We start from the raw sequence: 55,911 nt of genomic DNA, 5'->3' as shown, positions 1-55,911 counted from the left end.
TTACACGGCCGTGAGCGCGCCACTTGAGGTCTGCCCCGCCATGCGTGACGCCCACCGGATGAAGGAGAAGTTCGACGTCTCGCTGGATAACCGGCAGATCGTCAGCCTGTTGATCGCCGGCATCGTCGTGATGGGCGCCGTGTTCGTGCTGGGCGTGGTGGTGGGCAAGAAGCTCGCGGGCGACGCGCAGACGGCCGCCGCGCCGGACCTGCTCTCCGCGCTGGACGCCAACGCGCAGGTCCTCAACGACGCGCGCCAGGAGCCGCCGCTCACCTTCCCGGACGAGCTGACCCGCAAGACGGGCTCGGAGCCCCTGCCGCCGCTGCCCAAGGTCGCCGCGAAGCCGGAGGCCCCCAAGGCCGCCGCCGCCGCGAAGCCCGAGGTGAAGCCGGAGACGAAGCCCGCGGAAGCCCCCAAGGTCGCCGCGAAGCCCGCCGCCCTGGCCCCCACGCCGGACCCCGACACGGGCGAGCTGCCCGCGATGGACTCCGCGGAGGAGGACGCCATCGCGAACGGCAAGCCGCTGTCGAAGCCCGAAGCGAAGCCGGAGCCGAAGCCCGCGGAGCCCGCCAAGGTCGCCGCCGCGAAGCCGGAGCCCAAGCCCGAGCCCAAGGTCGCGGAGCCGGTGAAGGGAAAGGTGGAGGAGACGCCGGTCGCCACCCGCACCGCCGTGCGTGACGGAGGCATGAAGGAGGCCATCGCCCGGGCGCAGGCGCTGCCCGCGGAGCCGCCGCGTCCGTCGGAGGCCGTGAAGGGTGGGGCGTTCACGCTCCAGCTCTCCGCCTTCCAGAGCCGCCAGGACGCCGACCGGTTCGCCGCGCGGTTGCGAGACCGGGGCTATGCCCCGTATATCCTGGCGGCGGAGGTGCCCGGAAAGGGCACCTGGTACCGCGTCCGGATGGGCAGCTTCGCCAGCAAGGAAGCCGCGGGCCGGTACCTGACGGACTTCAAGCGCGAGACCCAGCTCGACGCGTACGTGGCCGGCACGAACTAGCGCTGCTGGGCAAGGAAGAGACGAAGCAAATGACGACGACGAAGCGGGTGGAGAAGCCCTGGGGTCACGAGCTCATCTGGGCCCACACGGAGCGCTACGTGGGCAAGCTCCTGCACGTGAAGGCCGGCCACAAGCTGAGCCTCCAGTTCCACAACGTCAAGGACGAGACCATCCACGTCCAGAGCGGCAAGCTCCTCTTCGTCGTCGACGAGGGCCAGGGCCTCATCGAGAAGGAGATGAACCCCGGTGAGAGCTACCACATCAAGCCGCTGACCAAGCACCGCATGGTCGCCATCACCGACTGCGACATCCTCGAGGTCAGCACCCCCGAGCTGAATGACGTGGTCCGCCTGGAGGACTCCTACGGGCGCACGGGCACCAGCGCTCCGTAGTCGCTAGAAGCCGTACCCGCCCGCCGGCGCGCCCTCGAAGGTGCGCCGGCCCGCGCTCCCGGCATCACTCCCTGGACTTCGCCCCGGGCGCCGGGTTGCGGGTCCACTGGTCCACGGTGCCGTCACCGTCCAGGTCCTCGCCAATGCGGTCCACCTGGCCGTTCTCCCAGTACTCCCAGTAGTCCACGCGGCCGTCGTGGTTCGCGTCACGCTCCTTCCGCACGAGCGTGTCGTTCTCGTAGAAGAGCCACGAGTCCGCCTTCCCATCGCCGTCCAGGTCGCGCTCGCCCTTGGTGCGCTTGCCCTCGGCGTAGTGGTACGTGGCGTCCACCTTGCCGTCGTAGTCCAGGTCCATGACTTCGCGGACCTTCGCGCCCTGCGGATCCAGGTACTGGGTGACGTCCACACGGCCGTCCCAGTTCAGGTCCAGCTCCTTGCGCACCAGCACGTCCTTGAGCCGGTACTCCCAGACGTCCGTCTGGCCGTCGCCGTTGGCGTCCAGCTCCGTGACGGTCTCCCCGGGGTCCTGCTTCCCCCGGACGGCTTCCGCCTCGGGGCGCTTGCGCACCGTGTCAGAGCCCTCCGAGGCCTTCTGGCTCGCGCAGCCCGTGAGCGCGCCTGCCACCAGGAAGCCCAGGAAAATCAAGCGGTTGCTAGAAGCCAAGGTGCCTCCCAAGCAGGTGGGGCGCCATGTTCGCGCCGCTTCCACTCCGTGCTTCGCAGGCCACGTCATTCCATATATTTTCACGTATCGCCATGGCCCGAAAGAAAGTCAGCACCACCATCTACATCACTCCGGAGCAGAACGAACTGCTCAAGGCGCTGAACCAGAAGACGAAGGTGCCCGTGGCCGAATACATCCGGCAGGGCATCGACCTGGTGCTGGAGAAGTACAAAGCGCAGCTGCCGGGCCAGGCAACCTTCGACGAACTCTCCTGACGAACGAGGCGTGACGTGACGAGCATGCGTGGCAAGCGGGCGGTGGTGTTGGGTGGGGCCGGATTCGTGGGCTCGCACCTGTGTGAGCGGCTGCTGGATGACGGCGCGGAGTCCGTCCTCGCGGTGGACAACCTCATCACCGGAAACGAAGCGAACGTGCGCACGCTCAAGCCGCGCGCGGGCTTCCAGTTCGTGAAGCAGGACATCACGGAGGGGCTGGAGGTGGACGGGCCGGTGGACTTCGTCCTCAACCTCGCCTCGCCGGCGTCGCCCATCGACTACGCGAACCTCCCCATCGAGACGCTGCGCGTGGGCTCCATTGGCACGGAGAACGCGCTGAAGCTGGCGGAGAAGAAGAAGGCCGTGTTCCTCATGGCCTCCACGTCGGAAGTGTACGGCGACCCGCTGGTGCACCCCCAGAAGGAGGATTACTGGGGCAACGTGAATCCCATCGGCCCGCGCTCGGTGTACGACGAGGCCAAGCGCTACTCGGAGGCCATCAGCGCGGCCTACGAGCGCAGCCGCGGCGTGAACGTCCGCATCGTGCGCATCTTCAACACCTACGGCCCGCGCATGCGCCTCAACGACGGCCGCGTGGTGCCCGCCTTCGTGGGCCAGGCGCTCAAGGGCGAGGACTTCAGCGTCTTTGGCGACGGCAGCCAGACGCGCTCCTTCTGCTACGTGAAGGACCTGGTGGACGGCCTGGTGCGGCTCATCCTCTCGGACGTCCGGGGCCCGGTGAACATCGGCAACCCGCGCGAGATGACCATCAAGCAGTTCGCGGAGGCCGTGCGTGAGGCGGCCGGTGGAGGTAGGCAGATCGTCTACCACCCGCTGCCCAAGGATGATCCGAAGCAGCGTCAGCCGGACATCACCCGCGCGCGCACGTTGCTGGGCTGGGAGCCCAAGGTGAAGCTGGAGGATGGTCTGCGGGACACCATCGCCTACTTCCGAGAGGTTGCCGGTCGCCCCTCTGGAGCTTAGGTTGGCCGCGCGCGAGTGAACGCGAGGTAGACGACGGTCCGGCCCCCCTGGCGGCCGGACCTGGGGAGAACGGCGTGAAAGTCCTGGTGACGGGCGGCGCGGGCTTCATCGGCTCGCACGTGTGCGACGAGTTCCTGCGCAATGGCCATGAGGTCATCGCGCTGGACAACCTGCTGAGCGGCAAGAAGGAGAACCTGGATCCGCGCGTGCGGCTGGTCGTGCTCGACATCCGGAGCCCGGAAGCCGCGGAGCTCATCCGCACGGAGAAGCCGCAGGTGCTCTGCCACCTGGCCGCCCAGATGGACGTGCGCAAGAGCGTGGAGGACCCCAGCTTCGACGCGGACGTGAACGTCCGCGGCATGCTCAACCTGCTGGAGGCCTCGCGCCAGTCGGGCGTGAAGAAGGTCATCTTCAGCTCCACCGGCGGCGCCATCTACGGCGAGCAGGACTACTTCCCCGCCCGCGAGGACCACCCGACGCGGCCGGTGTCGCCGTACGGCGTCTCCAAGGCGGCGGGCGAGCTGTACCTGGGCTACTACCGGGCGCAGTACGGCCTGCCGTACGTCGCCCTGCGGTACGCCAACGTGTACGGCCCCCGTCAGAACCCGCACGGCGAGGCCGGCGTGGTAGCCGTGTTCAGCAAGCGCGTCGTCGCGGGGCAGGGCTGCACCATCTTCGGCGAGGGCAAGCAGACGCGTGACTTCGTCTTCGGTCCGGACGTGGCCCGCGCCAACTACCTGGCCGCCCAGAGCGACTACGTGGGCGCCGCCAACATCGGCACCGGCGTGGAGACGGACATCAACCGGCTCTACGAGCTCATCGCGGAGGCCGGCGGCAGCTCGCTGAAGGCCGAGCACGCGCCGGGCAAGCCGGGCGAGCAGCTGCGCTCCTGCATCGACGCGTCCCACGCGAAGAAGGTGCTGGGCTGGGAGCCGTCCGTGCAGCTGGCGGAGGGCCTCAAGCGCACGCTGCACTTCTTCCGTGAGCAGGCCGCGGGCCCCATGCGCGCCCGGGGCTAGCAGGTTTCTCAACGCCGCTGGAGTCCCCCTGGGCGGCAAGCCGGGGGGATTTCGGGGCGTCAGGTGGGTGGAGTGCCCGGCGGGCAGGTGTGCGCCGGTCGTGGATTTTCGGGCGGTTCGGTGTTACCTACGCCCGCTTCGCGACCGACGAGCGCCCTGAACATGCCGGCTGAAAACGCGCACATCCGCAACTTCTGCATCATCGCCCACATCGACCATGGAAAGTCGACGCTGGCCGACCGCCTCCTGGAGAAGACAGGCACGCTGACCAAGCGTGAGGCGCAGGCCCAGTTCCTCGACAACATGGACATCGAGCGAGAGCGGGGCATCACCATCAAGGCCCAGTCCGTGCGGATGACGTACACCGCGAAGGACGGCCAGAACTACGTCCTCAACCTCATCGACACGCCGGGACACGTGGACTTCGCCTACGAGGTGAGCCGCAGCCTCGCCGCGTGCGAGGGCGCGCTGCTCGTCGTGGACGCGACGCAGGGCGTGGAGGCGCAGACGCTCGCCAACGTCTACATGGCGTTGGACCACAACCTGGAAATCATCCCGGTCATCAACAAGATCGACCTGCCCAGCGCGGACGTGGACCGCACGCGCGGGGAGATTGAGGACGTCATCGGCATCGATGCGTCCGTCGCGGTGCCGGCCTCCGCCAAGGAGGGCCTGGGCATCCACGACATCCTGGAGTCGGTGGTCCAGCGCGTGCCGCCGCCGCAGGGTTCGCCGTCCGCGCCGCTCAAGGCGCTCATCTTCGACTCCTGGTACGACAACTACCGGGGCGTGGTGACGCTGGTGCGCGTGCTGGAAGGCACGCTGAAGCTGAAGCAGAAGATCAAGATGTTCAGCAACAACAAGGTCTTCGAGGTGCAGGAGCTGGGCGTGTTCAGCCCGTTCTCGCGCCCGGTGCAGCAGCTGATGGCGGGCGAGGTGGGCGTGCTCGTCGCCAACGTGAAGGAGCTGCAGGACGCGAAGGTCGGCGACACCGTGACGGAGGAGGCGCGCCCCACGGAGACGGCCTTCCCGGGCTTCAAGGAAGTCAAGCCGATGGTGTTCTCCGGCATCTTCCCGGTGGACTCCGCGGACTACGAGAACCTGCGCGACGCGCTGGCGAAGCTGACGCTCAACGACTCCGCCTTCACCTACGAGCCCGAGTCGTCCACGGCGCTGGGGTTCGGCTTCCGCTGCGGCTACCTGGGCCTGCTCCACATGGAGATCGTCCAGGAGCGCCTGGAGCGCGAGTACAACCTCAACCTGATCACCACGGCGCCGTCGGTGGTCTACCGCATCACCACCAGCAAGGGTGAGACGCTGCTCGTGGACAACCCGGCGAAGCTGCCGCCCACGCAGAACATCGAGAAGTTCGAGGAGCCCATCCTCACCTGCCACATCCACGTGCCCAACGAGCACCTGGGCGCCATCCTGAAGCTGTGCCAGGACCGGCGTGGCGTACAGAAGGACATGAAGTACCTGGGCTCCAGCGGCACCCGCGTGCAGGTGACGTACGAGATGCCCATGGCCGAAGTCGTCTTCGACTTCTTCGACCGGCTGAAGAGCGTGTCGCGCGGCTACGCGAGCCTCGACTACGAGCTGTCGTCGTACCAGGAGGCGGACCTGGCGAAGCTGGACATCCTGATCAACGGCGAGCCGGTGGACGCGCTCAGCGTCATCGTGCACCGCGAGCGCGCGTACCTGCGCGGCCGCGAGGTCTGCGAGAAGCTCAAGGAAGTGATTCCGAAGCAGATGTACGAGGTGGCCATCCAGGCCGCCATCGGCGCGAAGATCATCTCCCGCGAGACGATCTCCGCCATGCGCAAGAACGTCCTTGCCAAGTGCTACGGCGGAGACATCAGCCGCAAGCGCAAGCTCCTGGAGAAGCAGAAGGAGGGCAAGAAGCGCATGAAGCAGGTGGGCACGGTGGAGATTCCGCAGGAAGCCTTCCTCGCGGTCCTCAAGACGGAGCAGTAGCCCCATGAGCACGGCCAGTCCTTCCATGAAGCTGGGAGCGGCCATGGCCGCGCGCCGCACCCCGGAGCAGCTCAAGGCCCGCCGTCAGCTGATGTGGCGCGAGCTGCTCACCAGCCTCTGGGCCCCGCTGGTGGGCGTGGGCCTGGCGTTCATCCCGTACGTCACGCTGATTGAAATGGCGCCCGGCACCGCGTCCTGGGCCCAGCCCCTGATGAAGGGCTTCGGCCTGCTCATGGTGCTGGCCTTCTTCGGGCTCCTGGTGTGGCGCAACGCGTCCCGGAAGGAGTCGCTGCTCCGGACGCTGCGCCACGAGGCGCGCGAGCTCATCGCCGAGGACGAGCGCATCCTCGCGCGCGTGGGCACCAAGGTGTCCCCGGCCGCGGCGGATCGCATCACCGAGCAGGCGCTGCGCGTGGAGTCCGCGTCGGTGGCGGGCAACGCGGAGGCGCTGCGCACGGAGACGCAGGCGCTGGAGAAGCTCACCCAGGAGCAGCTGGGGGCGTACCGCAAGCAGTCCGTGTGGGACTTCCTGGGCGGCTTCGGCAAGGCGTTGCTCATCGCCCTGGTCATCCGCACGGTGCTGGTGGAGCCGTACCGGATTCCCTCCGGCTCCATGCTGCCCACGCTGCAGATTGGGGATCAGGTCTTCGTGAACAAGTTCATCTACGGGGTGCGCGTCCCGTTCATGAACGTGGTGCCGTTCCGCATCGTGCGGGCGCCGCAGCGCGGGGACGTCATCGTCTTCAACAACCCCGTGGACGAGTCCAAGGACTTCATCAAGCGCGTCATCGGCATCCCCGGCGACACGGTGGAGATCGTCGACGGGGTGGTGCGGATCAACGGCGAGGCCCAGCCCCGCACGCTGGTGTCACCGGACTACGTGGTGCACAACCAGGACGACACGACGGGCCGCTGGTTCGACCAGGAAGAAGTGCTCTACCGCGAGGACCTGGGCGGCGTGGTGCACTCGTCGCTCCAGCACCCCATGCGCATGCCGGGCCGCGAGCACGAGGGGCCCTACACGGTCCCCGCCGACAGCGTCTTCGTGATGGGCGACAACCGGGACAACAGCGCGGACAGCCGCTACAACCTGGGCGGCCCGGCCGGCGCCGAGGTCGCCTACGTGCCGTACGGTCACATCAAGGGCAAGGCCATGGTCGTCTGGCTGTCGCTCGGCTGGGGGGGCCTGTTGGGCAACCTGTTCGGCGGCACGGGCCTGCGGGTGGACCGCTTCTTCGAACCGGTGCGCTGAAGAACGAACGCCAGGCAGGGGACCACCACGCGCCGTGCTTGACGCAACGTGCGGCGCGCGGTACGCGGCGGCCCCGGCCCATGAGACATCTTCTCGGAATCGCAGGCTGGCGGCGGGATGAGCTGGAAGCGCTGCTCGACCGTGCCCAGGCACACCTGCCCGGCGGACCGGATGCCTCGCACGTGTTGCGCGGCCGCGTCGTGGCGAACCTCTTCTTCGAGGACTCCACCCGGACGCGCTCCTCCTTCGAGGTGGCCGCGCGGAAGCTGGGCGCGGACGTCCTCAACTGGAGCTACGCGGGCTCCTCCGTGTCCAAGGGCGAGACACTCCTGGACACCGCGCGCAACATCGAGGCCATGGGGCCGGCGGTCATCGTCATCCGCCACCGCTCCTCCGGCGCGCCCGGGCTCGTCGCCCGGCACGTGAAGTGCGCGGTGGTCAACGCGGGCGACGGCGCGCATGAGCACCCGTCCCAGGCCCTGCTGGACGCCTTCACCCTGCGCCAGCGCTGGGGCCGCCTGGACGGGCGCACGGTGCTGATCGTGGGCGACGTGCTGCACAGCCGCGTGGCGCGCTCCAACCTCCTGTGCCTGAAGGCCCTGGGGGCGCGTGTCGTGCTCTGCGGACCGCCCACCCTCCTGCCGCCAGGGCTGGAGGAGATGGGCGGAGAGGTGACGCATCAGCTGGATGCCGTGCTGCCCCAGGCGGACGCGGTGATGTGCCTGAGACTGCAGACGGAGCGCATGTCGGAAGCCTTCCTGCCGTCCCAGCGGGAGTACTCGCGGCTGTTCGGTATCACGCCCGCCCGCGCGGAGCGGATGAAGCCGGACGCCCTCGTGCTGCACCCGGGCCCCATCAACCGAGGCGTGGAGTTGTCGCCGGTGGTGGCGGACGGGCCTCGCAGCGTCATCCTGGAACAGGTGGCCAACGGCGTCGCGGTGCGCCGGGCCATCCTGGAGGCTTGCGCATCATGACCCCAGTGCTCTTCCAGCGGGCGCGCGTCATCGACCCGCGCAATGGCGTGGACGGCGTTCGCGACGTGCTCGTGACGGACGGCCGGGTGGCCCAGGTGTCGGAGGCCCCGCTGCCCGCGCCCAGGGACGCGCGGGTGGTGGACGCCAGGGACAAGTGGCTGGTGCCGGGCTTCATCGACCTGCACGTGCACCTGCGCGAGCCGGGAGAAGAGGGCAAGGAGACGGTCCTCACCGGCTGCCGCGCGGCGGTGGCGGGCGGCTTCACGGGCGTCGTGGCCATGCCCAACACCAAGGTGGTGAACGACAGCGCGCTCGTCACGGAGCTGGTGCTGTCGCGCGCCCGGGACGCGGCCCTGTGCCACGTGTACCCGGCCGGTGCCATCACCAAGGGGCTCAAGGGCGAGGAGCTGTCGGAAGCAGGCGAGCTGATTGGCGCTGGCTGCGTGGCCCTCACCGACGATGGCCGCCCGGTGATGAACGCGGGGCTGATGCGCCGGGTGCTCCAGTACGCCACCCAGTTCGACGTGCCGGTGATGGTCCACGAGGAGGACCTCACGCTGTCCGCCGGCGGCGCCATGCACGAAGGCGCCACGTCCACGCGGCTGGGCCTGCGCGGGATTCCGTCTTCCGCGGAGGTCGCCATGGTGGCGCGCGACCTGGTGCTCCTGGAGGAGACGAAGGGGCGCCTGCACGTCGCGCATGTGTCGTGCGAGGGCAGCGTGCGGCTCATCCGCGAGGCGAAGAAGCGCGGCCTGCGGGTCACCTGCGAGGTGGCGCCGCACCACTTCACCCTGGATGACCGGGCGGTGGGGGACTACGACACCCACGCGAAGATGGCGCCGCCGCTGCGCGGCGACGTGGACGTGAAGGCGCTGCGCGAGGCGCTGGTGGATGGCACGGTGGACGCCATCGCCACGGACCACGCGCCGCACGGCGTGTCCGACAAGCTGGTGGAGTTCGAGAAGGGCATCAACGGCATCGTCGGGCTGGAGACGGCCCTGGGGCTCACGCTGGCGCTGGTGCACGAGGGCGTGCTCACCCCGCGCCGGGCGGTGGAGCTCTTGTCTGACGGGCCGGCGAGGGTATTCGGCCTGCCAGGCGGTCACCTGGCGCCTGGTGCCCCGGCGGACATCACGCTGGTGTCACCTTCGGAGGAGTGGACGGTGGATGCCCACCGGTTCTATTCCCGCAGTCGCAACACGCCCTTCCACGGGCGCACGCTGAAGGGCCGCGTGACGCAGACGTGGGTGGGCGGCCGGTGTGTGTTCGAGGACGGTCAGCTCAAGGAGTCGCGGTGATGACGAAGCGGGCGGTGCTCGCACTGGCGGATGGCACCACGTTCGAGGGACGCGCCTTTGGCGCTTCCGGCGAGACGGTGGGTGAGGTGGTCTTCAACACGTCCATGTACGGCTACCAGGAGATCCTCACGGACCCCTCGTACGTGGGCCAGATCGTCACGATGGCGTACCCGGAGATGGGGAACATCGGGGCGAACGCGGCGGACGAGGAGGCAGGGCTGCCGCACGCGGTGGGCATGGTGGTGCGCTCGCTGACGAAGACGCCCTCCAACTGGCGCTCGCAGGAGACGCTGGACGCGTACCTCGCGCGCCACGGCCGCGTGGGCATCGAAGGCGTGGACACCCGCCGGCTGGTGCGCCACCTGCGCACGCACGGCGCCCAGACGGGCATCATCTCCACGGAGAACGTGTCCCCTGGCGCCCTGTCCGAGCGCGCTCGCGCCGCCGCGGGCATGGAGGGCATGGACCTGGCCACGGGCGTGTCCTGCAAGGAGCCCTACGTCTTCACCACGCCGTCCCCGGACGTGTTCCTGGCCCCCGGTGACAAGCGGCCGGAGCCGGAGCTCAAGTACGACGTCATCGCGTACGACTACGGCCTCAAGCGCTCCATGCTCCAGTACCTGGTGGACGTGGGCTGCCGCGTCACGGTGGTGCCGTCCCACTTCACGGCGGAGCAGGTGCTGGCGAAGAAGCCGCACGGCGTCTTCCTGGCCAATGGCCCCGGCGACCCGGCCGCGGTGAAGGGCGCGGACCGCACGGTGGCGGCGCTCCTGGGCAAGGTGCCGGTGTTCGGCATCTGCCTGGGGCACCAGATCATGGCGCTGGCCCTGGGCGGCCGGACGTACAAGATGAAGTTCGGTCACCGCGGCGGCAACCAGCCCGTGAAGGACCTCACCACGGGCAAGGTGGAGATCACCGCGCAGAACCACGGCTTCGCGGTGGACGACGCCAGCCTCAAGGGCAAGGCCGTCGTCACGCACATCAACCTCAACGACGGCACGGTGGAGGGCCTGGCCGTACCGGACGCGCGGGCCTTCAGCGTGCAGTACCACCCCGAGGCTTCGCCCGGCCCTCACGACGCGCGCTACCTGTTCAGCCGCTTCGCGACGCTGATGGCGGGTTCGTAGGAAGAAAGTTCGCAACGGCCATGGACACCGCGCTGACCCCGTTGTCGTACCAGCCGTACCTGGACCAGCTCATCGCCTTCGGCAGCCAGGAGGCCCGCAAGCCGGACCTCCTGGAGGCCAAGGCGGAGTACTTCCGCCTCACCGGCGAAGTCTTCGAGGACGACAAGCTCTTCGAGCTGCGGATGGCGTCGTTCCTGGACTACTACCTCTACGACCGCGTCTCGCCGCTCACCGGCAAGACGCCGGCCGCGGAGCTGTACGAAGAGCGCCAGCAGTCCGCGCCGCCGGAAGAGGCCAACGCCTTCCGCAGCTTCACGGAGACGGTCCACGGCCTCTTCGAGGTGCGCAAGCTGGGCAAGGGCATGGTGCGCCTGCGCGAGCTCTTCTCCGGCAAGGACTTCGACGTGACGGAGCGCCGCCACATCGCGGGCCTGGAGACGGGGGACGTGCTGGAGGCGCGCCTGGTGCCCTTCGGCGGCCACCTGCTGTTCTCCTCCGCCTTCTGCTACCACCCGGCCATGGCGCTCAAGGCCATCAAGGCCGAGGTGAAGCGCCGCAAGAAGAAGGAGCCGGAGCGCCCCGCCAAGGACCTGGTGTGGGAGTGCGCCCGCCGGGCCCTCAACGTGGAGCGCTACCGCCAGCTGTCCGTGGAGAAGCTCTACGACTTCGAGCAGAAGGTCCTCTAGCCGAAGACCTCCTGCTTCACGCGTCCACCGCGCGCGGCCTTCAGACGCGGTGGATGCTCATCAGGTTGGTGTTTCCCGGCACGTTGAGCGGCACGCCGGCCACCAGGATGAAGGGCTCCCCTGGTTCGCAGAGGCGCTGCTCGTTGCAGAGCCTGCGCACCTGCTTGAGCATGGCGTCCGTGGACGAGATGCGCTTCACCCGCTGCCCCGTCACGCCCCAATAAAGCCCCATGCGGTTCACCGTGTCCGCGTTGGGCGTCAGGCCGATGATGCGCGCGTCGGGGCGGAACTCGGAGATGAGCCGCGCGGTGTGGCCGCTCTCCGTGTACGCGACGATGGTCTTGATGTGGAGCTGCCGGGACGCGGCCACCGCCGCCGCGGCGACGCCGGTGCCCAGGTCCTTGGAGAGTTCGAAGGGGGGAGAGGCGAGGGTGACCAGCCCGGTGCGCTCCGTCTCCTCCACGATGCGCGCCATGGTGGCCACCGCCTCCACGGGGTAGCGGCCCGCGGCCGTCTCACCGGAGAGCATCACCGCGTCCGCGCCATCCAGGATGGCGTTGGCCACGTCCGACACCTCCGCGCGCGTGGGCCGGGCGTTGAGCACCATGCTCTCCAGCATCTCCGTCGCGACGATGACGATGCCGCCCATGCGGTTGACCTCCCGCACGATGCGCTTCTGGATGGCGGGGAGCTGCTCCAGCGGCATCTCCACGCCCAGATCCCCGCGGGCCACCATCACCCCGTCCGACTCCGCGGCGATGGCCGCCAGGTTCTCCACCGCCTGGGGCTTTTCAATCTTGGAGATGATGGGCGTCTTGCGCTTCGCCACCAGCGCGCGCGCCTGGCGCACGTCCTGCGCGGTGCGCACGAAGGACAGCGCCACGTAGTCCACGCCCACCTCCTGGCCGAAGGCCAGGTCCACCTTGTCCTTCTCCGTCAGCGTGGGCACCGACATGGCCGTGCCGGGCAGGTTGAGCCCCTTGTGGTCCTTGAGCAGCCCGCCCAATTCCACGCGGCACGTCACGTCCTGGCCGCTCACCTTCAGCACGCGCAGGCGCACCCGGCCGTCGTCCAGCAGCACCTCGTGGCCCTTCTGCACGTCGCGCGGCAGCGTGCGCACCGGGGTGGGGATGACGTTGCCCTTGCCCATCACCGCGCGCGTCGTCACGGTCACCGTGTCGCCCGTCTTCACCGCCAGCTGGCCGCCCTCGAAGCGCCCCAGGCGCACCTTGGGTCCCTGCACGTCCTGGAGGATGGCCACCGGCAGCCCCAGCTTCTTCGACACCGCGCGGATGCGCTGGAGGCGCTGCCGGTGCTCGTCGTGCGTGCCGTGGGAGAAGTTGAGCCGGGCCACGTTCATGCCCGCCTTCACCAGCCCCTCGATGACTTCTTTTGAGTCCGAAGCCGGACCCAGCGTGCAGATGATCTTCGCCTTGCGCATAGAGGCCGCCCATCCTAGCCCCACGGGGTGGGCGGCTTGACAGCCTTGCGCCCGAAGGACTAACTCTTCGCCTCACGCGGCAGGCGGAAAGTTACCGCGAGCCAGCGCACGCCATTCGTGGCTCTCAGCTGTCTGAGACGAAGAAAGCCCGGCTACCCTGGGAGGGGGGGCCGGGCTTTCGTCGTTCCTGGGCTGCGCTTCCGGCGGCTAGAGGTCGATCTCCTGGCCCTTGCCGATGGGCTCCATGAGCGCCGGCGTGGAGTGGTCCATGCCGATGTCCTCCGAAGGCGGCTTCGGGTGGCCGGTGCTGGGGCCCATGGGAGGCGGAGGGGGCAGGGGACCCATGTCCTCGTCACCCAGGCCGCCGCTGCCGCCCACGCCCAGGTCCTGCTGCTTCTGGAGGGCCTCAATCTCCGCGCGGGTGATGCCGGCCAGGGTCAGCACCTTGCGCGTCACGCGGATGCGGGCCTGGCTGTGCATGGCCATGGCAATGGAGTCGGAAGGGCGGGCGTCCAGCGCCAGCTCCTTCTTGCCCTGCTGCAGGAAGACGCGGCCGGAGTAGACGTTGTCGCGCAGGTCGTCGATGCGGACCTCCGTCACCTTGCCACCCAGCTTGGACACCACGTCGTCCAGCAGGTCCTGCGACAGCGGCTGCGGGGGCGGACGCTCCGCCAGGCGGAAGGCGATGGAGACCGCCGCGCCCTCGTCCACGAAGAGGGGGAGCACCGTCTCACCGTCCTTGGTGGTCAGCACGACGGCGTGCGTCTGCGCCTCCATCAAGGGCACCACGTCCTTCACTTCCAACTCCACCAGCTCCGAGCAGGCCTTGGGATCAGCGCCCTTCTCGGTGACGCACGGCTTCTCCTGGGTTCCTTCCGCCTTGTCGGAGGCGGCGATGGCGCCGGGGATCCCGAACGCGGGAAGGAACAGAGCCCCCCCCAGCGCCAGCACCACGGCCGTGAACGGAGCGACGAAGAAGTTGGCGCGGTTGGACGTTTTCACATCCCTAAGCTACGCACCTCTCCCTTCACCGGGAGGGTTGCGCCCCACTGCCGCCGCGAGCGGCCCCCGGGCCCTGGCCCACCCGGTTGGAGGGCGGGCGGGCAGCCGGGAAGAAGGGGCGCGGGGCGACTAGCGGTCGTCGTCCTCGGACTCTTCGTCGTCGTAGTCCTCGTCGTCCTCGGACTCCTCGTCGTCCTCATCCTCGTCGACGTCGTCCTCGTCGTCCTCCTCCTCGTCTTCGTCCTCGTCGTCGAGCTCGTCCTCCAGCTCCTCGGCCTCGAGCGTCATCGTCACCGCGAACTTCTTGCTGAGGATGGCGATCTGCGCGCGCATCTCCGTGAGCGCGGCGACGAAGTCCTCCGAGAGGTTGGCGGGCGCCTTCGCGTCGCAGTGGGGGCAGACAATCTTCTCCGTCCCCTCGATGAGGTCCTGGGCTTCCAACTCGAAGCTGGCCTCGCACTTCTGACAGGTGAAGTCGATGCTCATGGTCGGGCGCGGCATACAAAGCCGGTGAACATGCTGTCAACGCCTGAGACGGGGGGACATGGAACGGGCGGTGAGCTTCCACTACGTTCCGTCGGATGGACCTGCCCAAGACGATGCTGCATGCGCTCCATGACCAGGCCGCGCGGCTGGAACACCGCCCGGCACTCTGGTCCCGCCATGGAGGCGCCTATGTCCCCACCTCGTGGTTCGACTATGCCCAGCGCGTCAAGCGCTTCGCCCTGGGGCTGAACGCGCTGGGGTTCCGGGACGGCGACCCGCTGGGCATCCTGAGCTTCAACCGGGAGGCGTGGCACGTCGCGGACCTGGGGGCCATGGCCCTGGGCGGCGTGCCGGTGGGGCTCTACACCACCAGCAGTGTGGATCAGCTCGTCTACATCCTGGGCCACTGCGAGGCGCGCTTCCTCCTGGTGGAGAACGCGAAGCACCTGGCCACCGCCCTGGAGGTCCAGAAGCGGCTGCCCACGCTCCAGCACCTCATCGTCGTGGACGCGCCCACGCCGCTGCCCGAAGGCGTGCTGCGCTACGCGGACGTGCTGGCCTCCGGCGCGAAGGCGGACGAGGCCCCGTACTGGGACGGCGTCCACTCGCTCCACCCGGACGCGCTCGCCACGCTCATCTACACGTCGGGGACCACCGGACAGCCCAAGGGCGTGGCCCTGAGCCACCGCAACCTCGCCTGGACGTCGAAGCAGCTGGGCGACACCATGGGCTTCAAGGACATGGAGGACGAGCGGCTGGTGTCGTACCTGCCGCTGTCGCACATCGCGGAGCAGATCGTCTCGCTGCACAGCCCGCTGCTCCTGGGCACGCAGGTGTACTTCGCGGACTCGCTGGACGCGCTGGGCAAGAACCTCACGGAGGTGCGCCCCACCATCTTCTTCGCGGTGCCGCGCGTCTGGGAGAAGTTCAAGACGAAGGCGGAGGAGGGCCTGGCCGCGCAGCCGCCCCTGAAGCGCCGGCTGGTGGAGTGGGCGCGCGCCACGGCGCTGGAGCGCAACACGCGCATCCTGAGCCAGGAGCGCGTGCCGTCGTTGATGGAGGCCAAGTTCGGGCTGGCCCAGAAGCTGGTGTTCCAGCCCCTGAAGACGCGCATCGGCCTGGAGAAGGCGAAGCTGTTCTCCACGTCCGCGGCGCCCATTGGCCGGGACGTGCTGGACTTCTTCGCCTCCATCGACGTCGTGCTGCTGGAGGTGTGGGGCATGACGGAGGTGTCCGGCCCCGCCACCGTGAGCACCACCGAGTGCGCCCGCCTGGGCACGGTGGGCCGCCCCATGCTGGGGGTGGAAGTACGCATCGCGGAGGACGGGGAGATCCTCGTGAGGGGCGGCAACGTGTGCCTGGGCTATCACCGCAACCCGGAGGCCACGCAGGAACTCTTGGCGGACGGGTGGCTTCACACGGGTGACGTGGGACAGCTGGACGCCGAAGGCTTCCTGCGCATCACCGGGCGCAAGAAGGAGATCATCGTCACCTCCGGCGGCAAGAAGACGTCGCCGGCGAATATCGAAGAGCTGCTCAAGGCCGTGTCCCCGGTGGGGCACGCGCTGGTCGTGGGCGACCGGCGCAACTACCTGGTGGCGCTGGTGACGCTGGAGCCGGACCGGGTGCGCAAACTGGCGCGGGAGAAGGGCTGGCCGGAGGACGTGGCCGCGCTGGTGAACGACCCGCGGCTGCAGCAGCACCTGCACGAGGCCTTCGAGCGGGACGTGAACCCGAAGCTGTCTCGCTTCGAGACCATCAAGCGCTTCCGCGTGCTGCCGGGGGAGTTCTCCATCGACGGTGGAGAGCTCACGCCCAGCATGAAGATGCGCCGCAAGGTGGTGGAGCAGAAGTACGCGGACGTCATCGACGCGCTCTACAGCGAGCCGGGCGCCGTCGCGGCCCACGGGTAGGCAAAGCGAAAGGGGCGGAGGACTCAAGCTTCGAGTCCTACGCCCCTTCGTGCTTCAGCGGCTGTGACAGACGCTGACTACTTGCGCTTGTCCTGGGCCACGTAGTCGCGGCGCGCGGCGCCGGTGAAGACCTGACGGGGACGGGCGATCTTCTGCTCGTTGTCCGTCACCATCTCCTCCCACTGCGCGCACCAGCCCACCGTGCGGGGGATGGCGAACAGGACGGGGAACATCTCCGCCTGGAAGCCCATCGCCTCGTAGATGAGGCCCGAGTAGAAGTCGACGTTCGGGTACAGCTTGCGCTTCACGAAGTACTCGTCCTCGAGCGCGATGCGCTCCAGTTCGAGGGCAATCTCGAGCAGCGGGTTCTTGCCCGTCACGTCGAAGACCTCGTCCGCCACGCGCTTGATGACCTTCGCGCGCGGGTCGTAGGACTTGTAGACGCGGTGGCCGAAGCCCATCAGCTTCTTCTCGCCCTCGCCGCCCTTCACCTGCTTGATGAACTCCGGGATGTTGGCCTTGCTGCCAATCTCGCGGAGCATGCGGAGCACCGCCTCGTTGGCGCCGCCGTGCAGCGGGCCGTAGAGCGCGCCCACGCCCGCGGCGACCGCGGAGTAGGGGTCCACCTGCGACGAGCCCACCGTGCGCACGGAGGTCGTGGAGCAGTTCTGCTCGTGGTCCGCGTGCAGGATGAAGAGCACGTCCAGCGCCTTCTCCAGCGTGGGGTGCACCTTGAAGGCGCTCGTGCCAATGCGCTTGATCATCGCCAGGAAGTTGGCGACGTAGGACAGGTCGTTGTCCGGGTAGACGAACGGCAGGCCCATCGCGTGCCGGTACGAGAACGCGGCCAGGGTGGGCATCTTCGCGATGAGGCGCGTGATCTGGATCTCACGGCTGCGCGCGTCCTTGATGTTCTTCGCGTCCGGGTAGAACGCGGACAGCGCGGCCACCGTGGAGCCCAGCATCGCCATGGGGTGCGCGTCGTAGCGGAACCCGTCGATGAAGGACTTGATGTTCTCGTGCACCAGCGTGTGGTGGGTCACGTTGAACGTGAAGTTCTCCAGCTCCTTCTGCGTGGGCAGCTCGCCCTTCAGCAGCAGGTAGGCCACCTCCAGGAAGGAGGACTTCTCCGCGAGCTGCTCGATGGGGTAGCCGCGGTACTCCAGGATGCCCTTGTCGCCGTCGATGAACGTGATGGCGCTCTTACAGTTCGCCGTGTTCAGGAACGCGGGGTCGTAACCCATCAGACCGAAGTCATCGCTGCCGGTCTTGATCTGGCGCAGGTCGGGGGTGCGGATACAGCCGTTCTCGATCGGGATCTCGTACGTCTTCCCGGTCCGATTGTCGGTGACGGTCAGCGTGTCCTTGGGCATGGGCGGAGATTTCACAGGGCGGCGGACGCTTTCAACAAAAAAGAACGATAAGTCTTAGAGGCGAAGTTTCCGGTGCGACTTCCCACTCAGGAATAGCGGACACCGGCGCGCGCGAGCTGCCGCCAGAAGCCCGGGAAGCTCTTCTCCACGCACTCCGGCCCCGTCAGATCCAGAGACACCCCGGACAGCACACACAGGGTTGCCGCTGACATCGCCAGGCGGTGGTCACCCCGGCTGTCCATGGCGAAGCGCGAGGGCTTCACCTTCGGCGGGAAGATGCGCAGCGTCTCACTGTCGGCTCCGGCCGACAGTTCCGTGGTGCCACCGTAGGCAGTGACCAACGTTCGGATTCCCTCCAGCCGGTCGCTCTCCTTGACCCGCAGGATGCCCACGTCGGTGAGCGTGGTGGGCCGGGGCAGCACGCACGCGAGCGCCGCCAGCGTGGGCAGCAGGTCCGGGCACTCCTTGCCCGAGGCCTTGAGCTCGCCGGTGGGCTCGCCCTGGAAACGCCACGTGTTGGGCGCGCCCGCCGGGATCATCTTCAAGCCGACATCAGCGACCAGCCGGAGGATCGCCTGGTCCGGGTGCGCGCTCTCGGGCTCCGCGCGCTCCACCGTGCCGCCCGTGCGCCAGGCGATGAGCACCAGGTAGCCCAGCGACGACCAGTCGCCCGGCAGTGATGGCACGGATTCGGGCGCCTGATACTGCGTGACGGAGTAGTGACCTTCGGACTGTTCCACGGTGAAGCCGAAGCGGCGCAGCCACGCCACCGTGAGGTCCATGTAGCCGGCGCTGGTGAGCGTGCCTTCGATCTCCACGCTCCACGCGCGCTTCTCCCGGAGGAAGCGCTCGGCGCAGCCCAGGAGCAGGCTGGAGGCGTACTGGCTGCTCTGCGCGCCCGGCACGCGGAACACCGGCGCGGCCTTCGTGGTGTCCTGGGGCGCGTGCAGCTCCACCGGCCACGGCGAGCCTTCGGTGAGCGTCAGGCCGGAGGCGCCCAGCGCCTGCTTCAGCGACGTGAAGAGCGGGCCGTGCGGGCGCTCGCCCAGGCGGGGCGTACCGGTGAAGCGCACGCGCGCGCCGGGCGTCACCGCGGCCTGCGTGACGAGGATGCGAAAGGGGGCGCCGCCGTCCGCGCAGTCCACGTCGCGCACGGGACCGGGGGGAAGGCGCAGGGCCTCCACGCCCCGGCGCAGCACGCGCACGTCGGCGGGGAGGTCCTCGTCCGATTCCGCCTGCACCGACGGCAGCGGCCAGGCGCCCGTGAGGTGTCCCAACACCAGGGCTCGCTGGGCGTCCGACTTCGACACGGGCGGGGTGAGCGGTGAGGCGCTCAAGGCGCTCGGGTCGACGGTGAGGCGGCTCGGCGAGGCGTGGCTCAAGGGCGGGCTCCACGGGTCCAGGCGGGCCACAGGGCCCGCCACGTCTTCGGCATCACATCCACGACCTCGGCGGTGCCCACCGCGGTGAGCAGCACCATGCGCAGCTCGCCGTTGGCGCCGGCCTTCTTGTCGGCGTCCAGCAGCGCGACCACGTCCTTCAACGGCGCGCGCTGGGCGATCTCCGCGGCGCGGTCACGACCGAGCACGCCCGGGCCTCGAGCCAGCGCGCGCTCCACGTCGTGCGCCACGGACTCCGGCGTCACGCCCAGGTGCCGGCCCACGTCCAGCGCCCAGAGGATGCCCAGGCCCACCGCGTCGCCGTGCGACAGCTTGAAGCGCGACAGGCTCTCCAGCACGTGGCCGAAGGTGTGGCCGAAGTTGAGCACGCGGCGCAGGCCCTGGTGCTCGTAGGGGTCCTTCGAGCAGACGTCCTCCTTCAGCCCGCGCGCGTCCTTCACCAGCTTCTCCAGCGCCGGCGGCGTGCGCACGTACTTCTTGAAGAGGGGCGCATCCAGCGACGCGACCATCTTCCACGCCTCGATGGAGCCCTCGCGCACCTGCGCGTCGGACAGCGTGGCGTACAGCTCCGGGCACAGCCACGTCTCATCCGCGTAGTGGAAGACGCCCGCGGGGTTCTTCACCACGCGGCCGCGCACGACGAGGTCCACCGCGCCCTTGCCGCCCAGGCTGCTGTCCACCGCCGCGAGCAGCGTGGTTGGCACCTGCAACAGCCGCACGCCACGCTTGAGCAGGTGCGCGGCCACGGTGGCCACGTCGCCCACGGTGCCACCGCCCACGGCGACGAGCGTGCCGGAGCGCGGCAGGTTGATGCCACCCGCGAGCACCTTCTGCAGCGACGCGAGGCTCTTGGCGCGCTCACCGCCCACCAGCTGGATGATGGCGCGGGGCTTGCGGGCCTCCAGCGTGGGGATGAGCGTGGGGTGGAAGCGCGCGACGGTGCGGTCCACCACGGCGACGCTGCCCTCGGGCAGCTTCGCGGCGAGCTTCGTGAAGGAACCCCAGCGGTCGTTGGGGGGGCGGTAGGAACCGGGAGGAAGCGGGCTCATGCGGAGTGGGGGCGGGCGTTGAGTTGCTGGACGAGGTCGGCGATGACGAGCGACACCATGGCCTCCAGCACCGGGACGGCGCGGGGCATGATGCACGGGTCGTGACGGCCGCCCTTGGCGTGATCCGCGAGCGTCGCGGGGGGCTTGAAGTAGGCGCGCACCTGCATGGGCTCACCGTTGGCGAGGCCACCCTGGATGCCGCCGTACGCGTCCTTCACGGAATGGAACTTCGTGCCGGGCTGGCCAATGCGCTGGAGCAGATCCGGCGGACCCCACATGACGCCGGTGACGGCGCCAATGCTGCCCAGCGCCTGCGCGATGAGCGCCTTCAGCTTGCCGAAGATGGGCTCGCCCAGGCCCACGGGCAGGCCCTCCACGCGCACGTCGATGGAGCCGCCCAGGCTGTCCCCGGCCTCCTTCGCGGCGAGGATTTGCCGGGCCATCTCTTCACGGACGGCTTCATCCGGGCAGCGGGTGGGGTGCGCGTCCACCATGGCGCGGGTGAGGCCCGGCGCCGGAACGGGAGCGACCAACTCACCCACCTGGGACACGTAGGCGACGGTGCTGATGGAGGGCAGGTCGCGCGCGAGGTACGCCTCCGCGATGGCGCCGCCGATGACGCGGCAGAGCGTCTCACGTCCGCTGGTGCGGCCGCCGCCCCGGTGGTCGCGGTGCTTGTAACGCTCGCGCCACACCGCGTCCGCGTGGCCCGGCCGGTCCACGCTGGCCAACTGGTTGTAGTCCTGCGAGCGCTGGTTCGCGTTGCGCACGATGGCCGCGATGGGCGTGCCCAGCGTCTTGTCCTGGAAGACGCCGGACAGGATTTCAACGGTGTCGGGCTCGTTGCGCGGGGTCACCAGGGCGGACTGCCCGGGACGCCGGCGATCCAGCGCTGCCTGGATCATCTCGCGCGTGAGCGGAACACCCGCGGGGCAGCCATCGATGACGGAGCCCAGCGCGGGACCGTGGCTTTCGCCGAAGGTCGTCAACCGGAAGAGGGTGCCGAAGGTATTCATGTCGCCGTTTCCCAGAGTTGTCGCTGCCGCCGGGCCTGGGCGACGAACCACGCCGCACCTAGCAGGAGAGGGGTGCCCCCGCGGCGAAAGATCTCCGCGGCGACGCGCCGGCCGGGCGCACCGTATGCGATCACCGCCACGCGTGCCCCCTGGAATCGCAGGTTTTCGGGGGGAGCCACGCGGTCCGGCCACGTCCAGACCCAATCCCCGGACAGCGGTGCGTGAATCTCCGCGCGCTTGACGACCCGCAGGGCGAATCGCTGTTCAGCGGCCACCAACCGCAGCGCCTGCGTGGAGCCGCCGTCGCCCAGCACCGCGACGTCCTTCGAGCCCAGCCGCTCCAGCACCGCGCGGGCCCCTTCCGTGTCGGTGTTGAACGACTCCCACCGCGAGCCCCGGCGCACCAGCGTGTTGATGGCGTCCAGCTGAGAGCCCGTGTGCTTCGCGAGCCGCATCTTGAACGGGCTCGTCACCGCGAAGCCCGCGTAGTGCGGCAGCAGCGCGTCCACCACCGCCTCCACCGGCGCGTCCTCCGCCAGGTCGATGCGATCGAACGGCTGACGGTGGATGCGCGGCGAGCGCGAGTGCGGGATCGCCGTGCCCAGGATGCCCAGGCGCAGGGCGTGCGGATCCTTCGCCTTGCGGTGCTCGCGCACCACGTCGTCCAGCAGGCGCTGTCCCGGAGCCGCCGTCCACGGGCCGCCCATGGCCACGTACTCCAGGCCGTTCCTGCGTGAGAGCACCGCGCGCGCCGGGATGGCGACAGGGCCCATGCCCAGCACGGTGACGCGCTCGGCGCCGAAGCGCTGGGACAACGCGGCCTGCGTCTGAAGCAGCACGTCCAGATGCGCGGGCCCGTCCATGGGCTCCACGTGCTTCACCAGCGCATCCGGCGGAATGGGCCGGGACCAGCGCCGCAAGGCCTCCGCCGTCGTGAGCGGACCTTCCGCGTGGTGCGACGCGAGCAGCTTCCCCGGCGGCGCGTCCATGTCCTGCGCGCGCTCCACGTCTCGGTCCACGCGCCACGCGGCCTGGACCCACGGCGCGGGCAGCGGCTTGCCTCGCTCGGAGACGAGCAGTGGCATCACGCGCGCGAGCGCATCGGGATCGACGTCTCCGGGTGCGTGCAGATCGGTCCGCACCTCGATGACGTCCGCGCCCCGCTTGAGTCCGTCACGCGCGAAGGCGATGGCGTCCGCGCCGGTGAGGGTGGGGGGCAGGGTGATGATGCGCCGGGTGGCCATCAGGCGGGCTCCTGGGCAAGACAGCCCCGGAGGAAGTCCGCCAGGGAAATGGTGGGGACGCGGGCGTGCAGCGCCTCGCGTTCATGGAACAGCGAGTGGAGCTCCTCCTCCAGCGACACGTCCGCGCGCAGCCGTGGGCGAGTGGTGTCCGCCATCAGCCGCTCGCGATACGTGTCGAACGTGACGGGGACGACGAGCGTGAAGTGCCCCGCGAGCGCGTCCGGATGGTGCGACAGGAAGCCGCCACCCACCGCCACCACGCTGCCTTGGGGCAGCAGGCCCAGCGTCTCGCGCTCGGCGGCGCGGAAGGTGGTGGGGGACTCCGCGACCCATGAGCGGAGCGGGCGCCCGTGCCGGCGCTCCAGCTCCGCGTCCAGATCCAACCCGGTCCGGCCGAGCAGTTGTGAAACGAGCGGCAGCAGGCGCGTCTTGCCGGCCGCGCGGTGCCCCGCGATGACGACGGTCTGCGCGTCCGCCGGGCGGGGGCAGGGCCCCGGGGACGAGAGTGTCCCCTGGAGCGCCTGCTGGAGTCTGGGGTCTACCGACGCGACGACTTGCGAAACAAGGAGGCGCCGGGCCTCAACGGACGGTTCCGACATAGACGTAGGCGGTTCCAAACAGCAGGGGGTGGGCGGCGCGCTCACTGTAGGCGCCGGCCTGGTCCATCAGGGAGAGGAAGCGGTCACCGGCGGGGAAGGCCGCGGCGGTGCGGGGCAGGTACTGGTACGCCGCCTTGTTGCCCGTGAGCAGGCCGCCAATCGCCGGCATCACCGTCTTGCTGTAGAAGCGGAACAGCGCGCCGTACGGGCCCGTGGGCTGGCCGAACTCCAGCACCACCACGCGGCCTCCGGGGCGCACCACGCGCGCCATCTCCTGGAGGCACTTCACCGGATCATCCACGTTGCGGATGCCGAAGGAGATGGACGCCACGTCGAAGCTGTTGTCCGGCAGGGTGAGCGCCATGGCGTCCTGCACCTGGAACTCCACCTCCAGCCCCGCCTTGGCCGCCTTGGCCGGGGCGCTCTCCAGCATCTCCGGGCAGAAGTCCGTGCCCACCACGCGGCCCGTGGAGCCCACCTTGCGCTTGAACGCCAGCGCCAGGTCGCCCGTGCCGGTGGCGCAGTCCAGGACGTGGCTGCCTTCCTTCGCACCGCTGAGCTTCACCGCCGAGCGCCGCCACAGCCGGTGGATGCCCAGCGAGAGGACTTCGTTCGTCACGTCGTAGCGCGTGGCGATGGAAGAGAACATCTGACGGACTTCGGTGCTCATCGCGCCCCCGCGATCTGTGCCGGCTCCGCCGGCGTCCAAAGGTGACGGTCCACCGCGGCGAGCACGCCCGGCAGCCGATTCATCAACGTAGCGAAATCCCCGGGCGTCATCGCCTGCTGCCCGTCGCACAACGCCTGCTCCGGCCGGGGGTGGACTTCAATCAACAATCCATCCGCCCCGCAGGCCGCCGCCGCCAGTGACATGGGTGTGATGAGCGACGGGATGCCCGTGGCGTGGGACGGATCCACGATGACCGGCAGGTGCGTGCGCTCCTTCGCCCACGCCACCGCGGCCAGGTCCAGCGTGTTGCGCATCGCGGTCTCGAAGGTGCGGATGCCGCGCTCGCAGAGCATCACCTGCTCGTTGCCGCCCGCCAGGATGTACTCGGCGGCGTTGAGCCACTCCTGCACCGTGGCGGACAGCCCGCGCTTGAGCAGCACCGGCTTGCGCACCTTCCCCAGCGCGCGCAGCAGCCCGAAGTTCTGCATGTTCCGCGCGCCCACCTGGAGCACGTCCGCGTGCTCCGCCATCAGGGGCAGTTGCTCCGTCTCCATCACCTCACTGATGATGGGCAGCCCGTGACGCCGGCCCGCGTCCACCAACAGTTTCAGCCCCGGCTCTCCCATGCCCTGGAATGCGTACGGACTGGTGCGCGGCTTGAACACGCCGCCGCGCAACAGGTGCGCGCCCGCCTGCGCCACCGCGCGAGCCGCGAGCTCCAACGGCTCCGCGCCCTCCACCGCGCACGGCCCCGCCATCACCACGAAGCCGGGCCCGCCCACCTCCACGCCGCCCACCTGCACGCGCGTGCCCGCTGGACGCGACGCGCGCAGGACGCGGTGTGCGCCCGGGTCACGCCGCGCGGCTGGGTCGTCTGGTTGCTGGCCTCCCACGGCGGCTCCCTCTTCGCTGGAGTTACTGGAATTCGGGTTCCATCGAGTTCAAGCGGTTTTGAACTCCATGGTGCATGTATAGCCGAGATCGCTTAGAAGACAATCGAAGGTGATGTCACTCGCCTCCCCCGAGGTGCAGGAGAATGGCTGATGACGCCGCTCAGTCCCGCTGAGGATCCGCGATGGGTCGCCGGGATGATGCCGCTGCCCGGAGTGGATCCCCTGGCCGGCGTGGACGGACTCGGCGTTCCCTCCGTGTATTGGGAGCGGCCGGTGGCGCGCGAGGCGGTGGCGGGGTGGGGCGAGGCGGGCGTGCTCGAGGCGCAGTCGCCGGGCGAGCTGCCGGCGGTGCTGGGCGCGCTGGGGCACGACAGCGTGCGGTGGCTGGATGCCGCATCACCCACGATGCCGGGCCCGTGGTTTGGCGGCATGCGCTTCAGTCCCACGGCGCCGGTGGATGGTGCGTGGCGCTCGCACGGGCTGGCGCGCTGGACGCTGCCGGAGGTGCTGGTGTGGCGCGAGGGCAGCGCGCTGGCGGTGGCGGTCTTCGCGCCGGAGGGGCCGGGGGCGGAGGACGTGGTGCGCTCGCGGCTGGAGCGCATGCGGGCGTCCTTCCCCCAGTCCTATCGCCATCCGGTGGGCGCGCCCGTCGCGCTGCGCACGGCTTCGTCGCGGCGGGACTTCGAGGCCCTGGTGGACCGCGCGGTGGAGGCGATTGGCGCGGGCCAGCTGAACAAGGTGGTGCTGGCGCGGGCGCTGGAGGCGGAGGGACCGGAGCCCTTCGACGTGGTGGACGTGCTGGCGCGTCTGCGTGAGCAGAACCCGCGCTGCGCCACGTTCCTCTTCCGCGCGCCGGACGGCACGGGCTTTTTGGGCGCGACGCCGGAGACGCTGTGCCGGGTGGACGGGCGCCGGCTGGAGACGGAGGCGCTGGCGGGGTCCGCGGCGCCGGGCGGCGCGGAGGCGCTGGATGCCAGCGACAAGGATCGGCGCGAGCATGAGGCGGTGGTGCGCTACATCCTCCAGGCGCTGACGCCGGTGGCGGCGAGCGTGTCCGCGGACGCGCAGCCGTCGGTGCTGGCGCTGAAGAACGTGGTGCACCTGCGCACGGGCATCCGCGCTGAGCTGGCGGAGGGCGTGGACACCGCGCACGTCGTCACCGCGCTGCATCCCACGCCGGCGGTGGGCGGCACGCCGCGCGAGCGCGCGCTGTCGTTCCTGGTGGAGCACGAGGCCCTGGATCGGGGCTGGTACGCGGGGCCGGTGGGCTGGGTGGGCCCCGGGCGCGCGCACCTGGTGGTGGCGTTGCGCTCGGCGCTGGTGCGCGGGGCGAAGGCCCGGCTCTTCGTGGGCGCGGGCATCGTCGCGGGTTCCAGCGCGGAGTCCGAGTGGCGGGAGACGGAGATGAAGAGTCTGGCCATGCTGCGTGCGCTGGGGGGCCGGTGATGCCCCAGGACGCCAACCTCAACGTGCTGTGGTCGCGAGCGCTGCTGGAGGAGCTGGTGCGGGGCGGCGTGCGGCACGCGGTGGTGTGTCCGGGCTCGCGCTCGTCGGCACTGGCGCTCGCGTGCGCACACACGCCGGGCCTGCGCGTCTGGTCCGTCATCGACGAGCGCAGCGCCGGCTTCTTCGCGCTGGGCATGGCGAAGCAGTCGCGCCAGCCGGTGGTGCTGGTGGCGACGAGCGGTTCCGCGGGCGCGCACTTCTTCCCGGCCGTCATCGAGGCGGCCATGGCCCAGGTGCCGCTGATCATCCTCACCGCGGACCGGCCGCTGGAGCTGCAGGGCTGGGGCGCGCCGCAGACGGTGCCGCAGGCGCGCTTCTACGGTGACTTCGCGCGGATGTTCGCGGACGTGGGCCTGCCGGAGGCGAACAGCGCCTCCATCGCGCACCTTCGCGCCACGGCCGCCCGCGCGGTGAGCACCGCGTGCCGCGCGCCCCGGGGCGCCGTGCAGCTCAACGTGCCCTTCCGCGAACCGCTGGCGCCCATCGCGCAGGACTTCGGCGCGGAGAAGCTGACGGCGCTCGCGCGGGAAGGGCGGACGGACGCGCCCGTTACCCGCATCGCGCAGGCGTCGCGAGCCCCGGACCCGATGGCGCTGGCGGAGGTGACGGCGCGAATCGCCGCCAACGAGCACGGCGTCATCGTGTGCGGCCCCCGTGACGAGGACGACGGCTTCGCGGAGGCCATCGCCGCGCTGAGCCTGGCGACGGGCTACCCGGTGCTCGCGGAGGCGACGTCGCAGGCGCGCTATGGCGGCGGCCCGCTGACGGTGTCGCTCTACGACGCGCTCCTGCGCCATGAGCCGTTCACGCGGAGCCACGTGCCGCAGGTGGTGCTGCGCTTCGGCGGAGGCCTGACGCCCAAGTCGCCGCAGCAGTGGCTGGACGCTTCCGGCGCGGACATCACCGTCTTCAGCGACGAGGGCGCGCTCTACGACCCGGCGCACCAGGCCACGCGCGTGGTGGAGGGCAACGCGGTGCTCGCGTGCCGGACGCTGACGGAGGGGCTGTCGCGAGGCCCTGGCCGCTGGGCGCAGGACTTCATGAACGCGGAGCGCGTGGCGCGCAATGCATTGGAGAAGGCGCTCGGCGAACAGAAGGACGCGCTGACCGAGCCCCGCGTGGCGCGCGAGGTGGTGGCGGCGCTGCCGGAGAACGCGCTCTTCTTTGTATCCAGCAGCATGCCCATCCGCGCGGTGGACGCGTTCGCGCACGGCGGTGGCGTGCCGATGCGGGTGCTGGCGAACCGGGGCGCCAACGGCATCGACGGCATCGTGTCCAGCGCGGCGGGCATGGCCGCGGCGGCGGGACGGCCCGCGGTGCTCCTGTCCGGCGACCTGGCGCTGCTGCACGACGTGGGCGGGCTGCTGACGGCCGCGCGTGCGCGCGTGCCCCTGACGGTCGTGGTGGTGAACAACGACGGTGGCGGCATCTTCTCGTTCCTGCCGCTGGCGCAGGTGGCGAAGCAGGACGAGTTCGAAGCCCTCTTCGGCACACCTCACGGCGTGGACCTGTCGCACGCGGCGGCGCTCGCGGGTGCGCGCTTCGAGCGCCCCACGACGCCCGCGGCCCTGCGTGCGGCGGTGCGCACCGGGCTGGAGGGCGGCCTCCACCTGGTGGAGGTCCAGGTGGAGCGGGCCACCAACGTGGATGCGCACCGGCACCTCTTCGCGCGGATGGCCGCCGCACTGGGAGAAGGATCATGGGCGTGACGCTCGCTTACGACACCTGGGGCGAAGGCCCCCATACGCTCCTGGCGCTGCACGGCTTCACCGGCAGCGGCGCCTCGTTCGCGCACCTGCGTGCGTTGCTCGGCCGCTCCGTGCGCTTCGTCGCGGTGGATCTGCCTGGCCACGGCCGCACGCCGCTGCCGGAGAAGCTCGGGCGCGACGGCTTCCTGGAGACCGTGGACGCGGTGGTCCGCCTGGCCCGGGAGCTGGGCGGCCACGTGGATCTGCTCGGCTACTCGCAGGGCGCGCGGATCGCGCTGGGCGCCGCGGTGCGCGCGCCGGAGTGCTTCGGCCGGCTGATCATGGAGAGCGGATCCCCCGGACTGCACCGCCGCCAGGAGCGCTCCGAGCGCCGCGAGGCCGACGCGAAGCTCGTGGAGTTCATCCGCGCCAGGGGAGTGGACGCGTTCGTGGACCGGTGGGAGGCGCTGCCCCTGTTCGACGGGCTGCGCCGCCTGCCGGAGGCGGAGCAGGCCGCGCTTCGCGAGCGCCGCAAGGCCTGCACGGTGGAGGGGCTCTCCGGGGCGTTGGAGACCCTGGGCCTGGGCGTGCAGCCGGACTACTGGCCGGAGCTGCACCGCCAGCGGCTGCCCACGCTGCTGCTCACCGGCGCCGAGGACGTGAAGTTCACGGGCCTGGCGCGGCGCATGGCGGCGGAGCTGCCGGTGGTGTGGCGGCACGCATTCGCCGGGGTCTCCCATGCTCCGCACCTGGAGGCGCCGGAGGAGTACGTGCGCGAAGTGCTCTCGTTCCTCCAGACGCCCTGGTACGAAGCGCCGCAGTTCGAACACGCCATCCTGGCGCGAGAGGCGACCCACTCGTGACGACCCTGGTGACCACTCCTCCCGGTGCGGCTCCTCCGCGTCCCTCGCTGAAGACGTGGCTGATGGCCGTGCGTCCGAAGACGCTGACGGCGGGCGCGGTGCCGGTGCTGGTGGCCACGGCGCTCGCGTTTGGTGACGGCGTGGGGCGCCTGTTGCCCGCGGTCGCGGCGCTCGTGGGCGCGGTGCTGATCCAGATCGGCACCAACTTCATCAATGACTACTACGACTTCAAGAAGGGCGCGGACACCGAGGAGCGCCTGGGGCCCAAGCGCGTGACGCAGAGCGGGCTCATCGCGCCGGCGACGGTGCTGATGGGCGGCCTTGCGTGCTTCGCGCTGGCGACGCTGGTGGGCGTGTACCTGGTGGCGGTGGGCGGTCTGCCCATCGTGTTCATCGGCGTGGCGTCACTGCTCTGCGGCTACGCGTACACGGGCGGCCCGTTTCCGCTGGCCTACCGCGGCCTGGGCGACCTCTTCGTGCTCATCTTCTTCGGCATCGTCGCGGTGACGGGCGCGTACTACGTGCAGGCCGGCTTCGTGTCGCCCGCGGCCTGGTGGGCGTCGGTGCCGGTGGGCGCCATCGGCACGTGCCTCATCGTGGTGAACAACCAGCGCGACGCGAGCACGGACGTGAAGGCCGGCAAGCGCACGATGGTGGTGCGCTTCGGCACGGGCTTTGGCCGCGCGGAGTACGTGGTGTTGCTGATCGCCTCCTACGCCACGCCGTTCCTGCTGTTCGCCAGGGGCTACGCGAGCGCCTGGGTCTTCCTGCCGCTCTTGAGCCTGCCGCTGGTGGTGCCGCCGCTGAAGCTGATGCTCAAGGCCCAGGGTGCGGCGCTCAACCCCGCGCTGGGCGGGACGGCGAAGCTCCAGATGGTCTTCGGGCTGCTGTTCGCGGTGGGCCTGTACCTGCGCTGACGAAGGAGCGGCATGCGCATCACCGAAGCGACGCTCACCCCGCTGTATCTCACGCTGACCCATCCCCTGAAGACGGCGCGAGGCTCCTACGCCACGCGCGACGGGTTCCTCGTGCGGCTGCGCGACGAGGAGGGGCACGTGGGGCAGGGCGAGGCGATGCCGCTGCCCGAGTTCGGCACGGAGTCCCTGGCCACCACGCACACGGTGCTGCGCGGGTGGCTGAGCGCCCTCAAGGGTCAGACGCTGGAGGACAGCATCGAGGGCATCGAAGCCACGCTCGTGCCGTCCGCCAGTGAGGAGATGCGCCAGCGCGGTGCGCGGATCCGGGGCATCGACTCCGAGCAGCGGGTCCCCGCAGCACAGCACGGCCTGGAGCTGGCGCTGCTGGACCTGGTGGCCCAGCGCAAGGGCGTGCCCCTGTGCTGGTTGCTGGCGGAGGAGGCGCGGCAGGAGGTCCTGGTGAACGCGCTCTTGAGCGCGGAGGAGCCGGAGGACCTGGCCCGCGAAGCACAAGCAGCGGTGGCCGAGGGCTACCAGACGCTGAAGCTGAAGGTCGCGGGCCGCTCGCTGGACATGGACGAGGCCCGGGTCCGCGCCGTGCGCGAAGCGGCGGGGCCGCGCGTGCGCCTCCGCCTGGACGCGAACGGAGGCTGGACGGAACCCGAGGCCAACCGCGCCCTGGATCGGTTGGGCTGGTACGACCTGGAGCTCGTGGAGCAGCCCACGCCGCCGGAGGACCTCCAGGCCCTGTGGCGCGTGCAGCGCCGCGCTCCTTGCATCATCGCGGCGGACGAAACGCTCGCCACGCCGGCCGCGGTGCGCACGCTGCTCACCATGGACCTGGGCGGTGGCCCGGCGGTGGGCGCGGTGGTGATCAAGCCGATGGTGCTCGGGGGGCTGCTGCCCTCCATGGTGGTGGCGCTGCGAGCGGCCCACCTGGGCATGCACGCGTTCGTCACCAGCTCCATCGACGGCGTGGTGGCCCGGGCGGGCGCCGCGCACCTGGCCTCCGCGCTGCCCTCGGGAGACCTGGCCTCCGGCCTCGCCGTGGGGCGGCTCTTCGCGGACGAGCCGAGAGATCATCCGTATCAACCGCATCAGGGGCTGGTGCGGCTGCGAGACATGCCCGGGTTGGGACTGAACCCGGATCTCATCTGGGACCGCTGATCCATGAGCCTCGGCGATCCTTCCTCAGGGAGCTGCCTGGCCATGATCTACGACTGCCCCATCCGCGAAGGCGCGCGCGTGCACCCCGACGCCGAAGCGCTGCGCTTCGCGGGACTGCGCTGGACCTTCCGCGAACTGGATGGAGAGGTGACGCGCTGGACCGAAGCGCTGGCCGCGCGCGGAATAGGGCAGGGCGAGCGCGTGGCGCTGCTGTCCACGAGCCACCCGGCGGTGACCTTCCTCTTCTGGGCCCTCGGCCGCCTGGGCGCGATCTTCGCGCCGCTCAATGCCCGGCTCACCCCGGCGGAGCTGGGGCCCCTGCTGGACGAGGTCGAGCCCCGGCTCACGCTCGCGCTCGAGTCCCTGCGAGCCCGGATCCCGGAAGCGGAGTCGCTGGAGTCCTTCCCCGGCAGCGTGTCGGCGCGCGAGCCCGTGCCTGCCCGGAGCTGGGACGCGGACACGGCGCGGGTCATCCTGTTCACCAGCGGGACGACGGGGCGGCCCAAGGGCGCGGTGCTCTCGGAAGGTGCCTTCCGCGCCTCCAGCCGGGCGTCCGCCGCGAACCTGGGAGCACATCCCGCGCCGCGCTGGCTGGGCACGCTGCCCCTGTTCCACGTCGGCGGCCTGGCCATGCTCACGCGCACCGCGTACGAGGGCGGCTGCCTCTTGTTGCACGAGCGCTTCGACGCGGACGCGGTCAACCGCGCCATCGACTCGGAGGGCGCCTCCCACGCCAGCTTCGTCGCCACCACGCTGGAGCGGGTGCTGGACGCAAGGCAGGACCGCAAGCTCCCCGACACCTTCCGGTGCGCGCTCATCGGCGGCGGTCCCGTCCCCACCGCGCTGCTCACGCGCGCCCGCGCCGCGGGACTCCTGGCCGTCCAGACCTACGGCCTCACCGAGGCCTGCTCCCAGGTCACCACCGAGCGCCCCGGCGAAGCGGATGGCCGCACCGCCGGGCCGCCGCTGCCGGGCCTGGAGGTCCGCATCGTCGGGACGGACGGCGCGACGCTCGGTGAAGGACAGGAGGGGGACGTGGAGGTCCGCGGCCCCACGCTCATGGCCCGCTACTGGCGCCAGCGCGAGGCCACGCGCGAGGCCTTCCACGACGGCTGGCTGCGCACCCGCGACGTGGGCGTGCTGGACGCGAAGGGTCGCCTCACCCTGCTGTCACGCCGCACGGACCTCATCGTGAGGGGAGGGGAGAACATCTACCCGGCCGAAATCGAGGCCGTCCTCGCCAACCACCCGGCCATCCTGGAGTCCGCCGTCGTCGGCGTGCCGGACCCGCACTGGGGCGAGGTGCCCGTGGCCTTCGTCGTCCTGCGCCCCGGCCACGCCCTGCCCGACAACCTGGACGCGTGGTGCCGCCAGTCGCTCGCGCGGTTCAAGGTGCCCACTCGCTTTGTCGCAATTGAAACACTTCCTCGAAACGCGATGAGCAAGGTGGAGCGCCCCGTCCTCCGCAAATACGCTCAGCCTCATCCCCCGTATCAGTCAGGGTCGTGAGCACCCTGATTTCTTGATGGGTGGGGCTGGCAGGACTCGCTGAGAAGACCTGTCAGGTTGGGTTATAATATTCCGTTGTGGGGGGATCCTGAGAGGAAGCTCACGGTGAGTACCGCAGTGGAAGCAGTGAAGGTGGAAGGGCAGTCCGAAGCGATCCACGTCGAGGCGAACGCCAGCAAGGCCGCTGGCGCCATGAAGTGCCCCCATCTTGGCGCGCAGTACAACCCGTTCGCGGGACCGCACGTCGAGGACCCGCATCCGTTCTACGCGCAGCTGAGGCGGGACGCGCCCGTCAGCTACAACCCCATGCTGGGCATGTGGCTGGTGAGCCGTTACGAGGACATCTGCCACGTGCTGAAGGACCCGGCGCGCTACTCGTCGGCGGACCTGGGCAACATGGGCTCGGTGCTGTCCCCCCAGACGCTGGCGGTGCTCGCCGAGGGCTATCCCCTGGCGGACAGCCTGATCAACTCGGATCCGCCCGCGCACACCCGGCTGCGCAAGCTGCTGGGCCGGGGCTTCTCCGCCCAGCGCATCACCGCGCAGGAGGCGCCCATCCGCGCCGTCTCCGAGGAGCTCATCCAGGCCTTCGCCCGCAGGGGCCACGCGGACCTGGTGACGGAGTTCGCGTACCCGCTGCCCGTGCGGGTCATCCTGGGCATGGCGGGCGTCCCCCAGGAGGACATGGCGGACATCAAGCGCTGGTGCGACGACTTCTTCCGGATGATCTTCACCCGCGTCCCCGCGGAGGAGCAGCCGCCGCTCGCGCGCAGCTGGGTCACCTTCCAGCACTACGTCGCCCGCCTCATCCGCGCCCGCGAGGACGAGCCCCGCGACGACCTGATCAGCTACCTGGTCACCACCGACGCGGACGGAGAGGCGCTCACGCTGCCGGAGCTGATCATCGCCATCGCCGGCAGCATGCTGGCCGCCGGCCATGAGACGACCACGGCGCTGCTCGCCCAGTGCTGGAAGCAGGCCCTGATCCAGCCCGGCCTCTGGCAGAAGCTGCGCGAGGACCGCTCGCTGGTGCCGCACCTCATCGAGGAGACGCTGCGCTTCGACTCCGTGGCGCACGGGATGATCCGCACCACGACGGAGGACGTGGAACTGGCGGGCGTCGCGCTGCCCAGGGGCTCGCGGCTGCTCCTGCTCTACGCGTCCGGCAGCCGTGACGCCACGCTGCTCCCGGATGGCGACCACTTCGACATCTCCCGGCACCACCCCACGCACCTGGGCTTTGGCCGGGGCATCCACTTCTGCATCGGGGCTCCGCTCGCGCGGCTGGAGGCGCTCATCGCCACCAACCTGCTGCTGGATCAGCTCCCGGACCTGAAGCTGGAGGAGAACCCGGACTTCGGCCACACGCAGTCGCTGACCATCCGCGCCATCCAGCACCTGCGGGTGAGCTGGACCCCCAGCGGGGCCTGAGGCCCACCACCAGGGACCCGCCCCGCCCGTGGCGCCCCCACGGACGGGCCGGGTGTTTCACCCGCGTCTCAGCACTCGGACGCGGGGTGTCCCCAGGGGTTGGTGCGCGGATACTGGCGCAGCAGCGTGCACAGGCGGTGCGCGGCGACCATCGTCGCGGACGGCCGCGGCGGCTCGGCGTGCATCGCTGTCTGGCCCAACCGGGCCGCCTGCAGTGCCAGCGCATGCTGGACTTCGGGAGACCAGCGCTTGAATTCGAGCCATTCCATGGGCCTGCTCCTCGTTGAAGGAGCGGCCATTGAACCCACTTCAAACCCGGAAATCACGACGCCCCGCGTCGGCCGGGGGCGTCACTGACCTCCTGCTGACAGGCCACTCAGGCCTTCGAGGGGGTGGCGGGTCGGCCAATGAGCATCATCAGGCCGAAGGGGTTCCCCGGGTTGGTGAGCCGGTCGATTTCCCAGATGTAGTCGTCGCTCAGACCGTGGGTGAGCTCGCGCATCTCCTCCACGGAGTACGTGCGCAGACAGGACACCACGCCGTCGAACGCCGCCGCGATGGGGATGAGCGGCATGAGGTAGGTGAGGGCGAGCCGGTCCACGCGCACCGGGCGGATGAACGGCGTCGTCAGCGGCACGTTGATCAGCGCCGCCGCCGTCATCGCGATGGCCGGCCCGCGCCGCTCCACCAGCTCCATGATGGCGATGCCCCGCCGCTGGGCCACGGCGTCCGCCAGCACCTTGCGCGCCATCTCCGGCGGCAGGTGGTGGAACGAATTGCACATGATCCGGAAGCCCTTGTACGTGGCCGGCACCGCGGTCGCGTCCACCGGCGTCGTCACGTAGTCGATGCGGCCCGGGTTCGCCGCCTTGGCCTTCTCGAACGCGGAGATCTCCGGGTACAGGTCCGTCAAGAGCGCCGTGGCCTGGTAGCCCTCCTGCGACTCCAGCATCTCCAGCAGCTTCGGCACCGGCCCCGCGCTGCCCGACGCCATGTCCAACAGCTGCGTCTCGCCCATGGCCGCCATCGCGCCCTTGAGCCGCTTCACGAACTCCGAATAGCGCTCGTCCGACAGGCTCCACACGTACGCCAGGAAGTCCGTCACCCCGCGACGCAACACCTTCGGGAACCAGGGCTGATCCTCCAATTCAAAAAGTTGCAGTCTGGGCATAATCGCTGGGCGCTCCAAGGGGCTCAGGGGGGAGACAACGCCCGCACTGTCCCGCAGTCCCGAGCGACGTACAAGGGGCGCCTTCCAGGGGCATCCGCACACATTCGCAGTCCAGAGAATCCAAATAAACCCTGTATTCCTGCCGCCGCCGCAAAAACTTTAAAGCCTTGCAGGAAATCACGGCGCGAAAGGCAGACAGCGGACCGAGGGGACTGCTCAGCACTGCAAGGTTTCTGGAGGGGTGCGTTTGATTATCAGGCAGTCGGAAGCGCGCGGACCGGGTGTTTCTGACTCAGGGGGCGGGCAACCAGGATCGCCTTGAAACAGCGTATCCAGGGTGGGGTTGCTGAAGTTTATAGGTATTATTACTTACGACCGAGGGGGGCTTCGGTCGTCTGGTCGCTCGGTTCAAACGGTTCAGCTGGCACACAACGGGAGGGAGTAATGGCTCCGGAATCTGTTGATGTGATCGTTGTCGGAAGCGGCCCGGTGGGTGCCATGGCAGCCAACCTGCTTGGCCAGTACGGCCTGCGCACCGTGGTCATCGAGAAGGAGACCACCCCCCATACCCAGTCCCGCGCCATCAACGCGGATGACGAAGCGCAGCGCATCTTCCAGGCCGCGGGCCTGACGGGTGAGCTGGGGCCGGGCTTCCACCCGTGCCTGAAGATGACCTACGTGGATGACGAGATGCGGATGCTCGCCGAGGTGGACTTCACCAAGGTGGAGCGCCCCAACGGCCACCCCATCGGCTCGCTCTTCAACCAGCCGCGCCTGGAGGCGTCGCTGCACCGCGGCCTGGAGCGCTTCGCGCACGTCAGCATGTGGCGCGGCCACGAAGTCGAATCCTTCATGCAGGACGACGAAGGCGTGTCCGTGCGCGTGAAGGACAACGTCAATGGCCGCACCTTGACGGTGCGCGCGCGCTACCTGCTCGCGTGCGACGGCGCCAAGAGCGGCATCCGCCGCCGGCTGGGCCTGAAGCTGGAGGGCACCACGGCGCTGGAGCACGCGCTGGCCGTCTCCGTGGAGACGCAGTCGTCCGCGCCGGACTTCACCTACTACCCCTGCGGCCCGGAGCGCGTGGGCATCGTGACGCGCACCGCGCACGACGAGATCCGCTTCGACACGCTGGTGAAGCCGGGGCAGGACCTGGAGTACGTGAAGACGCCCGAGTACGTGCGCAGCATCATCGCGCCCTTCATCGACCCGGACACCGTGAAGGTGAAGAGCGTCAACCTCTACGCGTACCACAGCCGCATGGCGGAGAAGTGGCGCGTGGGCCGCGTGTTCCTGCTCGGCGACGCGGCGCACCTGATGCCGCCGTTCCTGGGGCAGGGCCTGTGCTCCGGCCTGCGCGACGCGGCGAACCTCACCTGGAAGCTGGCGCACGTGCTGGGCGGCGCCGCGGACGCGTCGCTCCTGGACACCTACGAGGTGGAGCGCCGGCCGCACGCCGCGGAGATGATGCGCCTGTCGGACTCGCTGGGCTCGATGCTGGCGTCGGGCGGCCCGTTCATGGCCCGCGCGCGCAACGCCTTCATCAAGCTGCTGTACTACATGCCCGTCACCGGCCCCTTCATCCGCGAGTACAAGATGAAGCCGAGCCTCTTCCACGCGGAAGGGTTCCTCTTCGGCGGCAAGCGCGGCAAGTCCAAGCAGGCGGCGGAAGGCGCCTACTTCCCGCAGCCGCGCGTGGAGCACGGCGAGGAAGGGGAGCGCCCGCTGGATGACGTCATCGGCCACCGCTTCGCGGTGCTCACGCGGCCGGGTGCGCCCGCGGACGTCCAGCAGGCCGCCAAGGCGCTGGCGGAGGACGTCGGCGGCGTGTGGCTGTCCGTGGCGCCGGCGGCGCGCTCGGGCGCGGGCCGCTCCGGCGAGGTGGTGGATCTGGAAGGCAAGCTGGGCGAGTGGTTCGCCCAGCACGGCTCGGACCTGGTCGTCCTGCGCCCGGACCGCTACGTCTACGCGGCCACGAACCGCGCGGGCGTCGCGCAGGTCCATGCGTCGCTGAAGCAGTCCATCCGGCCGCTCACCCGCTGGGGCAACCGCAACTCCCGGCGGGCGGCGCAGCTGGGGGCGTGAGGCGTCCTCAGGCGGCGGCGGACTGGAGCAGCTGCTTCGCCTTCGCCATGCAGTCGCCGTAGAAGCGCAGGTAGATGTCCAGGGCACGGGCGCCCGTCTTCGCGATGGTCGCCGCGTGCTCGGGCTTCTGGCCCAGCAGCTTGTTGAGCATGACCTCGTTGAGCGCGGTGTGGCCCACGTCCAGCTCCACGTGCTCCTTGATGAACGACAGCGAGTTCATCACGTCCGGACCCAGCACGCGCTTGCACTGCTCAATCAGGCGCGGCGCGAACACCACGGACAGGTTTTCAATCTCGTACTCGATGGCGACCTGGCCGCCCGGCATGGGGCCCGCGATGGTCTCCTCGTGGATCTCCCGGTACTCCTGCATGGCCCGGGTGGGGGCCTGCGCCATCAGGGCCTCCGCGTCCAGCTTGGGGAAGCGGCGCGCGTTCCAGCCGGCCACCAGGTTCTTCGTGTCCTCCACCATCATCAGGTGGTGACCGGCCTCGTGCTTGGCGTGGGTGATGAGCTTCTCGCCCACGTCCACCATCCCCGCCTTCACACACGCCTCACCGGCGCGGCGGATCCACCCGTCCACGGGCTCCGTCATGTACACGCCCAGGGCACACAGCTGGATGAGGAAGGCCTCCAGCAGGGCGGGGTCCACGTTGGGGTCCAGCAGCGTCGTCACGTGGGGACCGTTCGCCAGCAGGTGACGGACGTCGGAGACGTGGGGGAGGTACTGCTCTTCGACGAGGGGCTTGCTCATGGGGGGGAAACCTCTAGCGGGAGTGGGCACCACGACGCCCGATGGTGAGTTCGCTGATGTGCTCCAGAAAATCCGGGACGAGCTTGGAGGAGATGATCCACAGGTAGGGATCCGGCCCGTCGTGCAGGCCGCACTCCTGGATGTAGTCGCCGCCCTCGTCCTCGCGCAGGTAGAGGAATGAGGGGCGGTTGCGCGCGGCGTACCAGCGGCGGGCCGCGTCCAGGAGCGCCGAGTACGCGCGCGTTCCATCCCCCAGCAGGGAGAACAGGCGCGTGTTGTCCAGCAGGCGGAAGAGGTTCGCGCCCAGCTGGCCCAGTTCCACCACGGCGGCGGCGTGGGGGACGCCGTCGCGGCGGGCCACCAGCACGGTGCGCTCGCGCTCCATGCCGAAGCTCTTCCACTTCGCCGTCACCGGACCCATGTCCAGCCGGTCGCGGGTGAGGTCCAACGACTGCACGTAGCACTCGGGGAACTGCTGCCGGATGGTCGCCGCCAGCAGGCTCAGCTCGCTCGCGGTGGCGGGGCCCACCGTGTACGGGTGCACGCGGCCGGTCAGCTCGTTGCTGAAGGCCTTCATCTTCTGGATCTTCCGCGTGAAGGCCAGGGACGAACCGGACTCCATCTGGCGCTGCGCGTACTTCACGTGCGCCTTGTTGATCCACGGGTTGAGGGCCTCCACGTAGGCCACCACCCAGTGGAAGTCCGGGTCGCTCTGCGGGTGCTCGAAGGTGCGCAGGTACAGGTCGCGCATGATGGCGCCCGCCTCCTTCAGCCCCTCCGGCGGCTTGCCGGGCCGCTTCGCCACCTGGTGGCCCAGCCACGCGTGGCGGTACGGCTTGGTGAAGGACAGCGTCGCTTCAATGCCGCGCTCGGACGGCCAGACGGCATTGCAGAACAGCTGGGGCACTTCCGCGGCGCGCTTCGCGAGCGACGCGAAGTTCTGCTTCAGCTCCTCGAACTCCGCCGGGGTGCTGCCACCCAGGCTGAAGAAGCCGGAGCGGTTGAAGAGGTCCCACAGCTGATCCACCAGGCCCTCGCTGGTGCGCGTGGCCGGGGACAGCGTCTGCGACACGAAGCGCACCCAGCGCGCCTCATCGGAAGAGTAGGGCAGCACGCTCAGGCCGCACAGCACGGTGCCGTCCGCGCGCAGGCCGCTGACGTAGCGGATCTCCCCGCGCACGCTCACGCGCTGACCGTCGCCCAGCTCCAGCTCGATGAGGGGCGGCAGCAGGCCGGGGAAGAGCAGGTCCTGCGGCTGGCAGCGCATGCACAGGCCGGAGAAGGAGATGTCCAGCACCTCGCGACGCATCAGCCCCTGCTCGCGCCAGAGCGGGTGGTGGAACCGGGCGTGCACGCCCTCGGGGGCGGGGACGCGGCGGTGCCAGCGGTGACGGATGCGGAACAGCTCCGCGGGCAGGGACGTGAAGAGGCGGTCGCCCTCGGTCCGGCCCGTCTCCGCGCGCAGGCGGTAGGCGGAGTTGTAGCCGATGACGTCGATGTCGTACGCCGGCTCACCGAAGTCCGGGGTGGACTCCTCCGTGCGCCATTCCAGCTGGCCGGAAGACGCGTGGAAGCGCTCCAGCACCATGCGCACCACGCGGCCCTGGCGGCGCAGCACGCCCTTGTTCCCGGACGCGCAGATGGCGGTGAAGATGGAGCGGATCCGCTCCCCGTCCGTGATGATGTCCTGCACGGGCAGCGCGGAGGCCGCCGGCACCGCCACGCCCTGGCGCAGCGCGTCCGACAGGAAGCCCAGAATCTGACGGCCCTGCTCCTGCGTCACGCCCACCAGCTGCAGCCCCACCGGCGCGCTCGGGACGTCCATGTCCGTCCGGATGAAGGCGCCGTTGAGCGGCCCGATGGTGGCGCCGTTGCACGCCAGGTACACGGGGAAGGTGCGCGACTCGGTCGTGTCCGCCAGCGGCTGCCGCGGGGCCACCCACACCACCGTCGGGGACAGCCGCGTCACTTCACCCAGCACCGCGTCCGGCTGGCCCACCGCGCAGGTGATGGCCGTGGGACCACTGCCGTGCAGCGAATAGCCCGAGTCATCCAGGGCGGCTTCAGCGGGGGGAAGGGGAATCACGTTGTGCAGCGCATCGCCACTGCCGAATTCGATCGCATGCCGGAACTTCGAGGACGCCGGGAACCCTCCATCCATCGTCAGGACTCCCCTTCTGCGGCCAGCGCTTCCGTTGATGGTCGGCGATGTTGCGAGCACAACACTTCCTCCCTGACTCACTGGAGACGCTGGCGGCTCTGGATTCTGGGAAGACATATTGAAGATCTCGGCCGTAACAGTCAAATCGAATTTATATGCCGGGGCTGTTTTTCCATCCCACGTCCTGACTCACCCTGGGTCGCAATCAACCAGGGTTCTACGGGTTTTCCGAGGAGTAACCAGGACCCAGCGTGCGCATCCTTATCAGCAAAGTGGCGCGGCGCTGTAACCCTCCTTCACCTGAATAAGCGGTGGCGGTTCGGGGCGGCCGGGCAATGGACCCTGTCAGGGGGCGCCGTTATGGTCGTTGCTTCTGGGCCTGGGGGAAGGGAGCCGCGAATGAGCGCAGCGCTGGATGTGATGGGATCGCCGGGAGCCTCATCCGGTGGCCAGGGGCTTGAGTCCGTGGACCTTCCGGACGTGTTCCAGGTGGACGTGGCGGTGTGCGTGCGGGACGCGCTGGGGCTGCTCGGCGCGACGCGGCGGCTGCACGGCATGCAGGTGGCGCTGGAGCTCCCGGAGGATCCGGTGATCGCCCGGGTCAGCCGGCGCCGCCTGGAACAGGTGCTCCTGCTGCTCGTGGTCCACGCGGCGGACGTGGCCCCCCCGGCGGCGCCCGCCGTGCGCGTGGTGGTGGATCCTCCGGACGACTTCGGGGACGTGGGGCCGCGCCTCCAGGTGGTGATGCCCGGCGTGAGCCTGTCGGAGCGGGAGACGCAGTCGGTGGTGCTGTCGCCCCTGCGGGTGGGCGGCACCCAGCGGCGGCTGGCCCGCGCCCGGGAGCTGGTGGACGCCATGGGCGGAGAGCTTGCGCTGGAGCGCCTGGAGGAGGGGATGGCGGTGAGCGTCGTCCTTCCCGCGCCCGGGCTCGCGAGCTTCTAGCCAGCGTTCAAATCCGGAAAACGATCCTGCTTCCGGACCATTGGCTGCGATAAGCGCGGCGCACCCCGGGTGCGTCGAACCCTGGGGGACGTGCGGCCAAACTCCTTGACGACCGGGGGCGGGTTCTCGACTATCCGCCGCCTCTAAACACCCCGGTCTCAATCAGGAGTCTGCGTTCATGGCGCCTCCCTCTGGCGAGAAGATCACCCTGCAGAACGGCAAGCTGACCGTTCCGAACAACCCGATCATCCCCTACATCGAGGGCGACGGCACCGGCCGCGACATCTGGAAGGCCTCGCAGGCCGTGTTCGACGCGGCGGTGGAGAAGGCCTACGGCGGCAAGAAGAAGATCTCCTGGTACGAGGTGCTGGCCGGTGAGAAGTCCTTCAAGCAGGTGAACAACTGGCTGCCGGACGAGACGGTCGCCGCGTTCCGCGAGTACCTGGTGGGCATCAAGGGCCCGCTGACGACGCCGGTGGGCGGCGGCATCCGCTCCCTGAACGTGGCGCTGCGCCAGATGCTGGACCTGTACGTCTGCCTGCGCCCCGTGCGCTACTTCAAGGGCGTGCCCTCGCCGGTGAAGCAGCCGGACAAGGTGGACATGGTCATCTTCCGTGAGAACACGGAGGACATCTACGCGGGCATCGAGTTCGAGGCCGGCACCGCGCAGGCGGAGAAGTTCCTGGGCTGGCTGAAGCAGGAGTTCCCCAAGGAGGCGGGCAAGATCCGCTTCCCCGCGAACGTGGGCATCGGCATCAAGCCCGTGTCCCAGGAAGGCACGGAGCGCCTGGTGCGCGCGGCCATCCAGTACGCGGTGGACCTGAAGCGCAAGAGCGTCACCCTGGTCCACAAGGGCAACATCATGAAGTTCACCGAAGGCGCGTTCCGCAAGTGGGGCTACGACCTCGCCGCGCGCGAGTTCGGTGACAAGGTCTACACCTGGGACCAGTGGGAGGCCACCAAGGCCGCCAAGGGCGAGGAAGCCGCCAACGCCGAGCAGAAGGCCGCGGTGTCCGCCGGGAAGATCATCATCAAGGACTCCATCGCGGACATCACCCTGCAGCAGGTGCTGACCCGTCCGGACGAGTTCGACGTCATCGCCACGCTGAACCTCAACGGCGACTACCTGTCGGACGCGCTCGCGGCGCAGGTGGGCGGCATCGGCATCGCGCCGGGCGGCAACATCAACTACGTCTCCGGCCACGCCGTCTTCGAGGCCACCCACGGCACCGCGCCGAAGTACGCGGACCTGGACAAGGTGAACCCGGGCTCCGTCATCCTCTCCGGCGAGATGATGCTCCGCCACCTGGGCTGGCACGAGGCCGCGGACCTGATCATCAAGGGCATGGACAAGGCCATCGCGGCGCGCACCGTGACGTACGACTTCGCGCGCCTGATGAAGCTGGAGACGAAGGAGACCGTGTCCGAGGTGAAGTGCTCGGAGTTCGGTCAGGCCATCATCAAGCACATGTAGTCCCCACCCCAAAGCAGGAGGGCGAAACCATGGCTCACAAGAAGAAGAAGATCGGCCTCATCGGTGGCGGTCAGATCGGCGGCAACCTGGCGCTGCTGGCGGTCCAGAAGAACCTGGGCGACGTGGTGCTCTACGACATCCCGGCGGCCGAGGGTCTGGTCAAGGGCAAGGCGCTGGACATCAACCAGTTGTCCGCGGTGGATGGCTACGACTGCCGCGTCACCGGCTCCACGGACTGGAAGGACGTCGCGGGCTCGGACGTGATCATCATCACGGCCGGCGTGCCCCGGAAGCCCGGCATGTCCCGCGAGGACCTGCTGGACGTCAACCTGAAGATCATGAAGGACGTGGCGGGCAACATCAAGAACCACGCCCCGGACGCCTTCGTCATCAACGTGGCCAACCCGCTGGACGCGATGGTGTTCGCGCTCCACAAGATCGCCGGCCTGAAGGACAACATGGTCGTGGGCATGGCGGGCGTGCTGGACACCAGCCGCTTCAAGTGCTTCGTGGCCGAGGCCCTGGGCTGCTCCATCCGTGACGTGGAGGCGCTGGTGCTCGGCGGCCACGGTGACGACATGGTCCCGCTCGTGCGCCACAGCACCGTGGGCGGCGTGCCCCTGACCCAGCTCATCGCGAAGGACAAGCTGGACGCCATCATCGACCGCACCCGCAAGGGCGGCGCGGAGCTGGTGGGCCTGTACAAGACGGGCAGCGCCTACTTCGCCCCGGCCTCCTCCTCCATCGCCATGGCGGAGAGCTTCCTCTTCGACCGCAAGCGCGTGCTGCCGTCCGCCGCCCTGCTCAAGGGCCAGTACGGCATCAAGGACTTCTTCTTCGGCGTCCCGGCGCAGATTGGCGCGGGCGGCGTGGAGAAGATCATCGAGGTCGAGCTGAACGACGCGGAGAAGGCCGAGCTGAACAAGTCCTTCACGTCCGTGAAGGGCACCGTGGAGCTGGTGAAGCTGTAGTCCCGGTGACAGGTCGGGCCCGCCGGAATGCTGCTGGCGGGCCCGCCTGATGCCGTGAATGATCCGGGCTTATCCCCCGGCGCACCGTCCTTGCGGCGGTATTTTTCCAAGTTAACTAGCGTGTTGTTGGACTCGCACCTGGCACGGGTGCGGGGCAGCGTCGCGAAGCAGGACTTCAGCGGCCCCCCGTGAAGGCACCCCCCCGGCAGCCGGTGCTCAAGGAGACGATGATGGCGGCAGCAGCGCGATTCACGGTGGTGGGCGGCGGTCTGGCCGGGCTGATGACGACGATCAAGCTGGCGGAGGCGGGCCATCAGGTGGACGTGCTCTCGCTCGTCCCCGTCAAACGCTCGCACTCCGTCTGCGCCCAGGGCGGCATCAACGGCGCGGTGAACACGAAGGGTGAGGGCGACCACCCGGACATCCACGTCAAGGACACGCTGCGCGGCGGCGACTTCCTGGCGGAGCAGGTGTCCGTGAAGGGCATGTGCTATGCGGCGCCCGGCATCATCTACCTGCTGGACCGCATGGGCGTGACGTTCAACCGCACGCCGGAAGGCCTGCTGGACTTCCGCCGCTTCGGCGGCACCCTGCACAACCGCACCGCGTTCGCGGGCGCCACCACCGGCCAGCAACTGCTCTACGCGCTGGACGAGCAGGTCCGCCGCTACGAGGCGGAGGGCAAGGTCACCAAGTACGAGTACTGGGAGTGGCTGGGCACGGTGAAGGACGAGTCCGGCCGCTGCATCGGCAGCGTGGCCATGGACCTGCGCACCATGGAGATCCGCACCTTCCCGGCGGAGGCGGTGTGCCTGGCCACGGGTGGCCCGGGCATCGTCTTCGGGCGCTCCACCAACTCCATCATCAACACCGGCACCGCCGCGGGCCGCGCGTACATGGAAGGCGCGCTGTACGCCAACGGCGAGTTCATCCAGGTGCACCCCACCTCCATCCCGGGCGAGGACAAGCTGCGCCTGATGAGCGAGTCCGTGCGCGGCGAGGGCGGCCGCGTCTGGGTGCCCAAGAAGAAGGGCGACACGCGCAACCCCCGGGAGATCCCGGAGAGCGAGCGCTGGTACTTCCTGGAAGAGAAGTACCCCAAGTACAAGAACCTGGTGCCGCGCGACGTGGCGACGCGCGAGATCTTCATGGTCTGCCGCGACCTGGGCATGGGCCTGGGCGGGCGCGACGGCGTGTACCTGGACGTGACGCACATCCCGGCCAAGACGCTCGACGCGAAGATCAAGGGCGTGATGGAGATCTACGAGAAGTTCGTCGGAGATGATCCGCGCCACACGCCCATGGTCATCTTCCCGGGCATGCACTTCTCGATGGGCGGCCTGCACGTCTCCTTCGAGGCCGACTCGCGCACCCAGACGCCGCTGGACGGCAGCCCGGTGAACCAGAGCACCCGCATCCCGGGCCTCTACGCGGCCGGCGAGGCGGACTACGCCTTCCACGGCGCGAACCGCCTGGGCGCCAACTCGCTGTTGTCCTGCATCTACTCCGGCATGATCGGCGGCCCGGCGATGGTGTCCTTCGCCAAGAGCCAGACGACCAGCGCCGCGGCGATGCCGGAGAAGTACTTCGCGGACGCGAAGAAGTACTGGCAGGACCGCTTCGCCACCATCAAGGCGATGAACGGCGCGGAGAACCCGTACCAGCTCGCCAAGGAGCTGGGCGAGGTGATGACGGAGAACTGCACCGTCGTCCGCTACAACGACCGCCTGAAGAAGACGGTGGAGACCATCCGCGGCCTGAAGGACCGCTGGAGCCGCGTCAACGTGCTGGACACGGGCGTCGTCGCCAACCGCGCGTTGTCGTACACCAACCAGCTGTGGAACATGCTGGAGCTGGGCGAAGTCATCGCCACCAGCGCGCTGCTGCGCGACGAGAGCCGCGGCGCCCACTACAAGCCGGACTTCTCCCTGCCGGAGCCCAAGACGAAGGATCCGCGCGAGGATGCATCGTGGATGGAGCAGTGGCGCGCGCGGCACGAGAAGTGGGCGAAGACGACCATCGCCACGTACGCCGCCCAGGGCCCGCAGATCTCCTACCAGGACCTGCCCACGCCGGTGCTGGAGCCCGAACCCCGCTGGTACGCGTAAGGCGTTCGTTTGCTTTCCGGGCCCGCGCGCGTCTTTCCGGCTCGCGCGGGTTTCCGCCACCTGATTTGGCAGTGAAGGGAAGGGCAGCCGCACCATGGACACCGCACAGGCCAGCGCCGTCAGCTCGAAGACCGTCACCTTCCGCATCTGGCGGCAGGATGATCCGAACAAGCCCGGACACTTCGACGAGTTCAAGGTCCCCTATACGAAGGGCGCCAACGTCATCTCCTGTCTGATGGAGATCCAGCGCAACCCCGTCACCGTGGAGGGCAAGAAGGTGGCCCCCGTGGTGTGGGACGCCGCGTGCCTCGAGGAGGTGTGTGGCAGCTGCGCCATGAACATCAACGGCCGGGTGCGCATGGCGTGCTCCGCCCTGGTGGACAAGCTCCAGCAGCCCATCACCCTGGAGCCGATGAAGAAGTTCCCGGTGGTGCGCGACCTCACCGTGGACCGCGACCGCATGTTCGAGTCGCTCAAGCGCGTGAAGGGCTGGGTCCCCGTCGACGGCACGTACAACCTGGGCCCCGGCCCGCGCCAGTCGCAGAAGGATCAGTCCGTGATGTACGTGCTGTCCACGTGCATCACCTGCGGCAGCTGCCTGGAGGCGTGCCCCCAGGTGACGCTGGACAATGACTTCATCGGCGCCGCGCCCATCAGCCAGGCCCGCCTGTTCAACATGCACCCCACGGGCAAGCTGAACGCGGAGGAGCGCACGCGCGCCCTCATGGGCCCCGGCGGCATCCAGGACTGCGGCAAGGCGCAGAACTGCGTGAAGGTCTGCCCGAAGGAGATCCCCCTGACGACCTCCATCGCGGTGATGAACCGCGAGGTGTCCAAGCTGATCATCAAGGACATCTTCTTCAAGGAAGAGGAGCAGAAGGCCTCCGCCGGTCCGGGCTAGTCCGCCCCGCCTGACGCCGTCCTGGCTTCCTCGCGGCCTCGTGCCAGCGCCCCCTTCGAGCGGGGCGCCGGGCGGGGCCGCGTCCGTTAGGGTGAAGCCCGCCTCATCCCCCCGGACATCGGGTGTTATTCCTGGAGGCGGAAGCCTGTGTCCCGTCGCGACGCTGGAGGCCAAACGGCCTTGCCATCCGTCGTTTTCTGCGCAATGAGGGCCCGCGTTGACGCCCCGTGTAGGGGTGGTCCTCGTCTCCCCTCGTCCCACCCGGAGCTTCGATGAAGATCCACGAGTACCAGGGCAAGGAACTCTTCCGGAAGTATGGCGTGCCCACGCCGCGCGGCATCCTCGCGCTCTCTCCCAACGAGGCGGAGGCCGCGGCGAAGGAACTCGCCACGCCGGTCGTCGTCGTGAAGGCGCAGATCCACGCGGGCGGCCGCGGCAAGGGCGGCGGCGTGAAGCTGGCCAAGAGCCCCGCGGAGGCCAAGGAGCTCACCCAGAACATGCTGGGCATGATGCTCAAGACCATCCAGACCGGCCCGGAAGGGCAGAAGGTCAACAAGGTCTACATCGAGGAAGGGCTCGACATCGGCCAGGAGCTGTACCTGGGCGTGACGCTCGACCGCGCCACCAGCCGCATCACCTTCATGGCGTCCACCGAGGGCGGCGTGGAGATTGAGGAAGTGGCGGAGAAGCACCCGGAGAAGATCCTCCGCGCCGTCGTGGACCCCGCGGTGGGCTTCGCGGACTTCCAGGGCCGCGAGCTGGCCTTCGGGCTGGGCCTGACGGGCCCCACGGTGACCAAGTTCGTCCAGTTCTGCAACGCGCTCTACAAGATGTACGTGGAGACGGACGCGGCCCTGGTGGAGATCAACCCGCTGGTCATCCGCAAGAGCGGCGGCGTGGTGGCGCTCGACGCGAAGGTGACCTTCGACGAGAACGCGCTCTACCGCCACAAGGAGCTCTTGGAGTACCGCGACCTGGCGGAAGAGGAGCCCCGCGAGACGCAGGCCAAGGAGCACGACCTGGCCTACATCGCGCTGGACGGCAACATCGGCTGCATGGTGAACGGCGCGGGCCTGGCCATGGCCACCATGGACACCATCAAGCTGGTGGGCGGCGCTCCGGCCAACTTCCTGGACGTGGGCGGCGGCGCGAGCAAGGAGAAGGTGACGGCGGCCTTCAAGCTCATCCTCGCGGATCCGCAGGTCAAGGCGGTGCTCGTCAACATCTTCGGCGGCATCATGAAGTGTGACGTGATCGCGGAAGGCATCATCGCGGCGGCGAAGGAAGTGCAGCTGAAGATCCCGCTCGTCGTGCGCCTGGAAGGCACCAACGTGGAGCAGGGCAAGGAGCTGCTCCGCAACTCGGGCCTCGCCATCACCCCCGCGGACAACCTGCGCCAGGCGGCCGAGAAGGCCGTGGCGGCCATCAAGTAGGGCCTTCGCCCCCTCTTACCTGAAAGATCGCCATGAGCATCCTCGTCAACGAGAACACGAAGGTCCTCGTCCAGGGCATCACCGGTTCGGCGGGCTCGTTCCACGCCAAGCAGATGCTGGAGTACGGGACGAAGATTGTGGGCGGTGTCACGCCGGGCAAGGGCGGCACCTCCTTCGAGGGCAAGGTCCCCGTGTTCAACACGGTGGCCGACGCGGTGAAGCAGGCGGGCGCGAACACGTCCGTCATCTTCGTGCCGCCGCCCTTCGCCGCGGACTCCATCATGGAGGCCGCGGACGCCGGCATCTCCCTCATCATCACCATCACCGAGGGCATCCCGGTCAACGACATGGTGCGCGCCAAGCGCTACCTGCAGGGCAAGCCGGGCGTGCGCCTGATTGGCCCGAACTGCCCGGGCGTCATCACCCCCGGCGCCAAGTGCAAGATCGGCATCATGCCGGGCCACATCCACAAGCCGGGCCGCATCGGCGTGGTGTCCCGCTCCGGCACGCTGACCTACGAGGCCGTGCACCAGCTGACGCAGCTGGGCCTGGGCCAGTCCACCGCGGTGGGCATCGGCGGTGACCCGGTCAACGGCACCAACTTCGTGGACGTGCTGAAGCTCTTCCAGGCCGACCCGGAGACGGACGCCGTCATCATGATCGGTGAGATCGGCGGCAGCGCGGAGGAAGAGGGCGCCGAGTACGTCAAGCGCGAGTTCACCAAGCCCATCGCCGGCTTCATCGCCGGTCAGTCCGCGCCTCCGGGCAAGCGCATGGGCCACGCGGGCGCCATCATCTCCGGCGGCAAGGGCACGGCGTCGGAGAAGATCAAGGCGATGGAGGGCGCGGGCATCCTGATGGCCGCGAGCCCCGCCGAGCTGGGCACCACGCTGCAGGCGGCCGTCAAGCGCGGCCCCCCGAAGCGCTGATCCGAACCTTTCACACGACCCACACACGAGGAGCCAAACACCATGGCCATCGAGCGCACGCTGTCCATCATCAAGCCCGACGGAGTGAAGAACAACCACGTCGGCGAGATCATCGCCCGGTTCGAGAAGGCGGGCCTGAAGCCCGTCGCCATCCGCCGGCAGCAGCTGTCCCAGGCGGAGGCCGAGGGCTTCTACGCCGTCCACAAGGCCCGGCCGTTCTTCAAGGACCTGGTGTCCTTCATGATCTCCGGCCCGGTGGTCCTGATGGCCCTGGAGGGTGAGAACGCCGTCCAGAAGAACCGCGACCTGATGGGCGCCACGGACCCGAAGAAGGCCGACAAGGGCACCATCCGCGCGGACTTCGCGCAGAGCATCGACGCGAACACGGTCCACGGCTCGGACAGCCTGGAGAACGCGAAGAACGAGGTCGCGTACTTCTTCCGCGAGACCGAAATCCACGGCTGAGCTGCTTCTCCGCCTGGTGACAGCGGCCCGGTGTCCACGCCCCACGCGGCGCGGACCCGGGCCGTCGTCTTTTCCGAAGCTCGCCGGCCTTGCCCTCGCCGGCGCTCCTTGCTAGCGATAATGCAAATCACTATCGGCAAGGAAGCACGCATGAGTGGCGATTCAGAGCGCGTGGCCCGGCGGGGGCCGTTCCCGGTGAAGTTGCGGTTGCTGGAGGTCCTGCGCGTGACGCGGCTGTCGCCGCACATGGTCCGCATCACGCTGGGGGGCCCGGAGCTGGAGGGCTTCACGTCCCCTGGCGCGGATGATCACGTGAAGTGCTTCTTCGCCAGGCCCGGCGTGAAGAAGCCGGACATGCCGGTGGTGGGGCCCAATGGCCTGTCCATGCCGGAGGGGCTGGAGAAGCCCGCATCGCGCGACTACACGCCGCGCCGCTTCGACCCGAAGGCGAACGAGCTGGACATCGACTTCGTGCTGCATGGGGAAGGCCCCGCAGCGTCGTGGGCCGCGCAGGCGAAGCCCGGCGACTTCATGGGCATCGGGGGTCCGCGCAGCACGCACGACGTGGCGGACGACTTCGACTGGTACCTCCTGGCCGGGGACCAGAGCGCGCTGCCGGCCATCGCTCGGCGCCTGGAGGAGCTGCCGGCGGGCAAGCGCGCGTTCGCGTTCATCGAGGTCGCGGACGCGGCGGAGGAGCAGCCCCTCACCAGCAGGGCGGACTTGAAGGTCACCTGGCTGCACCGGGGCGGCGCGGAGGCCGGCACCACGAAGCACCTGGAGGACGCCCTGCGCGCCTGGACCCAGCCCTCCGGGGATGGGTTCGTGTTCGTGGCGGGCGAGGCCACGTCGCTCAAGCCCATCCGGGAACACCTGGTGGCCGAGCGCGGTCTGAACAAGAACTGGATGCGGGTGACGGGCTACTGGAAGCGCGGCGTCGCCGAGCACCACGACTCGAAGTAGGCAGGGAAGGGGGCGGGCACTCCTTTGACTTGCCGTGCCTTCTTGTGGGAAGCACGCCCCGTTGCCCTCCGTTAGCCCCGACTGAATGATGTCCGAGCCTACCGCCACAGCCCTCCCAGTCACCGAGCCCCTGCCGGTGCCGGCCCCCGCGAAGCTGGTCGACGTGGCCAGCCTGTCGCGCGAGAAGCTGGCGCTGTTCCTGAGCGAGCAGCTGGGCGAGCGCCCGTTCCGCGCGGCGCAGCTCTACCGCTGGCTGCACCAGCGCGGCGCCACCTCGTTCGACGAGATGACGGACCTGTCCAAGGCCCTGCGCGAGAAGCTCAAGGTCAAGGCGGAGATCGTCCCGCTGGTGAAGGACCTGGAGCAGCGCAGCGTCGACGGCACCATCAAGTACCGCTTCAAGACGCGCGACGGGCGCTTCATCGAGTCCGTCTACATGCCCGCGGAGGACCGCAAGACGCTCTGCGTGTCCACGCAGGTGGGCTGCGCCATGGCCTGCTCGTTCTGCATGACGGGCACGCTGGGCCTGAAGCGCAACCTCACGCCCGGCGAGATTGTCGCCCAGGTCCACGCGGTCAACCGCGAGGTGCGCGCCAACGAGGGCCTGGAGACGCTGCGTCCGCTCACGAACCTGGTGTTCATGGGCATGGGCGAGCCGCTCCACAACTTCGAGAACCTCAAGACGGCGCTCTCCATCCTCCAGTCGGAGGAGGGGCCCAACTTCAGCCACCGGCACATCACCGTCTCCACCGTGGGCCTGGTGCCCATGATCGAGCGCTTCGGCCAGGAGACGGACGTCAAGCTGGCCATCTCGCTCAACGCCAGCACGGACGAGCAGCGCAGCAAGACGATGCCGGTCAACCGCAAGTGGAACATCCAGGCGCTGCTGGATGCCTGCCGCAAGTTCCCCCTGCGCCAGGGCCGCCGCATCACCTTCGAGTACGTGCTGCTCAAAGGGTTCAACGACACCGACGAGGACGCGCACCGGCTGAAGGAGCTCTTGCGCGACATCCCGGCGAAGGTGAACCTGATTCCCTACAACGAGAACCCTGGCCTGGGGTTCCAGACGACCGGCGAGCAGCGGGCCGAGGAGTTCCGGGCCATCCTTGCCGAGGCCCACGTCGCGGCATACATCCGGAAGAACCGGGGCCGGGACATCGCCGGGGCCTGTGGCCAGCTCGCCAATCGCGACGAGACGGCCGCTGAAGCCCCGGTGTGACATAAGCACCCGAGCTTCCTTGACAATCCAGTCAGCAGGGCGCTAAGAGCGCGCCCTCCGCACTGTTACCGTAGAAGTCACACGATTTCGCTGGAGCGTTCCATGGCCGTTGTCCTCCGTCTTGCCCGCGCGGGCGCCAAGAAGATGCCGTACTACCACGTGGTTGCCACCGACTCGCGCAGCCCGCGCGACGGCAAGTTCCTGGAGCAGGTCGGTTCCTACGACCCCAACCACAGCCCCGCGAAGGTGCAGTTCAACGAGGAGCGGCTGAACTACTGGCTGAAGAGCGGCGCGCTGCCCTCCGAGACGGTCGCGGACCTGATCAAGACGGCGAAGAAGCAGGCCCCGGCGACCACCGCCTGAGCACGCCCCCGTCTGGACAAGACGTGGAGCCGCTGCTCACGTATCTGGCGAAGGCCCTGGTTGATCAACCCGACCAGGTCACTTTGCGCATCTCCGAGGCGGATGGCGGCCAGCTCTATGAGCTGAAGGTCGCCCCCGAGGACGTTGGCAAGGTCATCGGCCGTGATGGGCGCACCGTGAACGCCCTCCGGACGCTGATCAACGCCGCCGCCCAGAAGCAGGGCCAGAAGGTCCGCCTGGAGATTCTCGATGACCGGCGCGCTCCGGGTTCTCCCCCGGCGGCGCCTGCTCCGGACGCCGCGCGGTGAGCGCGCAGGATTGTCTGGAGCTGGGCTACGTGGCCCGTGCGCACGGGCTGCGTGGCGAGGTGGCGGTCCGTGCGTTCGACCCCGCCTCGGAGACGCTCGGCACCGTCGAGCGCGTCTGGCTGCGCCTGCGCTCCGGCGAGGAGCGCGAGTACGCCGTGGAGTCCTTCCGCCCGGCGAACAAGGAAGACCTCGTGGGCTTCGAGGGCATCGAGTCCCGCACGGCCGCCGAGGCGCTGGTGGGCGCGAAGGTGTTCGTCTACCGCGAGGACCTGGAGCCGCCTGAAGAAGGCGAGTTCTTCCAGGGCGACCTCGTGGGGCTGACCGCCGTGGACGAAAAGGGCGCCCCCCTGGGCACGGTGGAGGAGGTCTGGGCCACCGGTGAAGTGCCCAACCTGGTGATCCGCGCGAAGGGCCGGCCGGAGCTGGTGGTGCCCTTCGCGGATGAGTTCGTGCCGGCGGTGGACGTCCCCGCGGGGCGCATCGTCATCCGGCCTCCGGAGTACCTGGAGGCGGACGATTCGCCAGGGAAGTCTGGAGACGGCGGGTGAGCTACCGCGTGGAGCTGCTCACCCTGTTCCCCGGGATGGTGTCCGGCTACCTGGGCGCGAGCATCCTCGGGAAGGCCCAGGAGAAGGGGCTGCTCTCCGTCACGATCACCGACGTGCGCGAGTACGCCGAGGGCAAGCACCGCGTCACCGACGACGCGCCCTACGGCGGCGGCGCCGGCATGGTGATGAAGCCCGAGCCCCTGGTGGCCGCCATCGAGGCCGCCCGGGCGCGCCTGCCCGGGGCGAAGGCGCTCTTGATGAGCCCCCGGGGTCCCACGTTCACGCAGGCGACGGCTCGCGAGCTGGTCCGGCATGAGGCCGGGCTGATCCTCGTCTGCGGCCGGTACGAAGGCGTGGACGAGCGGGTGATGCCCTTCCTGGATGGCGAGCTGTCCCTGGGCGACTTCGTCCTCACGGGCGGGGAAGTGGCCGCCATGGCGGTGGTGGACGCCGTGGCGCGGCTGGTGCCGGGCGTCCTGGGCAACGAGGCGTCCTCGGTGGCGGAGAGCTTCGAGGAAGGCCTGCTGGAGCACCCGCACTACACCCGGCCGCCTGTCTTCCGCGGGGCCGAGGTGCCGGCCGTCCTCCAGTCCGGCGATCACGCCCGCATTGCCCGGTGGCGCCGGTGGAAGGCCATCAAGCTCACGCAGGAGCGGCGGCCGGACCTGTTCGCGCGGCTGACGTTCGGCAAAGCGGATCAGAAACTGCTCGCCAGGGAAGAAGAAGCGTTGTAACCCTGCGTGTTCTCGCGGAACACTTCGTTGCAGGCTTGTTCGTCCCGGCTGACTCTGCTAGGACGGCCCGCTCTTTTCCACGCGTCCTACGCGTCAAGTTCCGCTTTTGGAGTCCGTCATGCGCCGCAGCCTCATCGAGCACGTCGAAAACAAGTTCCTGCGCAAGGACATCACCGCGTTCCGCACGGGTGATTCCGTTCGCGTCCACTGGAAGGTCAAGGAAGGCGAGAAGGAGCGCGTGCAGGCCTTCGAGGGCGTGGTCATCCGCAAGACCAAGGGCACGAACCGCGCGACCTTCACGGTGCGCAAGATGTCCTTCGGCGTCGGCGTGGAGCGCATCTTCCCCATCCACAGCCCGCGCTACGAGAAGATCGAAGTCCTCACCCGCGGCGACGTGAACCGCAAGCGCCTGTTCTACCTCCGCGAGCTGAAGGGCAAGGCCTCGCGCGTGGACGTGCAGGTGGATCCTGAGAGGGCCGCCGCCAAGGCCGCCAAGGCCGCCGCCGCTCAGGGCTAGTAGGTCCGCAGAAACCCTCTCGCGGCCTTCGCGGCCGCGTGAGAGAAGGAGCGTCCTTCACTGGACGCTCCTTTTTTCGTTCAGGCTAGACTGCGCGCGCCATGCACTTCGTCGAGGTCGCCATCCAGAACGTCCGCGGGTTCTCTCCCGCCGGACGCTTCCCGCTGAAGACCGGGTACCTCATCCTCAAGCCGCCCACGGCGGACGTGCTGCCCCTGGGCAACGTGGTGCTGTCGCTGCTGTTCGCGGACGGCCGGGGCGGAGACGCGAGCCTGGTGGGCTCGGCGGGGCGCTCGGGCAAGGCCGCGCTGACGTTCGTGGGCCAGGACGGAATGACGTACCGGGTGTTGCGCGAGCTGGGCGGTTCCGGATCGCTGCACCGGCTCAATCCCGCCACCAGCCAGCCGGAGCTGGTGTCCACGGACGTCTCGGAGATCAACCAGTACCTGCGCGGCCAGGCGGGCCTGCCTCCGCGCACCACCTTCGAACAGGTGTACTGCCTCCAGCTGGTGATGCTGCCGTCGCGCCGGCCCCGCAAGAGCGTGGCGAAGGCCGCGGCGGCCGCGGGCGCGAAGGCCTCCGGGGCCACGCCGTCGCTGGCGGCCGCCACCCAGGTGCTGCCGGCGGAGGACATCCCGGCGGCCGAGGCGAAGGTGAAGGCGCTGGAGAAGGAGCTCGTCACCGCGAGGGCGGTGGATCAGCTCCAGTTCAAGGTGGACGAGCTGGCGTCGCTCATCTTCGAGGCGGACTCGAAGCTCAAGGGCGGTGAGGGGCTCAAGGCCGCCATCGCGGACGCGGAGACCGCGTGGCGCGCGGCGCCCTCTCCGGAGTCCCTGGGGCTGCCGCTGGACATCCTCACGCGCGTGAAGCGCTACCCGAAGGCGGTGGCGCGGCGGGACGAGGCGCTGGCGCGGCTGGAGACGGACCGGGATCCGGAGCAGGAGGACGCGTCGCTGAAGGTGCCGCCCCTCACGCAGAACCGCGCCTTCTGGGGCGGCCTGGGCGCGGGCGTGCTCTTCATGGGCCTGAGCGTGGGCCTGGGCATCGTCGCGGCGCAGCCCATGTGGCGCTACCTGGCGCTGATCAACATCCCCGCCTTCGGCACGGCCGCGTGGCTGGCGCTGCGCTACGTGGACGACCTGCAGCACGCCACGCGCAAGGGCTCCAAGGACAACCGCAAGGACGCGCGGCAGAAGAAGATCCTCGACGAGTTCGAGCTCGAGGACGCGCCCGTGCGCATGGCCGTCAAGGCGCTGAACCTGGAGGACTACACGGAGATCCCCGCCGCGCTGGAGCAGAAGGACCTGCTCGGCATCCGGCTGGGGGAGCTGCAGACGCAGCTGGAGGAGTACGAGTCCTCCGCCGAGTACCAGGCCGCCCTCCGCGACGGGCAGGAGCTGCGCGCGCAGCAGGAGGAGCTCAACGCGGAGCTGTCCGCCAAGGGCACCTACGTGCGCGACCTGCGCGAGGTGGAGCGGGAGCTGTCCCGGCTGAAGGAGTCCATCGCGCTGGCGAAGGCGCCCCCGGTGCAGGTGGCCGCGGCCCCCGGCCAGGCGCCGGTGCCGGTGGATCCGCTGGAGGACCCGTCCCCCCTGGTGCTGTCGCAGGCCGCGGACGTGCTCACGCTGGACATGCTGTCGGTGCAGGCGCTCTTGAAGGACCGCTGCGTGCAGTACCTCACCGCGCTCACGGACAAGCGCTACCAGGGCGTGGAGTGGGACCGCGAGGGCAACGCCTTCCTGCTCGCGCCGAACAAGCGCATCCCGGTGGGGGAGCTGTCCCCGAAGGACATCGACCTCTACTACCTGGCGCTGCGCCTGACGGTGGTGGAGAAGACGTGCGCCCGGGTGAAGCGCCCCTTCCTCCTGGACGACGTGCTGACGGGCGTGGACGAGGCGAAGCTGCCCCTCGTGGCCCGCATGCTCAAGCACCTGGGCACGCTCACGCAGGTGCTGCACGTCACCGCCCACCCCGGCTTCGGCCAGATGTCGGACGGCACCGTTAACGTCTAGCCGCCGCCAGGAGGTGCGTGGGGCGGCGGGGGACGGGAATGGCAACGCGG

At 69.4% G+C, this 55,911-nt stretch carries 52 protein-coding genes; 36 read left to right on the top strand and 16 right to left on the bottom strand.

The genetic code is table 11. The features are described from left to right. The first annotated feature begins 40 nt into the window (after positions 1–40). Both D7X96_RS09140 and D7X96_RS09135 read left to right on the top strand, forming a co-directional pair. On the top strand, positions 41–994 hold the full coding sequence (locus tag D7X96_RS09140) for an SPOR domain-containing protein (protein WP_120546418.1): 954 nt from the start codon (positions 41–43) through the stop codon (positions 992–994). A gap of 29 nt (positions 995–1,023) precedes the next feature. Next, on the top strand, positions 1,024–1,386 hold the full coding sequence (locus D7X96_RS09135; RefSeq protein ID WP_014397344.1) for a cupin domain-containing protein: 363 nt from the start codon (positions 1,024–1,026) through the stop codon (positions 1,384–1,386). A 64-nt stretch (positions 1,387–1,450) separates the two neighbouring features. On the opposite strand, the gene D7X96_RS09130 is transcribed toward D7X96_RS09135, so the two are convergent. Continuing rightward, a complete protein-coding gene (locus tag D7X96_RS09130) occupies positions 1,451–2,050 on the bottom strand; it encodes a hypothetical protein (RefSeq protein ID WP_121722016.1) in 600 nt (199 codons plus the stop codon). 92 nt (positions 2,051–2,142) lie between these two features. Between D7X96_RS09130 and D7X96_RS09125 the strand changes: the two genes are divergently transcribed. The 9 genes from D7X96_RS09125 to D7X96_RS09085 all read left to right on the top strand — a co-directional run bounded on the left by D7X96_RS09125 (position 2,143) and on the right by D7X96_RS09085 (position 11,639). Next, positions 2,143–2,325, top strand: a complete 183-nt coding sequence (locus tag D7X96_RS09125; protein ID WP_014397342.1) for a ribbon-helix-helix domain-containing protein — start codon at positions 2,143–2,145, stop codon at positions 2,323–2,325. 24 nt (positions 2,326–2,349) lie between these two features. Then, positions 2,350–3,309, top strand: a complete 960-nt coding sequence (locus tag D7X96_RS09120; RefSeq protein ID WP_120546417.1) for a UDP-glucuronic acid decarboxylase family protein — start codon at positions 2,350–2,352, stop codon at positions 3,307–3,309. Positions 3,310–3,383: 74 nt separating this feature from the next. Beyond that, positions 3,384–4,328: an NAD-dependent epimerase/dehydratase family protein gene (locus D7X96_RS09115; RefSeq protein WP_120546416.1), complete on the top strand. Its 945-nt coding sequence runs from the start codon at positions 3,384–3,386 to the stop codon at positions 4,326–4,328. Positions 4,329–4,490: 162 nt separating this feature from the next. Beyond that, entirely contained in the window at positions 4,491–6,302 is a 1,812-nt protein-coding gene (gene lepA / locus D7X96_RS09110; protein WP_120546415.1) for a translation elongation factor 4, read from the top strand. Between the two features lie 4 nt (positions 6,303–6,306). Next, entirely contained in the window at positions 6,307–7,554 is a 1,248-nt protein-coding gene (gene lepB, locus D7X96_RS09105) for a signal peptidase I (RefSeq protein ID WP_167510817.1), read from the top strand. Between the two features lie 80 nt (positions 7,555–7,634). Continuing rightward, positions 7,635–8,528: an aspartate carbamoyltransferase catalytic subunit gene (locus D7X96_RS09100; protein WP_014397337.1), complete on the top strand. Its 894-nt coding sequence runs from the start codon at positions 7,635–7,637 to the stop codon at positions 8,526–8,528. Next, positions 8,525–9,826, top strand: a complete 1,302-nt coding sequence (locus tag D7X96_RS09095; protein ID WP_208647287.1) for a dihydroorotase — start codon at positions 8,525–8,527, stop codon at positions 9,824–9,826. Before D7X96_RS09100 ends, D7X96_RS09095 begins: the two co-directional genes overlap by 4 nt. Beyond that, on the top strand, positions 9,826–10,953 hold the full coding sequence (gene carA / locus D7X96_RS09090; RefSeq protein WP_120546414.1) for a glutamine-hydrolyzing carbamoyl-phosphate synthase small subunit: 1,128 nt from the start codon (positions 9,826–9,828) through the stop codon (positions 10,951–10,953). Before D7X96_RS09095 ends, carA begins: the two co-directional genes overlap by 1 nt. A gap of 20 nt (positions 10,954–10,973) precedes the next feature. Further along, complete coding sequence (locus D7X96_RS09085) at positions 10,974–11,639, top strand: DUF7986 domain-containing protein (RefSeq protein WP_120546413.1); 666 nt, start codon at positions 10,974–10,976, stop codon at positions 11,637–11,639. Between the two features lie 40 nt (positions 11,640–11,679). On the opposite strand, the gene pyk is transcribed toward D7X96_RS09085, so the two are convergent. From pyk to D7X96_RS09070, 3 genes are all read right to left on the bottom strand, one after another. Beyond that, a complete protein-coding gene (pyk, locus tag D7X96_RS09080; RefSeq protein WP_120546412.1) occupies positions 11,680–13,080 on the bottom strand; it encodes a pyruvate kinase in 1,401 nt (466 codons plus the stop codon). A gap of 207 nt (positions 13,081–13,287) precedes the next feature. Next, positions 13,288–14,082: a bifunctional nuclease family protein gene (locus D7X96_RS09075; RefSeq protein ID WP_121769493.1), complete on the bottom strand. Its 795-nt coding sequence runs from the start codon at positions 14,080–14,082 to the stop codon at positions 13,288–13,290. Between the two features lie 129 nt (positions 14,083–14,211). Then, entirely contained in the window at positions 14,212–14,568 is a 357-nt protein-coding gene (locus tag D7X96_RS09070) for a hypothetical protein (protein ID WP_233610215.1), read from the bottom strand. Between the two features lie 95 nt (positions 14,569–14,663). On the opposite strand from D7X96_RS09070, the gene D7X96_RS09065 reads away from it, so the two are divergent. Next, on the top strand, positions 14,664–16,481 hold the full coding sequence (locus D7X96_RS09065; RefSeq protein ID WP_208647286.1) for an AMP-dependent synthetase/ligase: 1,818 nt from the start codon (positions 14,664–14,666) through the stop codon (positions 16,479–16,481). Positions 16,482–16,558: 77 nt separating this feature from the next. Here D7X96_RS09065 and D7X96_RS09060 read toward each other — a convergent pair whose 3' ends face one another. From D7X96_RS09060 to aroF, 8 genes are all read right to left on the bottom strand, one after another. Beyond that, positions 16,559–17,854: a citrate synthase gene (locus D7X96_RS09060; RefSeq protein ID WP_014397329.1), complete on the bottom strand. Its 1,296-nt coding sequence runs from the start codon at positions 17,852–17,854 to the stop codon at positions 16,559–16,561. An 86-nt stretch (positions 17,855–17,940) separates the two neighbouring features. Continuing rightward, positions 17,941–19,236: a 3-phosphoshikimate 1-carboxyvinyltransferase gene (locus D7X96_RS09055; RefSeq protein WP_121725132.1), complete on the bottom strand. Its 1,296-nt coding sequence runs from the start codon at positions 19,234–19,236 to the stop codon at positions 17,941–17,943. Continuing rightward, complete coding sequence (locus D7X96_RS09050; protein ID WP_121769492.1) at positions 19,233–20,303, bottom strand: 3-dehydroquinate synthase; 1,071 nt, start codon at positions 20,301–20,303, stop codon at positions 19,233–19,235. The genes D7X96_RS09055 and D7X96_RS09050 overlap by 4 nt, the downstream gene beginning before the upstream one ends. Then, on the bottom strand, positions 20,300–21,319 hold the full coding sequence (aroC, locus tag D7X96_RS09045; protein ID WP_121725384.1) for a chorismate synthase: 1,020 nt from the start codon (positions 21,317–21,319) through the stop codon (positions 20,300–20,302). Before aroC ends, D7X96_RS09050 begins: the two co-directional genes overlap by 4 nt. Further along, positions 21,316–22,563 carry a shikimate dehydrogenase gene (locus tag D7X96_RS09040; RefSeq protein WP_370450101.1) on the bottom strand — a complete coding sequence of 416 codons (1,248 nt, stop codon included), beginning with the start codon at positions 22,561–22,563 and terminating at the stop codon, positions 21,316–21,318. Before D7X96_RS09040 ends, aroC begins: the two co-directional genes overlap by 4 nt. Further along, positions 22,563–23,162 carry a shikimate kinase gene (locus D7X96_RS09035; protein WP_120546405.1) on the bottom strand — a complete coding sequence of 200 codons (600 nt, stop codon included), beginning with the start codon at positions 23,160–23,162 and terminating at the stop codon, positions 22,563–22,565. Before D7X96_RS09035 ends, D7X96_RS09040 begins: the two co-directional genes overlap by 1 nt. Then, positions 23,143–23,832, bottom strand: a complete 690-nt coding sequence (ubiE, locus tag D7X96_RS09030) for a bifunctional demethylmenaquinone methyltransferase/2-methoxy-6-polyprenyl-1,4-benzoquinol methylase UbiE (RefSeq protein ID WP_120546404.1) — start codon at positions 23,830–23,832, stop codon at positions 23,143–23,145. The genes D7X96_RS09035 and ubiE overlap by 20 nt, the downstream gene beginning before the upstream one ends. Next, the gene (gene aroF, locus D7X96_RS09025) at positions 23,829–24,725 is read right to left on the bottom strand and encodes a 3-deoxy-7-phosphoheptulonate synthase (RefSeq protein WP_279637362.1); all 897 of its coding nucleotides are present in this window, start codon (positions 24,723–24,725) and stop codon (positions 23,829–23,831) included. The genes ubiE and aroF overlap by 4 nt, the downstream gene beginning before the upstream one ends. A gap of 150 nt (positions 24,726–24,875) precedes the next feature. Here aroF and D7X96_RS09020 point away from each other — a divergent pair, with 150 nt between their 5' ends. From D7X96_RS09020 to D7X96_RS08990, 7 genes are all read left to right on the top strand, one after another. Continuing rightward, entirely contained in the window at positions 24,876–26,171 is a 1,296-nt protein-coding gene (locus tag D7X96_RS09020; protein WP_120546403.1) for an isochorismate synthase, read from the top strand. Continuing rightward, positions 26,171–27,940, top strand: a complete 1,770-nt coding sequence (gene menD / locus D7X96_RS09015) for a 2-succinyl-5-enolpyruvyl-6-hydroxy-3-cyclohexene-1-carboxylic-acid synthase (RefSeq protein ID WP_121769518.1) — start codon at positions 26,171–26,173, stop codon at positions 27,938–27,940. Before D7X96_RS09020 ends, menD begins: the two co-directional genes overlap by 1 nt. Continuing rightward, entirely contained in the window at positions 27,931–28,782 is an 852-nt protein-coding gene (gene menH / locus D7X96_RS09010) for a 2-succinyl-6-hydroxy-2,4-cyclohexadiene-1-carboxylate synthase (RefSeq protein WP_121769490.1), read from the top strand. Before menD ends, menH begins: the two co-directional genes overlap by 10 nt. Beyond that, the gene (locus D7X96_RS09005; RefSeq protein WP_120546401.1) at positions 28,779–29,699 is read left to right on the top strand and encodes a 1,4-dihydroxy-2-naphthoate polyprenyltransferase; all 921 of its coding nucleotides are present in this window, start codon (positions 28,779–28,781) and stop codon (positions 29,697–29,699) included. Before menH ends, D7X96_RS09005 begins: the two co-directional genes overlap by 4 nt. 12 nt (positions 29,700–29,711) lie before the next feature. Beyond that, complete coding sequence (gene menC, locus D7X96_RS09000) at positions 29,712–30,866, top strand: o-succinylbenzoate synthase (protein WP_120546400.1); 1,155 nt, start codon at positions 29,712–29,714, stop codon at positions 30,864–30,866. Between the two features lie 42 nt (positions 30,867–30,908). Beyond that, positions 30,909–32,375 (top strand): o-succinylbenzoate--CoA ligase, encoded by a 1,467-nt coding sequence (menE, locus tag D7X96_RS08995; protein WP_121769489.1) that lies wholly within the window; start codon positions 30,909–30,911, stop codon positions 32,373–32,375. A 105-nt stretch (positions 32,376–32,480) separates the two neighbouring features. Beyond that, positions 32,481–33,806, top strand: a complete 1,326-nt coding sequence (locus tag D7X96_RS08990) for a cytochrome P450 (RefSeq protein WP_120546398.1) — start codon at positions 32,481–32,483, stop codon at positions 33,804–33,806. Positions 33,807–33,874: 68 nt separating this feature from the next. Here the strand turns inward: D7X96_RS08990 and D7X96_RS08985 are convergent, their stop codons facing one another. Further along, positions 33,875–34,075, bottom strand: a complete 201-nt coding sequence (locus D7X96_RS08985; protein WP_120525317.1) for a hypothetical protein — start codon at positions 34,073–34,075, stop codon at positions 33,875–33,877. Positions 34,076–34,182: 107 nt separating this feature from the next. Further along, complete coding sequence (locus tag D7X96_RS08980; protein WP_147468264.1) at positions 34,183–34,977, bottom strand: class I SAM-dependent methyltransferase; 795 nt, start codon at positions 34,975–34,977, stop codon at positions 34,183–34,185. 444 nt (positions 34,978–35,421) lie between these two features. On the opposite strand from D7X96_RS08980, the gene mhpA reads away from it, so the two are divergent. Then, positions 35,422–37,062, top strand: a complete 1,641-nt coding sequence (gene mhpA / locus D7X96_RS08975; protein ID WP_121723342.1) for a bifunctional 3-(3-hydroxy-phenyl)propionate/3-hydroxycinnamic acid hydroxylase MhpA — start codon at positions 35,422–35,424, stop codon at positions 37,060–37,062. 7 nt (positions 37,063–37,069) lie between these two features. Here mhpA and D7X96_RS08970 read toward each other — a convergent pair whose 3' ends face one another. Beyond that, a complete protein-coding gene (locus tag D7X96_RS08970) occupies positions 37,070–37,813 on the bottom strand; it encodes a heme oxygenase-like domain-containing protein (protein ID WP_120546395.1) in 744 nt (247 codons plus the stop codon). 13 nt (positions 37,814–37,826) lie between these two features. Beyond that, positions 37,827–39,974 (bottom strand): hypothetical protein, encoded by a 2,148-nt coding sequence (locus tag D7X96_RS08965; RefSeq protein WP_199746966.1) that lies wholly within the window; start codon positions 39,972–39,974, stop codon positions 37,827–37,829. 399 nt (positions 39,975–40,373) lie between these two features. Here D7X96_RS08965 and D7X96_RS08960 point away from each other — a divergent pair, with 399 nt between their 5' ends. The 16 genes from D7X96_RS08960 (at position 40,374) to D7X96_RS08885 (ending at position 55,861) form a co-directional block, all read left to right on the top strand. Next, positions 40,374–40,916 (top strand): sensor histidine kinase, encoded by a 543-nt coding sequence (locus D7X96_RS08960; protein WP_120546393.1) that lies wholly within the window; start codon positions 40,374–40,376, stop codon positions 40,914–40,916. Positions 40,917–41,094: 178 nt separating this feature from the next. Then, positions 41,095–42,390 (top strand): NADP-dependent isocitrate dehydrogenase, encoded by a 1,296-nt coding sequence (gene icd, locus D7X96_RS08955; protein WP_121723343.1) that lies wholly within the window; start codon positions 41,095–41,097, stop codon positions 42,388–42,390. 29 nt (positions 42,391–42,419) lie between these two features. After that, a complete protein-coding gene (gene mdh / locus D7X96_RS08950) occupies positions 42,420–43,361 on the top strand; it encodes a malate dehydrogenase (RefSeq protein ID WP_120546391.1) in 942 nt (313 codons plus the stop codon). Positions 43,362–43,591: 230 nt separating this feature from the next. Next, positions 43,592–45,469: a succinate dehydrogenase flavoprotein subunit gene (sdhA, locus tag D7X96_RS08945; RefSeq protein WP_121769517.1), complete on the top strand. Its 1,878-nt coding sequence runs from the start codon at positions 43,592–43,594 to the stop codon at positions 45,467–45,469. 94 nt (positions 45,470–45,563) lie between these two features. Beyond that, complete coding sequence (sdhB, locus tag D7X96_RS08940; protein WP_120546390.1) at positions 45,564–46,370, top strand: succinate dehydrogenase iron-sulfur subunit; 807 nt, start codon at positions 45,564–45,566, stop codon at positions 46,368–46,370. Positions 46,371–46,642: 272 nt separating this feature from the next. Continuing rightward, positions 46,643–47,803: an ADP-forming succinate--CoA ligase subunit beta gene (gene sucC / locus D7X96_RS08935; RefSeq protein WP_120546389.1), complete on the top strand. Its 1,161-nt coding sequence runs from the start codon at positions 46,643–46,645 to the stop codon at positions 47,801–47,803. A gap of 32 nt (positions 47,804–47,835) precedes the next feature. Continuing rightward, complete coding sequence (sucD, locus tag D7X96_RS08930) at positions 47,836–48,732, top strand: succinate--CoA ligase subunit alpha (protein WP_120546388.1); 897 nt, start codon at positions 47,836–47,838, stop codon at positions 48,730–48,732. Between the two features lie 42 nt (positions 48,733–48,774). Continuing rightward, positions 48,775–49,197, top strand: coding sequence for a nucleoside-diphosphate kinase (gene ndk, locus D7X96_RS08925; RefSeq protein ID WP_120546387.1), 423 nt, complete (start codon positions 48,775–48,777; stop codon positions 49,195–49,197). A 150-nt stretch (positions 49,198–49,347) separates the two neighbouring features. Next, positions 49,348–50,160 (top strand): siderophore-interacting protein, encoded by an 813-nt coding sequence (locus D7X96_RS08920; protein ID WP_121769487.1) that lies wholly within the window; start codon positions 49,348–49,350, stop codon positions 50,158–50,160. An 88-nt stretch (positions 50,161–50,248) separates the two neighbouring features. After that, positions 50,249–51,379 carry a dual-specificity RNA methyltransferase RlmN gene (gene rlmN / locus D7X96_RS08915; protein WP_120546385.1) on the top strand — a complete coding sequence of 377 codons (1,131 nt, stop codon included), beginning with the start codon at positions 50,249–50,251 and terminating at the stop codon, positions 51,377–51,379. 102 nt (positions 51,380–51,481) lie between these two features. Continuing rightward, on the top strand, positions 51,482–51,742 hold the full coding sequence (gene rpsP / locus D7X96_RS08910; protein ID WP_014397299.1) for a 30S ribosomal protein S16: 261 nt from the start codon (positions 51,482–51,484) through the stop codon (positions 51,740–51,742). 23 nt (positions 51,743–51,765) lie between these two features. Then, entirely contained in the window at positions 51,766–52,050 is a 285-nt protein-coding gene (locus D7X96_RS08905) for a KH domain-containing protein (RefSeq protein WP_120546384.1), read from the top strand. Continuing rightward, positions 52,047–52,598 carry a ribosome maturation factor RimM gene (gene rimM / locus D7X96_RS08900; protein WP_120546383.1) on the top strand — a complete coding sequence of 184 codons (552 nt, stop codon included), beginning with the start codon at positions 52,047–52,049 and terminating at the stop codon, positions 52,596–52,598. Before D7X96_RS08905 ends, rimM begins: the two co-directional genes overlap by 4 nt. Continuing rightward, complete coding sequence (gene trmD / locus D7X96_RS08895) at positions 52,595–53,332, top strand: tRNA (guanosine(37)-N1)-methyltransferase TrmD (protein WP_121769486.1); 738 nt, start codon at positions 52,595–52,597, stop codon at positions 53,330–53,332. The genes rimM and trmD overlap by 4 nt, the downstream gene beginning before the upstream one ends. A 118-nt stretch (positions 53,333–53,450) precedes the next feature. Beyond that, on the top strand, positions 53,451–53,849 hold the full coding sequence (gene rplS / locus D7X96_RS08890; RefSeq protein ID WP_120546381.1) for a 50S ribosomal protein L19: 399 nt from the start codon (positions 53,451–53,453) through the stop codon (positions 53,847–53,849). A 101-nt stretch (positions 53,850–53,950) separates the two neighbouring features. Next, entirely contained in the window at positions 53,951–55,861 is a 1,911-nt protein-coding gene (locus tag D7X96_RS08885) for an ATP-binding protein (RefSeq protein ID WP_121769485.1), read from the top strand. Positions 55,862–55,911 lie beyond the last annotated feature (50 nt).

The sequence above is a fragment of the Corallococcus interemptor genome (assembly GCF_003668875.1).
Classification (GTDB): domain Bacteria; phylum Myxococcota; class Myxococcia; order Myxococcales; family Myxococcaceae; genus Corallococcus; species Corallococcus interemptor.
Note: the sequence above shows the minus strand (reverse complement) of the source record. Positions and strands in the feature narration are given on the sequence as shown.

What these genes read in the sequence shown, in the direction of transcription:
- D7X96_RS09140 (WP_120546418.1), top strand. Translation starts at nt 41, where the DNA reads ATGCGTGACGCCCACCGGATGAAGGAGAAGTTCGACGTCTCGCTGGAT.
- D7X96_RS09135 (WP_014397344.1), top strand. Translation starts at nt 1,024, where the DNA reads ATGACGACGACGAAGCGGGTGGAGAAGCCCTGGGGTCACGAGCTCATC.
- D7X96_RS09125 (WP_014397342.1), top strand. Translation starts at nt 2,143, where the DNA reads ATGGCCCGAAAGAAAGTCAGCACCACCATCTACATCACTCCGGAGCAG.
- D7X96_RS09120 (WP_120546417.1), top strand. Translation starts at nt 2,350, where the DNA reads ATGCGTGGCAAGCGGGCGGTGGTGTTGGGTGGGGCCGGATTCGTGGGC.
- lepA (WP_120546415.1), top strand. Translation starts at nt 4,491, where the DNA reads ATGCCGGCTGAAAACGCGCACATCCGCAACTTCTGCATCATCGCCCAC.
- lepB (WP_167510817.1), top strand. Translation starts at nt 6,307, where the DNA reads ATGAGCACGGCCAGTCCTTCCATGAAGCTGGGAGCGGCCATGGCCGCG.
- D7X96_RS09100 (WP_014397337.1), top strand. Translation starts at nt 7,635, where the DNA reads ATGAGACATCTTCTCGGAATCGCAGGCTGGCGGCGGGATGAGCTGGAA.
- D7X96_RS09095 (WP_208647287.1), top strand. Translation starts at nt 8,525, where the DNA reads ATGACCCCAGTGCTCTTCCAGCGGGCGCGCGTCATCGACCCGCGCAAT.
- carA (WP_120546414.1), top strand. Translation starts at nt 9,826, where the DNA reads ATGACGAAGCGGGCGGTGCTCGCACTGGCGGATGGCACCACGTTCGAG.
- D7X96_RS09085 (WP_120546413.1), top strand. Translation starts at nt 10,974, where the DNA reads ATGGACACCGCGCTGACCCCGTTGTCGTACCAGCCGTACCTGGACCAG.
- pyk (WP_120546412.1), bottom strand. Translation starts at nt 13,080, where the DNA reads ATGCGCAAGGCGAAGATCATCTGCACGCTGGGTCCGGCTTCGGACTCA.
- D7X96_RS09070 (WP_233610215.1), bottom strand. Translation starts at nt 14,568, where the DNA reads ATGAGCATCGACTTCACCTGTCAGAAGTGCGAGGCCAGCTTCGAGTTG.
- D7X96_RS09065 (WP_208647286.1), top strand. Translation starts at nt 14,664, where the DNA reads ATGGACCTGCCCAAGACGATGCTGCATGCGCTCCATGACCAGGCCGCG.
- D7X96_RS09060 (WP_014397329.1), bottom strand. Translation starts at nt 17,854, where the DNA reads ATGCCCAAGGACACGCTGACCGTCACCGACAATCGGACCGGGAAGACG.
- D7X96_RS09050 (WP_121769492.1), bottom strand. Translation starts at nt 20,303, where the DNA reads ATGAGCCCGCTTCCTCCCGGTTCCTACCGCCCCCCCAACGACCGCTGG.
- aroC (WP_121725384.1), bottom strand. Translation starts at nt 21,319, where the DNA reads ATGAATACCTTCGGCACCCTCTTCCGGTTGACGACCTTCGGCGAAAGC.
- D7X96_RS09040 (WP_370450101.1), bottom strand. Translation starts at nt 22,563, where the DNA reads ATGGCCACCCGGCGCATCATCACCCTGCCCCCCACCCTCACCGGCGCG.
- D7X96_RS09035 (WP_120546405.1), bottom strand. Translation starts at nt 23,162, where the DNA reads ATGTCGGAACCGTCCGTTGAGGCCCGGCGCCTCCTTGTTTCGCAAGTC.
- ubiE (WP_120546404.1), bottom strand. Translation starts at nt 23,832, where the DNA reads ATGAGCACCGAAGTCCGTCAGATGTTCTCTTCCATCGCCACGCGCTAC.
- D7X96_RS09020 (WP_120546403.1), top strand. Translation starts at nt 24,876, where the DNA reads ATGACGCCGCTCAGTCCCGCTGAGGATCCGCGATGGGTCGCCGGGATG.
- menD (WP_121769518.1), top strand. Translation starts at nt 26,171, where the DNA reads ATGCCCCAGGACGCCAACCTCAACGTGCTGTGGTCGCGAGCGCTGCTG.
- menH (WP_121769490.1), top strand. Translation starts at nt 27,931, where the DNA reads ATGGGCGTGACGCTCGCTTACGACACCTGGGGCGAAGGCCCCCATACG.
- menC (WP_120546400.1), top strand. Translation starts at nt 29,712, where the DNA reads ATGCGCATCACCGAAGCGACGCTCACCCCGCTGTATCTCACGCTGACC.
- menE (WP_121769489.1), top strand. Translation starts at nt 30,909, where the DNA reads ATGATCTACGACTGCCCCATCCGCGAAGGCGCGCGCGTGCACCCCGAC.
- D7X96_RS08985 (WP_120525317.1), bottom strand. Translation starts at nt 34,075, where the DNA reads ATGGAATGGCTCGAATTCAAGCGCTGGTCTCCCGAAGTCCAGCATGCG.
- D7X96_RS08980 (WP_147468264.1), bottom strand. Translation starts at nt 34,977, where the DNA reads ATGCCCAGACTGCAACTTTTTGAATTGGAGGATCAGCCCTGGTTCCCG.
- mhpA (WP_121723342.1), top strand. Translation starts at nt 35,422, where the DNA reads ATGGCTCCGGAATCTGTTGATGTGATCGTTGTCGGAAGCGGCCCGGTG.
- D7X96_RS08970 (WP_120546395.1), bottom strand. Translation starts at nt 37,813, where the DNA reads ATGAGCAAGCCCCTCGTCGAAGAGCAGTACCTCCCCCACGTCTCCGAC.
- D7X96_RS08965 (WP_199746966.1), bottom strand. Translation starts at nt 39,974, where the DNA reads ATGGATGGAGGGTTCCCGGCGTCCTCGAAGTTCCGGCATGCGATCGAA.
- D7X96_RS08960 (WP_120546393.1), top strand. Translation starts at nt 40,374, where the DNA reads ATGAGCGCAGCGCTGGATGTGATGGGATCGCCGGGAGCCTCATCCGGT.
- icd (WP_121723343.1), top strand. Translation starts at nt 41,095, where the DNA reads ATGGCGCCTCCCTCTGGCGAGAAGATCACCCTGCAGAACGGCAAGCTG.
- mdh (WP_120546391.1), top strand. Translation starts at nt 42,420, where the DNA reads ATGGCTCACAAGAAGAAGAAGATCGGCCTCATCGGTGGCGGTCAGATC.
- sdhA (WP_121769517.1), top strand. Translation starts at nt 43,592, where the DNA reads ATGGCGGCAGCAGCGCGATTCACGGTGGTGGGCGGCGGTCTGGCCGGG.
- sdhB (WP_120546390.1), top strand. Translation starts at nt 45,564, where the DNA reads ATGGACACCGCACAGGCCAGCGCCGTCAGCTCGAAGACCGTCACCTTC.
- sucC (WP_120546389.1), top strand. Translation starts at nt 46,643, where the DNA reads ATGAAGATCCACGAGTACCAGGGCAAGGAACTCTTCCGGAAGTATGGC.
- sucD (WP_120546388.1), top strand. Translation starts at nt 47,836, where the DNA reads ATGAGCATCCTCGTCAACGAGAACACGAAGGTCCTCGTCCAGGGCATC.
- ndk (WP_120546387.1), top strand. Translation starts at nt 48,775, where the DNA reads ATGGCCATCGAGCGCACGCTGTCCATCATCAAGCCCGACGGAGTGAAG.
- D7X96_RS08920 (WP_121769487.1), top strand. Translation starts at nt 49,348, where the DNA reads ATGAGTGGCGATTCAGAGCGCGTGGCCCGGCGGGGGCCGTTCCCGGTG.
- rlmN (WP_120546385.1), top strand. Translation starts at nt 50,249, where the DNA reads ATGTCCGAGCCTACCGCCACAGCCCTCCCAGTCACCGAGCCCCTGCCG.
- rpsP (WP_014397299.1), top strand. Translation starts at nt 51,482, where the DNA reads ATGGCCGTTGTCCTCCGTCTTGCCCGCGCGGGCGCCAAGAAGATGCCG.
- rplS (WP_120546381.1), top strand. Translation starts at nt 53,451, where the DNA reads ATGCGCCGCAGCCTCATCGAGCACGTCGAAAACAAGTTCCTGCGCAAG.
- D7X96_RS08885 (WP_121769485.1), top strand. Translation starts at nt 53,951, where the DNA reads ATGCACTTCGTCGAGGTCGCCATCCAGAACGTCCGCGGGTTCTCTCCC.